52 protein-coding genes and 1 tRNA gene (1 of these 53 only partly in view) are annotated in these 56,022 nt (G+C 65.6%); 14 read left to right on the top strand and 39 right to left on the bottom strand.

The window, feature by feature from the left end; translation table 11 throughout:
* A protein-coding gene (locus tag JAO75_RS17850; protein WP_199050493.1) for a hypothetical protein crosses the window boundary here: on the bottom strand, positions 1-374 show its 5' portion. 124 nt of this gene lie to the left of the window's left edge; the window shows 374 of its 498 coding nt (coding positions 1-374); it begins with the start codon at positions 372-374; the stop codon falls past the left edge of the window.
* Between the two features lie 132 nt (positions 375-506).
* Positions 507-2,669, bottom strand: coding sequence for a primosomal protein N' (locus tag JAO75_RS17845; RefSeq protein ID WP_199050492.1), 2,163 nt, complete (start codon positions 2,667-2,669; stop codon positions 507-509).
* A gap of 56 nt (positions 2,670-2,725) precedes the next feature.
* On the opposite strand from JAO75_RS17845, the gene JAO75_RS17840 reads away from it, so the two are divergent.
* Entirely contained in the window at positions 2,726-3,706 is a 981-nt protein-coding gene (locus JAO75_RS17840) for a tyrosine recombinase XerC (RefSeq protein ID WP_425523202.1), read from the top strand.
* A 5-nt stretch (positions 3,707-3,711) separates the two neighbouring features.
* Here the strand turns inward: JAO75_RS17840 and JAO75_RS17835 are convergent, their stop codons facing one another.
* From JAO75_RS17835 to sdhC, 16 genes are all read right to left on the bottom strand, one after another.
* Complete coding sequence (locus tag JAO75_RS17835; RefSeq protein WP_199050490.1) at positions 3,712-4,335, bottom strand: thymidine kinase; 624 nt, start codon at positions 4,333-4,335, stop codon at positions 3,712-3,714.
* 9 nt (positions 4,336-4,344) lie between these two features.
* Entirely contained in the window at positions 4,345-5,742 is a 1,398-nt protein-coding gene (lpdA, locus tag JAO75_RS17830) for a dihydrolipoyl dehydrogenase (protein WP_199050489.1), read from the bottom strand.
* 10 nt (positions 5,743-5,752) lie between these two features.
* On the bottom strand, positions 5,753-6,028 hold the full coding sequence (locus tag JAO75_RS17825) for a hypothetical protein (RefSeq protein ID WP_199050488.1): 276 nt from the start codon (positions 6,026-6,028) through the stop codon (positions 5,753-5,755).
* 11 nt (positions 6,029-6,039) lie between these two features.
* Entirely contained in the window at positions 6,040-7,275 is a 1,236-nt protein-coding gene (gene odhB, locus JAO75_RS17820) for a 2-oxoglutarate dehydrogenase complex dihydrolipoyllysine-residue succinyltransferase (protein WP_199050487.1), read from the bottom strand.
* 70 nt (positions 7,276-7,345) lie between these two features.
* Positions 7,346-10,306, bottom strand: coding sequence for a 2-oxoglutarate dehydrogenase E1 component (locus tag JAO75_RS17815; RefSeq protein WP_199050486.1), 2,961 nt, complete (start codon positions 10,304-10,306; stop codon positions 7,346-7,348).
* 60 nt (positions 10,307-10,366) lie between these two features.
* Complete coding sequence (gene sucD / locus JAO75_RS17810) at positions 10,367-11,254, bottom strand: succinate--CoA ligase subunit alpha (protein ID WP_199050485.1); 888 nt, start codon at positions 11,252-11,254, stop codon at positions 10,367-10,369.
* Between the two features lie 12 nt (positions 11,255-11,266).
* Positions 11,267-12,502, bottom strand: coding sequence for an ADP-forming succinate--CoA ligase subunit beta (gene sucC, locus JAO75_RS17805; RefSeq protein WP_343234649.1), 1,236 nt, complete (start codon positions 12,500-12,502; stop codon positions 11,267-11,269).
* A gap of 49 nt (positions 12,503-12,551) precedes the next feature.
* Complete coding sequence (gene mdh / locus JAO75_RS17800; protein WP_199050483.1) at positions 12,552-13,514, bottom strand: malate dehydrogenase; 963 nt, start codon at positions 13,512-13,514, stop codon at positions 12,552-12,554.
* Positions 13,515-13,736: 222 nt separating this feature from the next.
* The gene (locus JAO75_RS17795) at positions 13,737-14,366 is read right to left on the bottom strand and encodes a TetR/AcrR family transcriptional regulator (protein WP_199050482.1); all 630 of its coding nucleotides are present in this window, start codon (positions 14,364-14,366) and stop codon (positions 13,737-13,739) included.
* A complete protein-coding gene (gene zapE / locus JAO75_RS17790) occupies positions 14,363-15,556 on the bottom strand; it encodes a cell division protein ZapE (protein WP_343234648.1) in 1,194 nt (397 codons plus the stop codon). Before zapE ends, JAO75_RS17795 begins: the two co-directional genes overlap by 4 nt.
* A 203-nt stretch (positions 15,557-15,759) precedes the next feature.
* Complete coding sequence (locus JAO75_RS17785; protein ID WP_199050481.1) at positions 15,760-16,344, bottom strand: AprI/Inh family metalloprotease inhibitor; 585 nt, start codon at positions 16,342-16,344, stop codon at positions 15,760-15,762.
* Positions 16,345-16,530: 186 nt separating this feature from the next.
* Positions 16,531-17,313, bottom strand: a complete 783-nt coding sequence (locus JAO75_RS17780) for a succinate dehydrogenase iron-sulfur subunit (protein ID WP_199050480.1) — start codon at positions 17,311-17,313, stop codon at positions 16,531-16,533.
* 89 nt (positions 17,314-17,402) lie between these two features.
* On the bottom strand, positions 17,403-17,957 hold the full coding sequence (locus tag JAO75_RS17775) for a hypothetical protein (protein WP_199050479.1): 555 nt from the start codon (positions 17,955-17,957) through the stop codon (positions 17,403-17,405).
* A 7-nt stretch (positions 17,958-17,964) separates the two neighbouring features.
* Entirely contained in the window at positions 17,965-19,788 is a 1,824-nt protein-coding gene (sdhA, locus tag JAO75_RS17770) for a succinate dehydrogenase flavoprotein subunit (RefSeq protein WP_199050478.1), read from the bottom strand.
* Positions 19,789-19,799: 11 nt separating this feature from the next.
* Positions 19,800-20,216: a succinate dehydrogenase, hydrophobic membrane anchor protein gene (gene sdhD, locus JAO75_RS17765; protein ID WP_199050477.1), complete on the bottom strand. Its 417-nt coding sequence runs from the start codon at positions 20,214-20,216 to the stop codon at positions 19,800-19,802.
* A 12-nt stretch (positions 20,217-20,228) separates the two neighbouring features.
* Entirely contained in the window at positions 20,229-20,624 is a 396-nt protein-coding gene (gene sdhC / locus JAO75_RS17760) for a succinate dehydrogenase, cytochrome b556 subunit (protein ID WP_199050476.1), read from the bottom strand.
* A 202-nt stretch (positions 20,625-20,826) separates the two neighbouring features.
* On the opposite strand from sdhC, the gene JAO75_RS17755 reads away from it, so the two are divergent.
* The gene (locus tag JAO75_RS17755) at positions 20,827-21,717 is read left to right on the top strand and encodes a LysR family transcriptional regulator (protein ID WP_199050475.1); all 891 of its coding nucleotides are present in this window, start codon (positions 20,827-20,829) and stop codon (positions 21,715-21,717) included.
* Positions 21,718-21,828: 111 nt separating this feature from the next.
* The gene (locus tag JAO75_RS17750) at positions 21,829-22,497 is read left to right on the top strand and encodes a hypothetical protein (protein WP_199050474.1); all 669 of its coding nucleotides are present in this window, start codon (positions 21,829-21,831) and stop codon (positions 22,495-22,497) included.
* On the opposite strand, the gene folD is transcribed toward JAO75_RS17750, so the two are convergent.
* The 3 genes from folD to JAO75_RS17735 are packed head-to-tail and all read right to left on the bottom strand — an operon-like array spanning position 22,498 to position 24,016.
* Positions 22,498-23,400 carry a bifunctional methylenetetrahydrofolate dehydrogenase/methenyltetrahydrofolate cyclohydrolase FolD gene (gene folD, locus JAO75_RS17745; RefSeq protein ID WP_199050473.1) on the bottom strand — a complete coding sequence of 301 codons (903 nt, stop codon included), beginning with the start codon at positions 23,398-23,400 and terminating at the stop codon, positions 22,498-22,500.
* Positions 23,397-23,714 (bottom strand): DUF167 family protein, encoded by a 318-nt coding sequence (locus JAO75_RS17740; RefSeq protein ID WP_199050472.1) that lies wholly within the window; start codon positions 23,712-23,714, stop codon positions 23,397-23,399. The genes folD and JAO75_RS17740 overlap by 4 nt, the downstream gene beginning before the upstream one ends.
* A gap of 11 nt (positions 23,715-23,725) precedes the next feature.
* On the bottom strand, positions 23,726-24,016 hold the full coding sequence (locus tag JAO75_RS17735; protein ID WP_036358112.1) for a YggT family protein: 291 nt from the start codon (positions 24,014-24,016) through the stop codon (positions 23,726-23,728).
* 184 nt (positions 24,017-24,200) lie between these two features.
* Here JAO75_RS17735 and JAO75_RS17730 point away from each other — a divergent pair.
* A tRNA-Ala gene (locus JAO75_RS17730) sits at positions 24,201-24,276 on the top strand.
* A 285-nt stretch (positions 24,277-24,561) separates the two neighbouring features.
* Positions 24,562-24,882 carry a hypothetical protein gene (locus tag JAO75_RS17725; RefSeq protein ID WP_199050471.1) on the top strand — a complete coding sequence of 107 codons (321 nt, stop codon included), beginning with the start codon at positions 24,562-24,564 and terminating at the stop codon, positions 24,880-24,882.
* 73 nt (positions 24,883-24,955) lie between these two features.
* On the opposite strand, the gene JAO75_RS17720 is transcribed toward JAO75_RS17725, so the two are convergent.
* Positions 24,956-25,261, bottom strand: coding sequence for a hypothetical protein (locus tag JAO75_RS17720; protein ID WP_199050470.1), 306 nt, complete (start codon positions 25,259-25,261; stop codon positions 24,956-24,958).
* Between the two features lie 371 nt (positions 25,262-25,632).
* On the opposite strand from JAO75_RS17720, the gene JAO75_RS17715 reads away from it, so the two are divergent.
* On the top strand, positions 25,633-26,346 hold the full coding sequence (locus JAO75_RS17715) for a hypothetical protein (protein ID WP_199050469.1): 714 nt from the start codon (positions 25,633-25,635) through the stop codon (positions 26,344-26,346).
* A 169-nt stretch (positions 26,347-26,515) separates the two neighbouring features.
* Here the strand turns inward: JAO75_RS17715 and JAO75_RS17710 are convergent, their stop codons facing one another.
* Together JAO75_RS17710 and JAO75_RS17705 are read right to left on the bottom strand one after the other, a co-directional pair.
* On the bottom strand, positions 26,516-26,713 hold the full coding sequence (locus JAO75_RS17710) for a hypothetical protein (RefSeq protein WP_199050468.1): 198 nt from the start codon (positions 26,711-26,713) through the stop codon (positions 26,516-26,518).
* A 32-nt stretch (positions 26,714-26,745) separates the two neighbouring features.
* The gene (locus tag JAO75_RS17705) at positions 26,746-27,318 is read right to left on the bottom strand and encodes a PRC-barrel domain-containing protein (RefSeq protein WP_199050467.1); all 573 of its coding nucleotides are present in this window, start codon (positions 27,316-27,318) and stop codon (positions 26,746-26,748) included.
* 225 nt (positions 27,319-27,543) lie between these two features.
* Here JAO75_RS17705 and JAO75_RS17700 point away from each other — a divergent pair, with 225 nt between their 5' ends.
* Positions 27,544-27,810: a hypothetical protein gene (locus JAO75_RS17700; protein ID WP_199050466.1), complete on the top strand. Its 267-nt coding sequence runs from the start codon at positions 27,544-27,546 to the stop codon at positions 27,808-27,810.
* A 268-nt stretch (positions 27,811-28,078) separates the two neighbouring features.
* Here the strand turns inward: JAO75_RS17700 and JAO75_RS17695 are convergent, their stop codons facing one another.
* The 13 genes from JAO75_RS17695 to aceA all read right to left on the bottom strand — a co-directional run bounded on the left by JAO75_RS17695 (position 28,079) and on the right by aceA (position 42,084).
* On the bottom strand, positions 28,079-28,468 hold the full coding sequence (locus JAO75_RS17695) for a YbaN family protein (RefSeq protein ID WP_425523201.1): 390 nt from the start codon (positions 28,466-28,468) through the stop codon (positions 28,079-28,081).
* 143 nt (positions 28,469-28,611) lie between these two features.
* Positions 28,612-29,904: an amidase gene (locus JAO75_RS17690; protein ID WP_199050465.1), complete on the bottom strand. Its 1,293-nt coding sequence runs from the start codon at positions 29,902-29,904 to the stop codon at positions 28,612-28,614.
* 107 nt (positions 29,905-30,011) lie between these two features.
* The gene (locus tag JAO75_RS17685) at positions 30,012-32,159 is read right to left on the bottom strand and encodes a sensor histidine kinase (RefSeq protein ID WP_199050464.1); all 2,148 of its coding nucleotides are present in this window, start codon (positions 32,157-32,159) and stop codon (positions 30,012-30,014) included.
* A 3-nt stretch (positions 32,160-32,162) separates the two neighbouring features.
* Positions 32,163-33,212, bottom strand: a complete 1,050-nt coding sequence (locus tag JAO75_RS17680) for a sensor histidine kinase (RefSeq protein ID WP_199050463.1) — start codon at positions 33,210-33,212, stop codon at positions 32,163-32,165.
* Positions 33,213-33,220: 8 nt separating this feature from the next.
* On the bottom strand, positions 33,221-33,670 hold the full coding sequence (locus tag JAO75_RS17675; protein WP_199050462.1) for a response regulator: 450 nt from the start codon (positions 33,668-33,670) through the stop codon (positions 33,221-33,223).
* Entirely contained in the window at positions 33,671-35,920 is a 2,250-nt protein-coding gene (locus JAO75_RS17670) for an ATP-binding protein (protein WP_199050461.1), read from the bottom strand.
* Complete coding sequence (locus tag JAO75_RS17665; protein WP_199050460.1) at positions 35,917-36,483, bottom strand: biliverdin-producing heme oxygenase; 567 nt, start codon at positions 36,481-36,483, stop codon at positions 35,917-35,919. Before JAO75_RS17665 ends, JAO75_RS17670 begins: the two co-directional genes overlap by 4 nt.
* Positions 36,480-37,235, bottom strand: coding sequence for an ABC transporter permease (locus JAO75_RS17660; RefSeq protein ID WP_199050459.1), 756 nt, complete (start codon positions 37,233-37,235; stop codon positions 36,480-36,482). Before JAO75_RS17660 ends, JAO75_RS17665 begins: the two co-directional genes overlap by 4 nt.
* The gene (locus tag JAO75_RS17655; RefSeq protein WP_199050458.1) at positions 37,232-38,170 is read right to left on the bottom strand and encodes an ABC transporter ATP-binding protein; all 939 of its coding nucleotides are present in this window, start codon (positions 38,168-38,170) and stop codon (positions 37,232-37,234) included. Before JAO75_RS17655 ends, JAO75_RS17660 begins: the two co-directional genes overlap by 4 nt.
* Positions 38,157-39,332 carry an ABC transporter permease gene (locus JAO75_RS17650; protein ID WP_199050518.1) on the bottom strand — a complete coding sequence of 392 codons (1,176 nt, stop codon included), beginning with the start codon at positions 39,330-39,332 and terminating at the stop codon, positions 38,157-38,159. The genes JAO75_RS17655 and JAO75_RS17650 overlap by 14 nt, the downstream gene beginning before the upstream one ends.
* Positions 39,333-39,419: 87 nt before the next feature.
* Entirely contained in the window at positions 39,420-40,334 is a 915-nt protein-coding gene (gene osmF / locus JAO75_RS17645; protein ID WP_199050457.1) for a glycine betaine ABC transporter substrate-binding protein OsmF, read from the bottom strand.
* Positions 40,335-40,511: 177 nt separating this feature from the next.
* A complete protein-coding gene (locus JAO75_RS17640; RefSeq protein WP_036347633.1) occupies positions 40,512-40,721 on the bottom strand; it encodes a DUF4170 domain-containing protein in 210 nt (69 codons plus the stop codon).
* A 43-nt stretch (positions 40,722-40,764) separates the two neighbouring features.
* Positions 40,765-42,084 carry an isocitrate lyase gene (gene aceA / locus JAO75_RS17635; RefSeq protein ID WP_199050456.1) on the bottom strand — a complete coding sequence of 440 codons (1,320 nt, stop codon included), beginning with the start codon at positions 42,082-42,084 and terminating at the stop codon, positions 40,765-40,767.
* 188 nt (positions 42,085-42,272) lie between these two features.
* Here aceA and JAO75_RS17630 point away from each other — a divergent pair, with 188 nt between their 5' ends.
* Complete coding sequence (locus tag JAO75_RS17630) at positions 42,273-43,706, top strand: helix-turn-helix domain-containing protein (RefSeq protein WP_199050455.1); 1,434 nt, start codon at positions 42,273-42,275, stop codon at positions 43,704-43,706.
* A 163-nt stretch (positions 43,707-43,869) separates the two neighbouring features.
* Positions 43,870-45,987, top strand: coding sequence for a calcium-binding protein (locus JAO75_RS17625; protein WP_199050454.1), 2,118 nt, complete (start codon positions 43,870-43,872; stop codon positions 45,985-45,987).
* Positions 45,988-46,081: 94 nt separating this feature from the next.
* On the opposite strand, the gene JAO75_RS17620 is transcribed toward JAO75_RS17625, so the two are convergent.
* On the bottom strand, positions 46,082-46,564 hold the full coding sequence (locus tag JAO75_RS17620) for a GNAT family N-acetyltransferase (RefSeq protein WP_199050453.1): 483 nt from the start codon (positions 46,562-46,564) through the stop codon (positions 46,082-46,084).
* 39 nt (positions 46,565-46,603) lie between these two features.
* Positions 46,604-47,326: a glutamine amidotransferase gene (locus tag JAO75_RS17615; RefSeq protein ID WP_199050452.1), complete on the bottom strand. Its 723-nt coding sequence runs from the start codon at positions 47,324-47,326 to the stop codon at positions 46,604-46,606.
* 476 nt (positions 47,327-47,802) lie between these two features.
* On the opposite strand from JAO75_RS17615, the gene JAO75_RS17610 reads away from it, so the two are divergent.
* From JAO75_RS17610 to JAO75_RS17590, 5 genes are all read left to right on the top strand, one after another.
* A complete protein-coding gene (locus JAO75_RS17610; RefSeq protein ID WP_199050517.1) occupies positions 47,803-48,177 on the top strand; it encodes a response regulator in 375 nt (124 codons plus the stop codon).
* Between the two features lie 175 nt (positions 48,178-48,352).
* Positions 48,353-51,997: a FecR domain-containing protein gene (locus JAO75_RS17605; protein WP_199050451.1), complete on the top strand. Its 3,645-nt coding sequence runs from the start codon at positions 48,353-48,355 to the stop codon at positions 51,995-51,997.
* Positions 51,998-52,061: 64 nt separating this feature from the next.
* Positions 52,062-53,975, top strand: a complete 1,914-nt coding sequence (locus tag JAO75_RS17600; RefSeq protein ID WP_199050450.1) for an adenylate/guanylate cyclase domain-containing protein — start codon at positions 52,062-52,064, stop codon at positions 53,973-53,975.
* Positions 53,976-54,190: 215 nt separating this feature from the next.
* Positions 54,191-55,078, top strand: a complete 888-nt coding sequence (locus JAO75_RS17595; RefSeq protein WP_199050449.1) for a cation diffusion facilitator family transporter — start codon at positions 54,191-54,193, stop codon at positions 55,076-55,078.
* 217 nt (positions 55,079-55,295) lie between these two features.
* The coding region (locus JAO75_RS17590; RefSeq protein ID WP_199050448.1) for an MCP four helix bundle domain-containing protein at positions 55,296-56,022 on the top strand (727 nt) is incomplete at its 3' end.

The raw sequence follows: 56,022 nt of genomic DNA, 5'->3' as shown, positions 1-56,022 counted from the left end.
TCACAGCGTCCGGTTGCCGGAACAGTCTGGGACGACGCTTCCGTTCCGATCAGGACCCGGTCGAGAACAATGGGATAGCGGCCGAGACCCGCCTGACGATCAGCCCTGCCGGAGAAGGATACCTGCGCCCAGGGCGCCCCTGCGGCCTCGCCGTTGACCATGATCGCAGCCCGCCCGTTGCGATAGCCGAGATACAGGGCACCATGAACACACGATCGGTCGACGCCCCCAGCCTCGAAGGCGCGGCAATAACCCCGAACATCGATCATCATGGCAATGGGCGCCTCCCGTTCCTGCTGCGCCCGGAGGTGTCCCGGGTCCAGAACGGGCAGGAAGGCCCCCGTCGCAAGCAGAAACCCCGAAGTGCGCCGCATGAAAGTCCTCATGGTCCGAGCATCCCCAAGCATTCCATGTAATCCCGAAACACTCTAACGCAGTGCGCGCGAAGGGCTATGTGCCGCCGCACACTCCTTCTCGGCCTGGAAACGCAAGCGGTCGGTGATGGGCTAGAGGAAGCTCTGCGGGTCCACGTCGATGGACACCCGGGTATTGCCGCGGATCTTGGGGCAGCGGGCCATCCAGCCGCGCAGGTAGCCCTGAAGGTCCACCTCGCGTTCGGTCTTGACCAGGAGCCTGAACCGGTAGCGGCCGCGGATCAGGGCGAGCGGGGCCTCGGCGGGCCCGAGCACGGTGACGCCGGGCGGCGGCTCCGCCACCAGGGCCATGGCCCGGGCATGGGCCTCCGCCACTTCCCGCTCGGCGGCCGAGACGATGAGGGAGGCCAGGCGCCCGAAGGGCGGCAGGCCCGCCATCTCGCGCACCCGGGTCTCCTCCTCGTAGAAGCGTTCCGCGTCGCCCGAGATCAGGGCCGCGATCACCGGATGGTCCGGCTGCCAGGTCTGGACCAGGGCGCGGCCCGGCTTCTCGCCGCGCCCGGCGCGGCCCGTCACCTGCTGGAGCATCTGGAAAGTGCGCTCTGCCGCCCGGGGATCGCCGGAGGTGAGGCCGATATCAGCGTCGAGCACGCCCACCAGGGTCATGAGCGGGAAGTTGTGGCCCTTGGCCACCAGCTGGGTGCCGATGACGATTTCGAACTCACCCGCCGCGATGGCGGCCAGCTCCGCCCGCAGGCGCTCCGTGCCTCCAGGGAAGTCGCTGGAGAGCACGATGCAGCGCTTGTCGGGAAAAAGCTCCGCGGCTTCCTCGGCGATCCGCTCCACGCCCGGACCGCAGGGCACCAGCGAATCGACGCTGCCGCATTCCACGCAGGCCTGGGGCGTGCGCTCCACGTGGCCGCAATGATGGCAGACCAGGGAGCGCCGGAACCGGTGCTCCACCAGCCAGGAGGAGCAGTTCGGGCATTCGTAGCGGTGGGCGCAGGAGCGGCAGAGGGTCAGCGGGGCATAGCCGCGCCGGTTGAGGAAGAGCAGGGCCTGCTCGCCCTTCTCCACTGTCTGCTCCACCGCCGTCACCAGGGTTTGCGAGAGCCAGCGGCCCTTCGGGATCGCTTCCTTGCGCAGGTCCACGGCCCGGATCTGCGGCATGGAGCGGCCGCCGAACCGCTCAGGGAGACGCACGTGGCGGTAGCGCCCACGCTCCACATTGACCCGGCTCTCGATGGACGGCGTGGCCGAGGCGAGGATCACGGTGGCGGTCTCGATCTTGCCGCGCACCACCGCCATGTCGCGGGCATGGTAATGCACCCCGTCGTCCTGCTTGTAGGCCGTCTCGTGCTCCTCATCGACAACGATCAGGCCGAGATCGGCGTAAGGCAGGAACAGGGCCGAACGGGCGCCCGCCACCACCTTCACCTCGCCGGATGCAATGGCCGCGTAGAGCCGCTCGCGCTTGCGGCCCGTGACGCCGGAATGCCAGGTGGCGGGCTTCACGCCGAACCGGGCGGCGAACCGGTCGAGAAACTGGGCGGTCAGGGCGATTTCCGGCATGAGGATCAGGGCCTGCCGGCCCTGGCGCAAGGCCTCGGCCACCGCCTCGAAATAGACCTCCGTCTTGCCGGATCCCGTGACGCCCTCCAGCAGGATCACGGGCGGATGCTCCTCGCCCATGGCGGCCACGAGTTCGCGCGCCGCCTCGCCCTGGCCGTCCGAGAGAGCGGTGTCGCCGAAGGCGGCGTCGGGCATTTCGGCCACGGGCTCGGCCAGCAGGGCCACCGTTTCCAGGACCCCTTCGTCGATCAGCCCGTTGACGACCCCGGCACTGACGCCGGCCGCATGGGCGAGCTCGCTTTTGAGCCGCACGGCCCCATCCTGGGCGATCTCGATCACCTTCTGCCGGGCCGGCGTCATGCGCTTGGGCAGGGCGCCCGCCAGCTTCACGCCGACGCGGGCGACCGTCAGGAGGTCGCCATCCGGAATCTTGAGCCCCATGGCCAGCGCCGAGCCCTTGGGCGCCAGGGTGTACCAGGCGATCCAGTCGAGGAACTTGCGCATCTTCGGCGAAAGATTTGGCGCGTCGATGACGCCCGACACCTTCTTGAGATTGCCGCCCTGCCCTTCGCGCATCGACCAGACGACGCCCGCCACCTCGCGGTTGGCGAGCGGCACCTGCACCACGTCGCCCTCCTCGAGGCTGAGGCCGTCCGGCACGGCATAGGAATAGGCCGTGTCCAGCGCCAGCGGGATGAGGACATCGGCGATGCGGCTTGTCATTCGGGAGAGGTTAACCTGTGGCTGTTTAGGGTACTGCCCTTGCATAAATGGGACTCATGTCAAGCAGCGCCACGCCAAATGCTCTCGATCTTGTCCTTCCCGGCGCGGACGACACCCGCCGGGAGGCGTTTGCCTGGCTGGCCTCGCTCGCCAAGGAGCGGCGGCTGTCGGCCAAAACCGTCGAGGCCTATGCCCGGGACCTGCGCCAGTTTCTCGCCTTCCTGACGAACCATCTCGGCGAGCCACCTTCCGTCAAAGGCATCCTGGGCCTGAAGCCCATGGACATCCGGGCGTTCCTGGCGGCGCGGCGCATGAATTCGGTGGGAAGCCGCTCGCTCATGCGCCAGCTCGCGGCCCTGCGCTCGTTTGCCCGGCACCTGGAGCGGGAGGGTTTTGGAACGGCCTCGGCCTTTGCGGCGATTCGCACCCCGAAGGTGGAGAAGAACCTGCCGCGCCCGCTCTCGGCCTCCTCGGCCGTGGCCGTGACGGATGCGGAGACCCGGGCGTCCGAGAACCGCAAGCCCTGGATCCTGGCGCGGGATGCGGCCGTGCTGTCCCTGCTCTATGGGGCAGGTTTACGTATTTCCGAAGCGCTCGGCCTGCAGCGGCGGGATGCGCCGGTGAACGGTCTCGACGCCATCACCGTCACCGGAAAAGGCGGCAAAATGCGCAGCGTGCCGGTGATCCCGCCGATCCAGCGGGCCGTGGAGGAATATCTGGCGCTCTGCCCCTATGCGATCCCGTACGAGGGACCGCTCTTCGTCGGGGCCCGGGGAGGGCCGCTCTCGCCCCGGATCATCCAGCTCGCCGTGGAGGAGCTGCGCGGCGCCCTGGGGCTGCCCGACAGCGCCACGCCTCATGCGCTGCGCCATTCCTTCGCCACGCATCTGCTGGCCAAGGGCGGCGACCTGCGCGGCATCCAGGAGTTGCTGGGCCACGCCTCGCTGTCGACCACGCAGCTCTACACGAAGGTCGATGCGGCCCGGCTGATGGACGCGTTCAACGCGGCCCACCCGAGGGCTCGGGTGAAGGGCTGAGCCTTCTATTCAGCCGCCACAGGCTGCGCCAGCAGCTGCCGCGCGGCCGGCCCGATGTCTCCGGCCGTCCAGTGCGGGCGGCAGACGGAGACGTAGCGGCCCTCGCCGCCGATCTCCACCACCTCGCCGGAACGGACGGCCTCGCCGTTGCGGTCGTATTTGAGGATCATCGTGGCCTTGCGGCCGCAATGGCAGAGCTGCTTGATCTCCTGGAAGTCCTCGGCCAGCGCCATCATGGCGATGATCGCATCGCTGAACAGGGTTCCGTAGACGTTGTTCTTGAGCCCATAGGCCATGACCGGGATCTTCAGCTCGTCGACGATCCAGGCGAGCTGGCGGACCTGGTCCGCCGTCATGAACTGGACCTCGTCGATCAGCACCACGGTCACGGGCTTTGCCGCATGTTCGCCCGACACGATGGCGGCGATGTCGTCGCCCTTCTTCAACGGGATCGCATCGGCCTCGAGGCCGATGCGCGACTTCACCTTGCCGACGCCGAAACGGTCGTCGATCAGGCTCGTGAACAGCAGCACGTTGCCGCCGTTCTCGATGTAGTTGTAGCGAACCTGCAGGAGATGGGTCGTCTTGCCTGCGTTCATCACCGAGTAGATGAAGTGGAGCTTTGCCATGAATCCATATTACATGTGGATCGCACGCTTCTCCACCGCCAATGCGGCTTCCTTCACAGCCTCCGCAAGGGTCGGGTGAGCGTGGCAGGTGCGGGCCATGTCCTCGGAGGAGGCCCCGAACTCCATGGCGATGGCCGCCTCGTGGATGAGGTTGCCGGCTTCCGGCCCGACGATGTGGACGCCGAGCACCTTGTCGGTGTTGGCGTCGGCCAGGATCTTCACGAAGCCGTCCGTGGTGCGGTTCACCTTGGCGCGGCCGTTGGCCGTGAAGGGGAACTTGCCGGCATTATAGGCGATGCCTGCGGCCTTCAGTTCCTCCTCGGTCTTGCCCACGGAGGCGACTTCCGGGAACGTGTAGACCACGCTCGGGATCACGTCGTAGTTCACGTGACCCGCCTTGCCGGCGAGAATTTCCGCAACGGCAACGCCCTCGTCCTCGGCCTTGTGGGCGAGCATGGGGCCGACGATCACGTCGCCGATGGCGTAGATGCCGGTGACGTTGGTGGAGAAATGCTCATCCGTCTGGATGCGGCCGCGGTTGTCGAGCTGGACGCCCACATGATCGAGCCCAAGGCCTTGCGTGTAGGGCACGCGGCCGACCGCCACGAGCACCACGTCGGCCTCGATGGTCTCAGGCGGGCCGCCGGCAGCGGGCTCGACGGTGAGCGTCGCGCCGTTCCCGGTCCGCTCGACCTTGGTGACCTTGGCCCCGAGCTTGAACTGGAAGCCCTGCTTGCCGAGGATGCGCTGGAAGTTCTTGGCGACCTCGCCGTCCATGCCGGGCAGGATGCGGTCGAGATATTCCACCACCGTCACCTCGGAGCCGAGGCGGCGCCACACGGAGCCGAGCTCCAGGCCGATCACGCCGGCGCCGATGACCACGAGGCGCTTCGGCACGGTCTCAAGCTCAAGCGCGCCGGTGGAGGACACCACCACCTTCTCGTCGATCTCGATGCCCGGCAGGCGGGTGACGTCGGAGCCCGTGGCGATGACGATGTTCTTGGTCTCGAGCACCTGGTTCGAGCCGTCCTCGGCGGTCACCTCGACCTGGCCCGGAGCGGCGATGCGCGCGCTGCCGGTGAAGGCATCGATCTTGTTCTTCTTGAGCAGGAACTCGACGCCCTTGGTGTTGCCGTCGACGCCTTCCTGCTTGAAGGCCAGCATCGTCTTGAGGTCGAGGGTCGGCGCGCTCACGCCGATGCCCATCTCGGCGAAATGCTGCGCGTCCTGGAACATGTGCGAGGCATGCAGCAGGGCCTTGGACGGAATGCAGCCCACATTGAGGCAGGTGCCGCCATGGGTCTTGCGCTTCTCCACCACGGCGGTCTTGAGGCCGAGCTGGGCGGCGCGGATGGCGCACACATAGCCGCCGGGGCCGGTGCCGATGACGATGAGATCGTAGGACATATGATTTTTCTCAGGTGTGGTTTGCAGCTTTACGCCGCCGTTCAATGATTAGCTCGTTCCAAACGTCGGTTAGACTGTTCAGGAGTAATCTTTGTTTTTCCTGAATCACCCTCGCCGGCTCAATGAAGCTTGCCGTCGTGCTGAATGCCTCAAGCCTCCGGAGACCATCTTCACCGAACTCGGTGGCAATCCTGAAGATCTCCTCGTCCACACCGCCCCCATATAGATGGAAGCGGTGCTGAACGATGTCATTGATGGGATGATCTCCAGGCTTGCCATTTGGCATCGTGGATAGCCTTACAGATCCAGCACGAGGCGCGCCGGATCCTCCAGGGCTTCCTTGACCCGCACGAGGAAGGTCACGGCTTCCTTGCCGTCGACGATGCGGTGGTCGTAGGAGAGCGCGAGATACATCATCGGGCGCACGACCACCTGGCCGTTGCGCACCACCGGACGGTCCTCGATGCGGTGCATGCCGAGAATGCCCGATTGCGGCGCGTTGAGGATCGGCGTCGACATGAGCGAGCCGTAGATGCCGCCGTTGGTGATGGTGAAGGTGCCGCCCTGCATCTCGTCGATGGAAAGCTTGCCGTCGCGGGCGCGGCGGCCGAAATCGGCGATCTTCTTCTCGATGCCGGCCACCGACAGGTCGTCCGCATCGCGCACCACGGGAACCACGAGGCCCTTCTCGGTGCCGACCGCAATGCCGATGTGGTAGTAGTTCTTGTAGACGAGGTCCTGGCCGTCGATCTCGGCATTCACCGCCGGCACGTCCTTGAGCGCCTGGATCACCGCCTTGGTGAAGAAGCCCATGAAGCCGAGCTTGGTGCCGTGCTTCTTCTCGAACACGTCCTTGTACTGGCTGCGCAGCTGCATCACCGCGCCCATGTCCACGTCGTTGAACGTGGTGAGCATGGCGGCGGTGTTCTGGGCCTCCTTCAGGCGGCGCGCGATGGTCTGGCGCAGCTTGGTCATCTTCACGCGCTCTTCGCGCTCCGCATCGCTCGGCGCGGAGGGGGCGCGCACCTGAACCGGAGCGGACGGAGCGGCAGCCTGGGCGCCGCCCGTGGCGATGGCGGCGAGCATGTCGCCCTTGGTCACGCGTCCGTCCTTGCCGGTGCCGCCGACATTGTCCGGGCTCACGCCGCTCTCGGCGGCGAGACGCGCGACGGCCGGGCCGTGGTCCTTGGCGGCGCCGGGAGCAGCGGCCGCGGGAGCAGGCGCAGCGGCCGGAGCCGGAGCGGCCTTGGGTGCCTCAGCCTTGGGGGCGGCTGCGGGAGCAGCCGCGGCTCCGTTGCCCTCGACGATGGAGCCGAGCACCGCGCCGGGGCTCACGGTCTCGCCGTCCTTGGCGACGATGTCGCCCAGCGTGCCGCTGGCCGGGGCGTTGACTTCGAGGGTGACCTTGTCGGTCTCGAGCTCGAGTACGGGCTCGTCGGCCTTCACGGGATCGCCGGGCTTCTTGAACCAGCGGCCGATGGTGGCCTCTGACACGGATTCGCCAAGAGTGGGTACGCGGATTTCGGTTGCCATGGTCGTCTTTTGGTCTTTGCGGAACCGGTTTCCCGGCCCCTCGGAATCGGATGAGAGATTTCGCAGGTTTTTAAGCCGCGAAAGCCTCGTCGAGGAAGGCCTGCAGCTGGGCCTGATGCTTGGACATGAGGCCGGTGGCGGTGGCAGCAGAAGCGGGGCGGCCCACATAGCGCGGACGATCCACCTTGGAGCCGGCCGTCTTGAGCACCCATTCGAGGTAGGGCTCGACGAACATCCAGGAGCCCATGTTCTTGGGCTCTTCCTGGCACCACACCACGTCGGCCTTCTTGAAGCGGGCGATCTCGGCCGCCAGCGACTTCGCCGGGAACGGATAGAGCTGCTCGACGCGCAGCAGGTAGACGTCGTCGATGCCCCGCTTCTCGCGCTCCTCGAGCAGGTCGTAATAGACCTTGCCCGTGCAGATCACCACGCGGCGGATCTTGTCGTCCTTTACCAGCTTGGTGACGTCGCGACCGGTCTGGGCGTCGTCCTGCAGCACCCGGTGGAAGTAGGTCCCCTCCGAGATGTCCGAGAGAGCGGACGTGCAGCGCTTGTGGCGCAGCAGGGACTTCGGCGTCATCAGCACCAGAGGCTTGCGGAAGTCGCGCTTGAGCTGCCGGCGCAGGATGTGGAAGTAGTTCGCCGGCGTGGAGCAGTAGCCCACCTGCATGTTGTCCTCGGCGCACATCTGGAGGAAGCGCTCCAGGCGGGCGGAGGAGTGCTCGGGACCCTGGCCCTCGTAGCCGTGCGGCAGCAGGCAGACGAGGCCCGACATGCGCAGCCACTTGCGCTCGCCCGACGACACGAACTGGTCGAAGACCACCTGCGCGCCGTTGGCGAAGTCGCCGAACTGGGCCTCCCACAGGGTCAGGGCGTTCGGCTCGGAGAGCGTGTAGCCGTACTCGAAGCCGAGCACCGCCTCTTCCGAGAGCATCGAGTTGATGACCTCGTAGCGGGCCTGATCCTCGCTGATGTGGTTGAGGTTGGTGTAGCGCTCCTCGTTCTCCTGATCGGTGAGAACCGAATGGCGCTGCGAGAAGGTGCCGCGCTCCACGTCCTGGCCGGAGAGGCGCACGCGGTGGCCCTCCAGCAGGAGCGAGCCGAAGGCCATCGCCTCGGCCATAGCCCAGTCGAAGCCCTCGCCGGTCTCCAGCATCTTCTTGCGGTTGTCGAGGAAGCGCTGGATCGTGCGGTGGAGATGGAAGCCCTCGGGGATCGTCGTAAGAGCCTTGCCGATCTGCTGCAGGGTCTCCGCCGACACACCGGTCTGCCCGCGGCGCGGATCGTCCTGATCCTCGCGCACGGCCTTGAGGCCCGACCAGCGTCCGTCGAGCCAGTCGGCCTTGTTGGGCTTGTAGTTCGACGCGATGTCGAACTCGGCGTCGAGCTTCGAGCGCCAGGTCGACTTCATCTCCTCGAGCTCCGCCTCGGTGACGACGCCCTCGGCGAGGAGCTTCTTGGAGTAGAGTTCCACGATGGCCGGATGCGACCGGATCTTGCGGTACATGAGCGGCTGGGTGAAGGCCGGCTCGTCGCCCTCGTTGTGGCCGAAGCGGCGGTAGCAGAACATGTCGATGACGACAGGCTTCTGGAACTTCTGCCGGTATTCGGCCGCGACTTTGGCTGCGAACACCACGGCTTCCGGATCGTCGCCGTTGACGTGGAAGATCGGCGCCTCGACCATCTTCGCCACGTCGGACGGATAGGGCGAGGAGCGCGAGAAACGCGGATCGGTGGTGAAGCCGATCTGGTTGTTGATGATGAAGGAGATCCAGCCGCCGGTGCGGTGACCGCGCAGGCCCGAGAGCCCGAAGCACTCCGCCACCACACCCTGGCCGGCGAAGGCCGCGTCGCCGTGGATCAGCAGCGGCATGACGGCGGTGCGGTTGTCGGGCGTGCAGCCGTGCTGGTCCTGCTTGGCGCGCACCTTGCCGAGCACCACCGGATTGACGATCTCCAGGTGCGACGGGTTGGCGGTGAGCGACAGGTGGACGTTGTTGCCGTCGAAGGTGCGGTCCGACGAGGCACCGAGATGGTACTTCACGTCGCCCGAGCCTTCCACATCGTCGGGCGCGAAGGAGCCGCCCTTGAACTCGTGGAACAGCGCCCGGTGCGGCTTGCCCATCACCTGCGTCAGCACGTTGAGGCGGCCGCGATGGGCCATGCCGAACACGATCTCCTTCACGCCGAGATTGCCGCCGCGCTTGATGATCTGCTCAAGCGCCGGAATCAGCGACTCGCCGCCATCGAGACCGAACCGCTTGGTGCCGGTGTAGCGGACATCCAGGAACTTCTCGAAGCCTTCCGCCTCGACGAGCTTGTTGAGGATGGCGCGCTTGCCTTCCTTGGTGAAGGTGATCTCCTTGTCGGGACCCTCAATGCGCTCCTGGATCCAGGCCTTCTCGACCGGATCGGAGATGTGCATGAACTCGACGCCGAGCGTCTGGCAGTAGGTGCGCTCCAGGATCGCGACGATCTCGCGGATCGTGCCGAATTCGAGGCCGAGCACGTTGTCGAGGAAGATCTTGCGGTCCCAGTCGGCTTCCGTGAAGCCGTAATGGGACGGGTGCAGTTCCTGATCGTTCGGAGGCGGATTGATGTTGAGCGGGTCGAGCTTGGCATGCAGGTGGCCGCGCACGCGGTAGGCGCGGATCAGCATGATGGCGCGCACGGAGTCGCGGGTCGCCTGCTGCACGTCGGCCTGGCTGATCTCGGCGCCCTTCGACTGCGCCTTCGCCTTGATCTTGTCGCCGACCGCTTTCTCGACCTGGGCCCAGTTGCCGTCGAGCGCAGAGACGAGTTCGCCATTGGCGTGGATCGGCCAGTTCGCCTTCTCCCAGGATGGGCCGCTGGCCGCCTTCTCGACAGCCTGCTTGTCGTCCTTCAGCGCGCCGAAGAACGCCTGCCACTCGGCATCGACCGAGGACGGATCCTGCTCGTAGCGGGCGTGAAGGTCCTCGATATAGGACGCATTCGCCCCGTAGAGGAAGGCGGTGTTGAGAAGCTTTTCGTTGGCGTCTTGGCGTGCCATGGCAATACTCAATCCAAAATGACGATGGGCCGCCCCGGTCTGGGGCGGCCTATTTCTCGGTTACTTGCCCTTGAGAACCTCGACGAGGGTCTTGCCGAGGCGGGCCGGCGACGGCGACACGCGGATGCCCGCGGCCTCCATGGCGGCGATCTTGTCCTCGGCACCGCCCTTGCCGCCGGAGATGATGGCGCCGGCATGGCCCATGCGGCGTCCGGGAGGCGCCGTGCGGCCGGCGATGAAGCCGACCATCGGCTTCTTCCGGCCCTTCTTGGCCTCGCGGGCGATGAACGCAGCCGCCTCTTCCTCGGCCGAGCCGCCGATCTCGCCGATCATGACGATCGACTCGGTCTTCGGGTCGGACAGGAACATGTCGAGCATCTCGATGAACTCGGTGCCCTTCACCGGGTCGCCGCCGATGCCCACCGCGGTGGTCTGGCCGAGGCCCTCGTTGGTGGTCTGGAACACGGCCTCGTAGGTGAGCGTGCCGGAGCGCGACACGATGCCGACGGAGCCGGGCTTGAAGATGTTGGCCGGCATGATGCCGATCTTCGACTCGCCTGCGGTGACGATTCCGGGGCAGTTCGGGCCGATGAGGCGCGACTTGGAGCCTTCGAGCGCGCGCTTCACGCGCACCATGTCGAGCACCGGGATGCCTTCCGTGATGCAGACGATGAGCGGGATCTCGGCCTGGATGGCCTCGCAGATGGCATCGGCCGCGCCCGGCGGCGGAACGTACACCACCGAGGCATCGGCGCCGGTGGCCTCGCGCGCTTCCATGACCGTGTCGAACACGGGCAGGCCGAGATGGGTGGAGCCGCCTTTGCCGGGCGAGGTGCCGCCGACCATCTTGGTGCCGTAGGCGATGGCCTGCTCGGAGTGGAAGGTCCCGTTCTTGCCGGTGAAGCCCTGGCAGATGACCTTGGTGTCTTTGGTGATGAGGATGGACATCGGGTCGAAACCTTACTTTCCGCCGCGCACGGCGTTCACGATCTTCTGAGCGGCGTCGTCGAGGTCGTCCGCCGGGATCACGTTGAGGCCGGACTCGCGGATGATCTGCTTGCCCTCTTCCACGTTCGTGCCCTCGAGGCGCACTACCAGCGGAACCTGCAGGCCGACCGTCTTCACCGCCGCGATCACGCCGCGGGCGATGACGTCGCACTTCATGATGCCGCCGAAGATGTTGACCAGGATGCCCTTCACGTTCGGGTCGGCCGTGATGATCTTGAACGCCGCCGTCACCTTCTCCTCGGAGGCGCCGCCGCCGACATCGAGGAAGTTCGCCGGCTCCTCGCCGTAGAGCTTGATGATGTCCAGCGTCGCCATGGCGAGGCCCGCGCCGTTGACCATGCAGCCGATGGTGCCGTCGAGGGCGATGTAGGCGAGGTCGAACTTGGAGGCCTCGATTTCCTTCTCGTCCTCCTCCGTCAGGTCGCGCAGCTCCATCACCTCGGGGTGACGGTAGAGGGAGTTCGAGTCGAAGGAGATCTTGGCGTCCAGGCACTTGAGATGCCCGTCCTTGGTGACGATGAGCGGGTTGATCTCCAGCATCTCCATGTCCTTCGCGATGAAGGCCCGGTAGAGCTTCGTGACAACGTCCTCGGCTTCCTTGGCGAGTGGGCCGGTCAGGCCGAGCGCCTTGGCGACGGTGCGGCCGTGATGCGGCATCACGCCGGTCGCGGGATCGACCGAGAAGGTCAGGATCTTCTCGGGGGTGTCGTGGGCGACCTGCTCGATGTCCATGCCGCCTTCCGTGGAGACCACGAAGGCCACGCGGCCGGTCTCGCGATCGACGAGCATGGAGAGGTAGAACTCCTTCTCGATGTCCGAGCCGTCCTCGATATACAGGCGGTTGACCTGCTTGCCGGCCTCACCCGTCTGGATCGTGACCAGCGTTCGGCCTAGCATCTGCTGGGCGAACTGCTTCACCTCGTCGACGGACTTGGCAAGGCGCACGCCGCCCTTCTCGCCGGCGTCGGCTTCCTTGAACTTGCCCTTGCCGCGACCGCCGGCATGGATCTGGGACTTCACGACCCAGAGCGGGCCGCCGAGTTCCTTAGCGGCAGCTTCCGCCTCGGCGGCGGAGAAGATGGCGACGCCGCGGGAGACGGGCAGGCCGAACTCCTTCAGGACAGCTTTGCCTTGGTATTCGTGGATGTTCATTCGTTTCTCTCCGCGGCAGCGGTTGAAGACGTGGATGGCCGGCTGATCCCCGGAACAAGTCCGGGGAGGCCATCACGTGCAGGATTTAAGCGAGGGCCGAATTGATCTGCTTGCAGGCGTCGACGAGACCCTGCACGGACGCCACCGACTTCTCGAACATGGCCTTCTCCTCGCCGGAGAACTCGACCTCGACGATGCGCTCGACGCCGTTCTCGCCGATCACGATCGGAACGCCCACGAACATGTCCTTCACGCCGTACTGACCGTTGAGGTAAGCCGCGCAGGGCAGGACGCGCTTCTTGTCCTTGAGGTAGCTCTCGGCCATGGCGATGGCAGACGCCGCCGGCGCGTAGAAGGCGGAGCCGGTCTTGAGCAGGTTGACGATCTCGCCGCCCCCTTTACGGGTGCGCTCGACCATGGCGTCGAGCTTCTCCTGCGACGTCCAGCCCATCTTCACCAGGTCGGGCAGCGGGATGCCGGCGACCGTGGAGTAGCGCACCAGCGGCACCATGTCGTCGCCGTGGCCGCCGAGCACGAAGGCGGTCACGTCCTCGACCGACACGTTGAACTCCTCGGCCAGGAAGTGGCGGAAGCGGGCCGAGTCCAGCACGCCGGCCATGCCGACGATCTTCTCAGGCTTCAGGCCGGAGAACTTCTGGAGTGCCCACACCATGGCGTCGAGCGGGTTGGTGATGCAGATGACGAAGGCGTTCGGGGCATATTGCTTGATGCCGCCGCCGACCGCTTCCATGACCTTCAGGTTGATGCCGATGAGGTCGTCGCGGCTCATGCCGGGCTTGCGCGGCACGCCGGCGGTCACGATGATCACGTCGGCGCCTTTGATGGCGGAATAGTCGTTCGCGCCCTTGTACTTGGCGTCGAACCCGTCGACCGGCGCGGATTCCGCGATGTCGAGACCTTTGCCCTGGGGGATGCCTTCCGCGATGTCGAAGAGCACGACGTCGCCGAGTTCCTTCAAGCCGACGAGATGGGCGAGCGTTCCGCCGATCTGGCCTGCACCGATGAGCGCGATCTTTTTCCGGGCCATGGTTTGTCCTTGGATTGTTGGCAAGTGCCTTTTGAGGTGGCGCTGTATGACACCAGAAATGGGCAGCCATCAAGCGATCAAAAGGTTAACAGGCCAGGCTTTGAGACGCCGGAAAAGTGTTCTCAAGCTTAACAATCGGGAAATACTTCGTAGTTACAGTAACTTGCTGGCCTGCAGCGCCCGGAATTTTCCTGTTACAATTTTCCGATTTTGTAACTGACGCTAGACGCTGCCGTTCGCCAGGGCCCTCAGCACCACCCGGATCATGACGGCGAGGCGCTGGTCGAGGATGTCCTGCGGCACATCGGCGTCGAGGCGCACGGTGAGCGGGTTGATGAAGCGATAGACCGCATCGCTGATGAAGGCATGGGCCTTCTCCCGATCCCGGGGCTCGAACTTGCCCGTCACGATGCCCTCGTCCAGCACCCGCTCGATGAGCTGGCGCATGCGGGCCCGGTGCTTGCGCACGAGGGGGCGGAAGGTCTCGGTGGCCGTGCAATAGACGTCGAAGAGGTGCCGGTCCTCCGTCAGAAGCTCCCGGTGGATCTGCGCCCAGGCCTGGATCAGGCGCTCGAGCTTGTCGTCGGCCGGATCGGGGGAATCCGCGATGTCGGCAATCGTCGCCTCCATCCGCCGCAGCCACTGGCCGGCCACCGCATCGATGAGAGCCGCCTTGTTGGTGAAGTAGCGGTAGACATTGGCATGGGTCATGCCGGCCGCGTCCGCGATGCCCACCACGGTGATGTGCCTGGGGCCGAACTCCTTCAGCTGATCGGCCGCAATGGCGAGCAGCCGGGAATCCGCGGGCGCGGAATCCGCCCCCTTCCCCAGGCTGCCAGCCGGCCGCTTCATGTCTCGGCGAGCCCCGTCGTGCTGCCGGAGGCTTCCGAGTCCGAGCGGCCGTGCGGCAGGGACAGGTACTCCTCGGAGCGCATCTCGATGAGCCGCGAGATTGTGCGGTCGAACTCGAAGGCCTCGCGGCCCGACTCGGCGTGATAAAGCTCCGGCACCTCGGCCTCGGCCGATGCCAGAAGCTTCACCCGGGCATCGTAAAAGGCGTCGATGAGCATGATGAAGCGCTTGGCCTCGTTGCGCTGATCGAGGGTCATCTTCGGGATGTTCTCCAGGATGACCGTGTGGAACTCTTCGGCGACCGCCAGATAGTCGGCGGCGCCCAGGGGCTTGGCGCACAGATCCGGAAACGAGAAGCGCGCCACGCCGCCGGCCGCCTGCGGCACCTCGACCGGATGGCCCTTCACCGTCAGGGTCACGGGCTTGCCCTGCTCGCGCCCCGTGAGGCTCTTGAAGGCGCGGGTCAGGGCCGCGTGGGATTGCTCGTCGGCCGGCGTGTAGAAGACCGGGCTGCCGGCGAGTTTTTCCAGCCGGAAATCCGTGCGGGATTCGAGCTTCACCACCGCCATCCGCTCCTGCAGGAGCGCGATGAAGGGCAGGAAGAGCGAACGGTTGAGGCCGCCCTCGTAGAGCCTCTCCGGCTCCACGTTGGAGGTCGCCACCACCACGACCCCATGGGAAAACAGCGCCGTGAACAGGCGCCCGAGGATCATGGCATCGGCGATGTCCGTGACGGTGAACTCGTCGAAGCAGAGCACCCAGGCCTCGCTCGCCAGGGCCTCGGCCACGGGCGCGATGGGATCGTCGCCCGTGACCTCACCACTTTTCAGCTTCTGCCGGTAGGCGTGGATGCGCTCGTGCACGTCCGACAGAAAGGCGTGGAAATGGACCCGCCGCTTGCGCCGCACCGGCAGCGCCTCGAAGAAGAGGTCCATCAGCATGGTCTTGCCGCGCCCGACCGAGCCCCAGACATAGAGCCCCTTCGGCGGCGCGGGGCTCTTCTTGCCGAAAAGCCAGCCGAGCGCGCTCGGCTTGCGGGCGAGGCGATAGGAGCCGAGCGCCTCGGCCAGCGCCTCCAGCCGCTTGAGCAGCGCAACTTGCGCCGGATCGCGCTCGATGGCGCCCGACGCGACCAGGGCGTTGTAGCGGGCCGTAATGGAATGGGGCGAGGAGAAGGAGGGATCGTTCACGGGATGATCGATACCCCTGCGAAGCGTTGAGCGCAAACGTCTTGAGGCCAATCGCTTTGAAAGAGAGCTTATTCCGTCATGGCCGGGCTTGTTCCGGGGATCCACGTCTTCAAGCCGCTTAAAACGTGGATGGCCGGAACAAGCCCGGCCATGACGGTGGAGGTTCGCTCATTGAAGGTCAGAGGCCCCTTGCTACCTGTTCGTCACCGCGAGAGCGACAGCGGGGCACCCGACTTCGCCAGCACGCCGCTCAGCGATGCGGACGAGCCGCGAAGCCGCGCCGCAACGGCGCCGCCGGTCTGGTAGAGATAGACCTCGCCGTCGCGGTAATCCCAGGCATTGACCTTGGACAGATCCTGGTTCGAGCAGCCCGAGGCCGAGGCGCGGTAGAGGTCGAGCGACGGCGAGCTCGAGAGCTGGATGCGGCAGCTGCCGCCCGAGGTCTGGGCGCTCCAGTTGCCGACCATCACGGTGCGGCTCGTCGGCGCCGGGGCAGCGGCGGGCGCAGGCGCCATCACGGTCGGGGGCGGCGGCGCGGGGGGCAGGCCGGCGATGTCGGGGTTGGCCGGCGGAGCCATGGGGTCGGCCGCAAGCGGCGCGCCCTCGATCGGCGGCAGGGGAGCCGCCTCGACGGGGCCGGACGGGACTGCCTCGACCGGCGCCGCATTGATCAAGGGAGCGGCGTTCGCGCTGCGGACCGGCGGGCCGCCCAGACGGGTCGAGGAGCATGCTCCGAGAGCCAGGGCGGAGCACATCACGGCCGTCGCGAGACAGAGGGAAGCTTTCATCGTGGTCCTCTCGTGCGGAGCCGTCTTACTTAAGGACGGCTTGATCCTCGGCTTAGGCTAATATGAGGAATATGAACCTAGGCCAACATTGTTCCGGCTTCGACATATGGGATCGCAAACCATAAAAAAAGGCGCCAGAGGCGCCTTTTGATAAAAGTGTTGCGAGGAGGCGTCACCAGGGACGCCTCACACGGCCCGCGCGATCATCATCTTCTTCACCTCGGCAATGGCCTTCGCCGGGTTCAGGCCCTTGGGGCAGGTGTTCGCGCAGTTCATGATCGTGTGGCAGCGATAGAGCCGGAACGGATCGTGCAGGTTGTCGAGGCGCTCGCCCGTGGCCTCGTCGCGGGAGTCGATGAGCCAGCGATAGGCCTGGAGCAGGGCTGCGGGGCCTAAGAAACGGTCGCCGTTCCACCAGTAGCTCGGGCACGAGGTGGTGCAGCAGGCGCACAGGATGCACTCGTAGAGGCCGTCGAGCTTCGAGCGCTCCTCCGGGGTCTGGCGCCATTCGGTCTCGGGCTCCGCCGTCTGCGTCTGCAGCCAGGGCTCGATGGCCGCGTGCTGGGCGAAGAAGCTCGTCAGGTCCGGCACCAGATCCTTCAGCACCGGCATGTGCGGCAGCGGATAGATCTTGATGGTGTCGGACTCGCAATCCTCGATGCCCAGCGTGCAGGCCAGCGTGTTCTTGCCCATGATGTTCATGGCGCAGGAACCGCAGATGCCCTCGCGGCAGGAGCGGCGGAAGACCAGCGTGGAATCGACGTTGTTCTTGATCCACAACAGCGCGTCGAGAACCATCGGGCCGCAATCGTCGCGGTCGACGTAGTAAGTGTCGATGCGCGGATTGGCGCCGTCGTCCGGGTTCCAGCGGTAGATGCGGAACGCCTGAAGGTTCGCCCCCTCGGCCGGCTTCGGCCAGGTCTTGCCTTCGGTGTACTGGGAGTTCTTGGGAAGCGTGAACTGAGCCATACTTCTTTTCCTTCAGCCCACCAGTGGATGAGTGGGCGCAATCTTGGCATGCAATGTTGCTAAGCGGGCGACATCAAAACAGACTTGTCTCATTTCGAGGCAATCCCGCACTTCTCGGTCTTGTATTCTTCGGAGTCACGGCTGAACTGGCAGTCTCGGAAGAAGGTCTTCATTGCCTGCTCACAGTCACCGAACTCAAGTACACCTGCATTTTCGGAGAATGATAAGGAGCAGGACCAAGCAAGCTTTTGACCCTCACCATTCTCGCCCGGATGGAAGAAGTTGATCCGGTTACTTTGCAAGCGATATGACCCACTCAACCCGTCCGAGCCATGGCATATCGGACCTTTCTTCGTAAGCACACAGTGCGTCTCGCCACCGTAAGCGTTGCCTTCTCTGTCGAAGCAGTATGTGACATCGAGATAGCTCTGGCCGCCGCAGGCCTTCGCAGTTGGTTCGCGCGAGCAAAGACGCGCGTTACCTGTAGCGCTGCCATCACGGTTATAGAGACTATCGTACTCGTACGCTGCGCCCCAACATCCGATCAGGTTCTCCTGCTGCCCCTCTGCCCACGAAGGCGTGCTTGCGACCGTTCCAAGCATAACGGCCGCCCAAATCAGAGACTTTGACGCAAAGTTTTTCATGAGCGGCTTAGTACACGCGAGCCTTCGGCTCGATGTACTGGATGTCGTTCGACATGGTGTAGGTGTGCACCGGGCGGTAATCGAGGGTCACCTTGTGGGAGGTGTCGTCGAGCCACGCGAGGGTGTGCTTCATCCAGTTCTTGTCGTCGCGCTCGGAGAAGTCCTCGCGGGCGTGCGCGCCGCGGGATTCCTGGCGGTTCGCCGCGCCCTCCATGGTCACGACCGCCTGTCCGATCAGGTTGTCGAACTCCAGCGTCTCGAGGAGGTCGGTGTTCCAGATCAGCGAGCGGTCCGTGACCTTCACGTCGGCGGCAGCAGACCAGACCTGGTGGATGAGCTGACGGCCCTCCTCCAGAACCTCGCCGGTGCGGAACACCGCGCAGTTGTTCTGCATGGTCTTCTGCATCTGCAGGCGCAGCTCGGCGGTCGAGGTCGAGCCGTTGGCATAGCGGAACTTGTCGAGGCGCGAGAGCGCCATCTCGTCGGCGCTCTTCGGCAGGTCCGCGTGGCGCGCGTTGGGCTCCAGGATGTCGGCGCAGCGCAGGCCCGCCGCGCGGCCGAACACCACGAGGTCGATGAGCGAGTTCGAGCCCAGCCGATTAGCGCCGTGCACAGACACGCAGGCCGCTTCGCCCAAAGCCATCAGGCCCGGCACCACCGTGTCCGGGTTGCCGTTTTTCAGCGTCAGCACCTCGCCGTGATAGTTCGTCGGGATGCCGCCCATGTTGTAGTGCACGGTCGGCAGGACCGGGATCGGCTCCTTGGTCACGTCGACGCCCGCGAAGATCTTGGCGCTCTCCGAGATGCCGGGCAGGCGCTCGTGCAGAATCTTCGGGTCGAGGTGGTCGAGGTGCAGGTAGATGTGGTCCTTGTTCTTGCCCACGCCGCGGCCGGCGCGGATCTCCATGGTCATCGCGCGCGAGACCACGTCACGGGAGGCGAGGTCCTTGGCGGAGGGCGCATAGCGCTCCATGAAGCGCTCGCCTTCCGAGTTCGTGAGATAGCCGCCCTCGCCGCGCGCACCCTCGGTGATGAGGCAGCCCGAGCCGTAGATGCCGGTGGGGTGGAACTGCACGAACTCCATGTCCTGCAGCGGCAGGCCGGCACGCAGCACCATGGCGTTGCCGTCACCCGTGCAGGTATGGGCCGAGGTGGCCGAGAAATACGCGCGTCCGTAGCCGCCGGTGGCCAGGATCGTCATGTGGGCGCGGAAGCGGTGGATCTCGCCGGTGGACTGGTTGAGGGCCACAACGCCGATGCAGCGGCCGTCGGAATCCATCATCAGGTCGAGGGCGAAATACTCGATGAAGAAGTTGGTCTGGTTGCGGACCGCCTGCCCGTAGAGCGTGTGCAGGATCGCATGGCCCGTGCGGTCGGCGGCGGCACAGGTGCGCTGCGCCGTGCCCTTGCCGAACTCGGTGGTCATGCCGCCGAAGGGACGCTGGTAGATCTTGCCCTCGGCCGTGCGCGAGAACGGCACGCCCCAGTGCTCCAGTTCGTAGACGGCCGCGGGCGCGTTGCGCACGAGATACTCGATGGCGTCCTGGTCGCCGAGCCAGTCCGAGCCCTTCACGGTGTCGTACATGTGCCAGCGCCAGTCGTCCGGCCCCATGTTGCCGAGGGACGCCGAGATGCCGCCCTGCGCCGCCACCGTGTGCGAGCGGGTGGGGAACACCTTGGTGATGCAGGCGGTGCGAAGGCCGGCCTGGGAGCAGCCGACGGTGGCGCGAAGGCCCGCGCCGCCTGCGCCCACGACCACCACGTCGAAGGTGTGGTCGATGATGTCATAGGCCTTGCCGTTGATGGCTGCGCCGTTCGTTGCTTGAGCCATGGAAAAATTCCTTAAAGCAGGATGCGGCCGAGGCTGACCTTGAGAATGGCGTAGAGGCAGGCCACTCCGATGATCACGGCGTAGAAGTTGTTGGCGATCAGGGCCGCGATCTTGAGGCCCTTGTCGTGCACGTAGTCCTCGATGATGATCTGCATGCCGAGCCGCATATGGTTCGCCACCGAGAGAACCGCGAGCAGCAGGATGATCGCGACCAGCGGGTGCGAGATGATGGCGATCGCCTCCCCATAGGAGGAGCCGGCAAGCGCCGCCACGATGATCACGAAGGCGATGATGAGCGGGATGTTCGACACCGCCGTCATGCGGTGGATCCACCAATGCTCGACGCCGTGCCCGGAGGCGCCGAGGCCCTTCACGCGAGCGAGCGGGGTGCGCATGGAAACGCGGGTGTCAGCCCTGTTGTCGGCCATTGTCCGGTCTCCTTAGAACGCGATGAAGGCCACGACCCAGATCGCCAGCGTGAGCGCGACCGAGCCGATGAGGGTGAAGCGGGCCATGTTGATGCGCTGGACCGCCTCCATGCCGTAGCCGAAGTCCCACACAAGGTGGCGCACGCCGCCCAGCATGTGGTGCATGAGGATCCAGGTGTAGACGAACAGGATCAGCAGCCCGAGGGGCGAGCCGAAGAACCAGTGCACGGTCTCGAAGGCATTGGGGCCGGAGGCGAGGGCCACCAGCCAGATGGCGAACAGCGCGATGCCGCCATAGAGCGCGGTGCCGGTGATGCGGTGGGCGACGGACATCGCCATCGTCCAGCTCCACCGGTAGATCTGAAGATGCGGGGACAGGGGCCTGGGGGCCACTTTCGCCTCAGCCATGGTGCTCACTCCTGATCGGCGACCGCCGGTCGCGTGTCGTTTGGAACGGTTCGTATAAGATGCGCGGCGGCACCGCAATGCGCCTTCCGCCCAATCGGGTGACAGAGGCACATACTTCGTCAGCCGCGAAGATTGCTCAAGCGCCCATAGAGTGCAATCTTTAATAATTCTTATCTGCCTTCGCGAACGACGAAGGGAACCTATGCAATTCGACCTGACCGATTTAAGCCTCTTCCGCCATGTGGTGGAGGCCGGGAGCATCACCCACGGGGCGGAGCGGGCCCATCTGGCGCTCGCCGCCGCTAGCACCCGCATCCGCAACATGGAAAAGTCGCTCGGCGCCGCCCTGCTCCTGCGCACCCGCGCGGGCGTGACCCCGACGCCTGCCGGCCGCACCCTGCTCCAGCACGCCCGGACCCTGCTGGCCCAGGCCGAGCGCCTGCGGGAGGATCTCGGCTCCTATACCGGCGGCCTCACGGGCCAGATCCGGATCCTCTCCAACACCAATGCCCTGACCGAGTTCCTGCCCGAGGCGCTCGGCGCATTTCTGGCCGGGCACCCCCAGGTCTCTATCGACCTGGAGGAGCGCCTCAGCGACGAGATCGTCGGGCTCATCGCCGAAGGCGTGGGCGATATCGGCATCGTGGCCGGCACCGTCGATACCGGCCAGCTCGAGACCTATCCGTTCCGCAGCGACCGCTTCGTGCTGGTGGTGCCCGAAAACCATCCCCTCGCCTCTCGCGAGGGCATCCCCTTCGCCGAGGTGCTGGAGCACGATTTCGTCGGCCTCGACCGGGCGAGCGCCCTCCAGCGCTTCCTGGCGGCCAAGGCCAGCCGCACCGGCAAGCCCATTCGCCTACGGGTGCAGCTGCGCAGCTTCGATGCGGTCTGCCGCATGGTGGAGGCGGGCGTGGGCCTTGGCATCGTGCCCGAGACCACGGCCCGGCGCGCCGCCCGCACCATGGCGATCGGGGCGGTCGACCTGGAAGACCCTTGGGCCGCCCGTGACCTCACCCTGTGCATCCGCGCCTTGAAGGATCTGCCCGCTTCGGCGCGCCAGCTGGTGGAGCATCTGCGGCAGGGCGCGACATGAGCGGCAACGAATTGCCAGGGGCTTTGCCTCAAATCCCCGTGAAGAGGGGATGATTGTCGCCCCGAGACTGTCAGACTCCCATAGGGGGCTTCACTTCCTCGGGAGGAAACAATGCGTGGAATGAACGGCATGGCGCTCACGGCGCTCATCGGCCTTATGACCCTGGGCTCCCCTGGCATTGCCGAGGCGCAGACGGCCTCGACTGACACCACCTTCTTCGTGACCAGCGTCGGATCCGGCAAGGGTGCCGATCTCGGCGGTCTGGAGGGTGCGGACCGGCACTGCCAGACGCTCGCCGAGGCCGCCGGCATTCGCGGCAAGATGTGGCGGGCCTACCTCTCGACGCAAGGCGCGAACGCCGTCAACGCCCGGGACCGGATCGGCCGCGGGCCCTGGCAGAACGCCAAGGGTGAGGTGATCGCGAAGGACGTGGCGGACCTGCACGGGCCTAACAACAACATCACCAAGCAGACGGCGCTGACCGAGAAGGGCGAGCTGGTGAAGGGCCGCGGCGACCAGCCGAACCAGCACGACATCCTCACCGGATCGCAGCCCGACGGCACGGCCTTCGCCGGCAACCAGGACATGACCTGCGGCAACTGGACGAAGAGCGGCACGGAAGGCGCCGCCATGACCGGACACCACGACCGGATGGGCCTCGACGAGTCGCCGCCGGCCAAGTCCTGGAACTCGTCACATGCAACCCGCGGCGGCTGCAGCCAGGACGCCCTGCGCAGCACCGGAGGCGCCGGCCTGTTCTATTGCTTCGCGGCGAACTGATCAGGCGGCGAAATCCACCGCCGGCATCGTGAGACTGCGCCTCAGGCACGCCGCCTCCAGGGTGTTGCGCAGCAGGCACGCAATGGTCATGGGGCCGACCCCGCCTGGAACCGGCGTGATGGCGGAAGCGACTTCGGCCGCTTCCGCATAGGCCACGTCGCCCACCACCCGGGTCTTGCCCTCGCCGGCGGCGGGGTTCGGCACCCGGTTGATGCCGACATCGATCACAATGGCCCCGGGCTTGATCCAGTCGCCGCGCACCATCTCGGGCCGTCCGACCGCCGCGACGAGAATATCCGCGCTGCGGCACACATCCGGCAGGTCGCGGGTCTTCGAATGCGCCACGGTGACCGTGCAGCTCTGGGCGATGAGCAGTTGCGCCATGGGCTTGCCGACGATGTTGGAGCGCCCGACCACCACGGCGTTGAGCCCGGCGAGATCGCGGCGCACCGACTGCGCCAGCAGCAGGCAGCCCAGGGGCGTGCAGGAGACGAGGCCCGGCACGCCGGTCATGAGGCGCCCGGCATTGATCGGGTGGAAGCCGTCCACGTCCTTCGCCGGATCGATGGCCTCGATCACCTTCTGGGTGTCGATCTGCCCCGGCAGCGGCAGCTGCACCAGGATGCCATCCACGGCCGGATCGGCATTGAGCCGGGCGACGAGATCGAGCAGCTCCGCCTCGGGAGTGGAAGCGGGCAGCACGTGCTCGAAGGAGCGCATGCCCACCTCGACGGTCTGGCGCGCCTTGTTCTTCACATAGAGCTGGCTTGCGGGATCCTCGCCCACGATCACCACCGCGAGCCCCGGCACCACACCCTGTTCGCTCAAGGTCTTCACGGCCCCGGCGATGCGGCCGCGCAGGCCCTCGGCATAGGCTTTTCCGTCGATGATCGTGGCGCTCATGGGCTCTCCCGTCCTGTCACGGCGGCAAGGGCCTCGGCCAGCGCCTCGCCCTCGCCCGAAATCACAAAGGTCTTCAGCCGGGCGGTGGCGCCGGCCTCCAGGCTCACCGCCGAGGCCGGGAGCTTCAACGCCTTGGCGAGGAGCCGCCGGACGCCCTCGTTCGCCGCCCCGTCCTCCGGCACCGCCCTGACCCGGACCTTCAGCACCGGCCGGCCGTCCGACAGGGTCTCGACCCCGTCGATGGCGTCCCGCCCGCCCCGGGGTGTCACGCGCACCCAGACCTCAAGGCCCTCCGGGCGGACCCGCCAGGGCATCACTCCCCGCCTTAGAAGGCGATCGGCATCAGGTAGTCGATGATCAGGTTCTGGATGAAAATGATCAGCAGGATCAGGATGATGGGCGAGATGTCGACCCCGCCGAGATTGGGCAGGATGTTCCGGATCGGCCTTAACACCGGCTGGGTCACCGCATCCAGGAAATTCCAGATCGAGCGGACGAAATCGTTGCGGGTGTTGACCACGTTGAAGGCCACGAGCCAGCTCAGGATCGCCGAGGCGATGATGAGGTAGGTGTAGAGCTGGAGGGCCAGCAGAATGACGTTGAGGAGCGCGCGCATAGGGAAACCTGTCAGGGATCGGCATTGTTCATGTAGCGATTGAAGCGGGGCTGAACAACCCATAACAGCTTCACAAGACAGCCACTTCCCGGTCCGGAAGCCTTGAAGCCCCCTCCTCCGGCCGATTGACAGACCAAAGCCCGCGGGCCTAAAACTTGCGCCACTTGGCTCGATTCAATCGACCGGGGCTGTAGCTCAGATGGGAGAGCGCTGCAATCGCACTGCAGAGGTCAGGGGTTCGATTCCCCTCAGCTCCACCAAGTCTCTGATTGTCCTTCGCTATTCCTGAAATCGCGATATTGCTGTCGTACAACGGTGCCGTGTGCGCTCGCCGCTAGTGCGGTCGTCAGCGGTTGGGACTGTTCAGGAAGCTGACACCCACCACCGTCGCACAAACCACCCTAAATGGCATCCAGCTGGCATGGCGGTAAAAAGCGTGCCGTTTTGCCCAGATTCAAGGCGTTTACCTTGTGTCTTAAGGCTTTGGCGATACTGTGTTGCTATGAGTTCTTCTGGGTCAAAGATCCAGATCAAAGGACATAACAATGGCTCTGACGGGGCGTTTTAATCTCAGGAAATCTTTTTCCGGACGGATCATTTTACAGGTTGAGGAAGAAGTGGAGAGCACATGGGGGCTCTTCTCACACAAGCGCAAGTTCCGCAGGCGCTGGAGGGATGCGAAGTCGATGGATCTGCCGGCGACGGAATTGCGTTCGCTGATGGATCTGCGCAACCGACCGCAGTTCATGCAGGCCTTCGAGCCGACACAAGTGGTGCGTCCATCGGGCCATAAGGCAGACCCGATCACGGCAGCAGTCGCCGGTTCCGCCGTACCGGGCGAAGGGAATCCGGCGACGGCGCACTGACGAACTATCTGCTCATCCTAGCATCCTTGCATCGGTCCCGCGGGAGCGCGGGGCCGACTTGGCGCATGCCCGCTTACGCCCCGCGGCTCTCGAGATACACACGGGCCGACTTGAGGGCGGCCTCGCATTGAGGGGCGTTGCCGAGGATGGTTTCGGGGGCGGTCTGGCCGGTCCAGACGTTCAGGGCCGTGCTCACGACCCAGAGGGGCTCGGCCATGGCCCGTTCGGCCAGCCCCGGCAGGGAGGCCTCGGCGCAGGTTCTCACATCCGCGATGACCGCCTGGGGCGCCCGAGCCTGAGCGAGGCGCTCGCTGATCTCCGCCTGGAGCGGATCGACGATGAGCAGACCGACGAGGGAAGCCAGGAATTCTTGAAGCATGATCATCTCTGTGCCGGCGGCCGGATCGGTAACGATCCGACATCACGCAGGCGCCACCGCTTCCTGCGTCAGAGGGGCCCGGATCAGGGGTCTGCTCGAAACGTAAGCATTGAACCCCACCATTCAAGATTGGGCTGATGCGAACGATGCTGCATTCCTCCGTCTGCTGCGCCTCCGTGAGAGCAGGAACAGGACCTCGATAGGTCCATCTTCAGGATAGATGTCTTTAAATACTCATTGCTGAGACCGAAATCCGGCAGCATTGCCGCGTTCATCTCGTTCCACCGCGGGAGCCTCAAAGTTGCCGCGATTGCCCCGGCATGAGCGAAGCCGGACACATCAAGTGATTTGCGGAGCGAACCGTCGGCATCATGAGTTCTTCGCCACAATCCCGAAACGACTTTGCCTTTCCCTGGTCCGCCGACGACCAATCGCGTCATGAACTCATCGAGAAGCTCGAACAGGTCTACAGGCTCTGCCATCTGCGCTGGCGGATCGCGCAGCAATACGGCGAGGCGGCCCGTCCGGTGCTTCGGCGGATCGGCAGGACGCTCGATCAGACGGCGCTCGCCACCGCGCTGATCGTGCTGCCGAGGGTTCTCGCCGAGTGGGACAGGCTGCGCCCTGCCCTGATCGCGAATGCCCGGACCCTGCTTCCCTTCGTTCCGCTGGTGAAGAGTGCGGAGCACGAGGCCCTCGAGCAGGATCCCGTCTGGCATCTCCTGGGAGAGTTCAAGACGCTCGCGCCCGACCAGCAGGACAAGGCCGCCAGGAATCTGGCGCTCCTGTGGGGGCACTTCGAGGACACGTTCGGGGGCTTGAGCGGCTTTCTCGCGGAGCCGCAGACCGAGCAGGCGCTCTATCTCGACAAGCTCGACACGGCTTCCCGTCGCATGAGGCTCGCCCGAGGATCGGATGTGGCCTTTCATTATGTCACGGTCGAAGTGATGCGGCTTTACGTGGTCTGCCTGCAGACGCGGCGCTCCGACCGGGCTGCCCTCTCGCTCGCAACCTGCGCGGCCACCCTGATCAATCGCGGGCGCATGATGACACCGGCGATCACGCACCAGCCCGCCGCGGCCTAGAGCATCGTGCCGTGAGTTGCGCATCGTCGATGCCCGATATGAGCCGGCATGACAAAGAAGAGGCCTGAGCGGAGAACCGTCAGGCCGCAAGTTGCCAGAGGAAACGAAGGGATTCAGGAGAAGAACGGCCTCGCCTCGAAACCGGTTCCCGGCAGCCTGCGCATGCCCATCAACGGGGCGCAGCCTCGATGTCGTTCTGCTCGACCACGCGTTCGATCATCTCCGTCTCGCTCTTGATGCAATAGAGCGGCACGCCGCCTGCCGTCAGCGGCAACAGACGCAGGATCCTGAAGACATCGTGCGGAAGCGCGCGGCAGGCGGGGCGCGGCCTGACGATTTCACCGACGTCGAATGTATGCGCAATCATGGCGATCCTCCATCACATGACGAGCGGCGGCCTCAGATCGGCCCTCGCGGAACATCGTGCCAGTAATCCCGCATCTCCTGCTCGCGCCTGCGGTCGGGCCAGACGGTGTCGTCGCCGTAGAAGGCCGGCGCTCCCTGCACCTGCGCCTCGGTCACGTCCGTGCGGTAGCCTTCGAGTTCCCGGTCGTAGGAGAGCTTGTCCCACGGGATCGTGTGGTGATGGACGCCCAGCCCGAAGAAGCCCCCGAAGGTCACGTCGACGTAGAGCACGCGGCCGCTCACCTTCTCGATCAGCAGGCGCTTGATCGTGCCGATCTGCGTTCCGCGCGGGTCGTAGACGACGGTTCCTTCCACGCGGTCGCTTTCGATCACCGGGCGGGACGAGGCCGCGCGGTTGACGGGGCCCCAGAGATAGAACCCGTTCTCCAGGATTCCGGCCGCCACGACGGCGCGGCTGATGCCGAGGTTCCATTCCTCATCGGGACCGATCTGCCGCGTGAGGACCCACGGCCCCAAATCGGCCGGCAAGGCATCGCCGGCGGAACTCTCGGCAAATCCGCGAAGACCGGGATCCGTCTTGGACTGGAACACGTAATAGGTTCGCATGAGCGCCTCCCCTGCAGCAGGATCGATCGCAGCGCCCCCTTCAACCCATGAGCGGCCCTGAGGCCTGCCCGTGCCGCAAGTGTAGACCTCAACGGCCCCATGGCAAACAGGGAACATCATGTCGCAAGGCGGCGGCTTGCATCGTTGGAAGAAAGATCGTTCGATGGTAAGCTCGAACTTGAGCGAAACGGTCCTCTCATTGCAGGGAAGGAACAGGTGGCGGACTTGGCGATATCCTTGCTGGTCGTTCTTGCGGGCGCCGTCGGAATGCTCCTCCTGCTTGTGACCTGGTTCGGCAGCAGAAGCATCACGCCGGAGATCGAGGACGATCTCGACCCGATCCTGGGGCCCAAGGATCCCACGGCCATCTACGAGTCGCACGGCCCCTTCATTCCCATGCCGGCGCATCTGAAGACGAGCGACCAGATGGTCGATTGGATGACCAAGGAACTGCCGAAGCTGACGGCGGAGATCGCCAACCCGCGGACCTGAACGGCCCGCGCGAACACCCGGCGAGGTTTTTTAAGGAAACATCAGGGCCGATGTCACGATGCTGGCTCCGTAAGCCATGGCGATCAGAAGCGGCGCGACCATTGCGGCCGAGGCAAGCAGGAAAACCGACAGGCTGAGACTGCGCACGACATCCCTCCTCGTTCAGACATCAGCAGCCTAACGCGAACCATGTCCGCAGCATGGCGCAACCTTGGCCAAACGTGACAAGAGAGAGCCCGAGACACGAGAAGTCTCCGATCCGATCGTCTCAGGCGTCGGGGAGCCGGCTCTCCGCCCCGTCGCGGGGCGCCGGACGTGTGGCGATGTAGAGCGCCACGCTTCCCATGACGACGGCGAGAACGACCGGCAGGGCGGCGATCTCCGTCAGCCACAGGACGAGACCGTAGGAGACGGCCAGCATGGCCAGGGCATAGATCTTGGCGCGCCGCGGAATGGCCTTCTGGTCGCGCCATGCGGTCAGCAGCGGCCCGAAGCGGGGATGGCTGTAGAGCCGCTCGGCCAGGGCCGGATTCGACCGGGCGAAGAACCAGACGGCCAGGAGAACGAAGGGCGTCGTCGGCAGGACGGGCAGAAAGATCCCGATCACCCCGAGAGCAAGGCTGCCATATCCCAGACAGAGATAGAGTTGGCGCATCATGCGGATCGGGTTCTCCAGATCTTGCCGACAGGTTCCAGGGCTTGCCGACTGGATCCAACGCCTGTTGGCACGATCGGTGCCGGCGGCCCTCGATCTACGCGATCTTTCTCGATCCGCACAGGCCTGACGTCCGTGCGCCCGGGTCAGCCTGCCAGGGCGCGTTCCACCCCGGCTGCGATCTCCAGCAGCCGGCGATCCTGCCCGTGGCGCGCCACCAGCATGAAGCCCACCGGGCGCTCGCAGCCGGCCACGGGCAGCGAGATGGCCGTGAGGTCGAACTGGTTGCAGAACATCGGATTGCGCAGGATGTGCCAGTCCGTCTTGTTGTAGAGCCTGTCGTCCGCCTCGAGCGGCGCGATGAGGGGCGCGGTGATCGCCGTCGTGGGCAGCGCCAGCACGTCGACGGAAGACAGCCGCTCGTCCATGGCTGCGGCCAGGGCCGCACGCTGGCGGATCATGCGGATATAGACCGGCGACGGCACGGTGCCGCTGCGGGCGATGGACCACCGCACGCGCGGATCGATATCCGCCGCTTTCGTCTCCAGCCAGTCCGCGTGAACCTCGGAGGCTTCGATGGAAGCGATCGAGGCCGCGGCGGTGGTCTCCGCCATGGCCGTGAGCAGATCCTCGATGCCGTGGTCGGCAATGGCCGCTCCGGCCCGCGACAGGCGGCCCAGGACCGCCTCGAAGGCCTGCTCCACCATGGGCTCCGTGTCCGAGAACAGGCGCCCGCGCGGAATGCCGATCCGCAGCCCTGCCAGGGAGCGGGAATTCACTGTCCAAGGCTCATCGCCGGCCATGACGGCGTCCGTGACGGCGCAGTCCTGAACCGACAATGCGAGCGGCCCGATGGAATCGAGGCTGGGCGAGAGCGGGAACGCTCCATCCAACGGAACGCGATGCGCGGTCGGCTTGAAACCGACCACGCCGTTGAGCGCCGCCGGAATGCGCACCGACCCGCCCGTGTCGCTGCCGATGGAGATCTCGCTCGTGCCTTCCGCCACGGTGACCCCGGCGCCCGAGGACGAGCCGCCCGGAATGCGCAAGGGGTCGGCCGCATTCCCCGGCGTGCCGTAATGCGGGTTGAGCCCGAGCCCCGAATAGGCGAACTCCACCATGTTGGTCTTACCCAGGATGACGGCACCGGCCTGGCGCAGGCGTCGCACGATAACGGCATCCCCGGTCGCCGGAGGATTGTCCCGCAGGGCGATGGAGCCCGCGAGCGTGGTCTCTCCCGCCACGTCGAACAGATCCTTGATCGACACGATCCTTCCATCGAGCGGGCCTAAGGAAACGCCCGCACGCTGTCTTGCATCGGCCGCGTCGGCAGCCGCGCGAGCCGCCTCCCGGTAGAGACGCACGAACACCCGCTCGTCGGCGGCCCGCGCGTCGAGACGCTCCAGGATGGTTTCGAGCTTGTCGCGAATGGTCGTCATGGAAGCACCGGGTGAAAGGCGGGGCTGTCCAGCTTAGAGCATCATGCGCAAAAGTGGACCCGGTTTTCGCTCAGGCGAACCTCCGGTGCACAGCGGACGATGCCGCCTCAGGACGCGTAGCGCTGTCGGGTGTCGTCGGCCTCGTCGCCGTCGGCGACCATGGTGTCGATCGGGAAGGTGATCACGCAGCGGACGCCCGATGGGGCGAAATCGAGCTTGATCTCGCCCCCGAGCTGCTGCGCCAGGCCGCGCTGGATGAGCTTGGTTCCGAAACCCTGGCGCTCCGGCGTCTTTACAATCGGACCGCCGCTTTCCACCCACTCGACCAGCAGGGTGGGCGGAGCAGTGCCGGACGTGACGGCCCACATCACATGAACCTTTCCATTCGGGACCGAGAGGCTGCCGTACTTGACGGCGTTCGTCGCCATCTCGTGGATGGCGAGGCCCAAGGCCAGCACGGCGCCCGGCTGGAGGTTGATCCTCGGCCCCCGCAGGCGAATGCGCTGACGCATGCCGTCCTGGTAGGGATCGAGCTCGTTCTTCAGCACGTCCTCCAGAAGTGCGCCCTGCCAATGGGTGGTGGTCAGGAGATCGTGGGTTTTGGCGAGCCCGTGCAGGCGATCCATGAAGGCGTTCCAGGCGGCCGGATCCGTGTTCTGGGCCGAACGGCGGGTGAGCGAGGCCACCGACTGAACGGTCGCCAGCGTGTTCTTCACGCGGTGATTCAGCTCGCGCAGCAGAAGCCCCTGCCGTTCGTCGGCGAGCTTGCGCTCCGTGATCTCCTGCGAGACGCCGACCATGGACAACTGGCCGTTTGCTCCAACCCGCGTGCGACCGCTGACACGGATCCAGTGCTCGCTCCCGTCGGGCCAGATCGCGCGATATTCCACATGAAGATCCGTGTTGGTCGCAACGGCCTGCGCCACGGCCTCGGCCTGCATGGCGCGGTCGTCGGGATGGATGGATTCGATCAGGTCCGCATAAGTGAACGGCTCGTCGCGGCCACGGCCGAAATTGGCCCGGCAGGTGGCGGAGGTGACGAAGGAGCCCGTCTCCGGGGTGAACTCCCAGGAGCCGAAATACCCGGCATTGAGCGCCAGGCGCAGGCGGGCCTCGCTTTCGGCCATCTGCGCGAGAACATCCTCCCGGTCGCGCTCGTGCCTGCGGATGTCGGAGGAGGCTTCTGCCAGCGCCGTCCTGATCGTGTCGAACTCCAGAACCTGCGTGGTGCCGGGTCCGGCGACCTCCTCCCGGCGTCCGAGCGCCTGGGCGGCGGCAACGAGCTGATCGACCGGCCTGGCGATGGCGCGAGCCAGAAGAGCCGCCAGGATAAGGCCGCCGAATGCAACTCCGGCGAGGATCATGAGCCAGAAGAGCGAGCGCTGGATCGACTGCGCCAGCTCAGAGGTCGGGATGCTGATGACGAAGGACCAGCCATAGGCCGGCGACTGGCTGAAATAGGTGCGGACCGCGATGCCGTCGAGCGTCACGCTCTGGACGATCCCTTCAGGTTTCGAGGCGAGGGCCTCCTGAATGTTGGGGCTCGCCGGCTCGCCGACGAACCGCTCCGGCGCGCGGGACCGGGCGACGATGCGCCGGCTGCGGTCGAGCACGGCGGCGTTCCAGCCATCGACGATCCTCTGATCGCGGATGATGCCCTGGAACACGTCGGGGCTCAGGGCGAGCGACAGGATATAGGCCACCCTCTCGTCGAGGATGACCGGGACGTCGATGGTGATCAGGCGCTGTCCGGTCAGAGAGCCCGCGTAGAGATTCGACACATGGGGCTCGCGGGTTTCCCGAACCTGCCGGAGAACGTCCAGCCGGTTGCTGTCCGGCAGGCGGACGCCGTAGGGCACGCGGGTGTTGAACAAGGTCCGGCCGTCCGGCTCGAACAGGGCGATCCAGGAAGGATCCGCGAGGCGGACGTCCTGCACCCGTCTATAGAAGGCTTCGTAGTCGCCGCTGGCAAGGGTCGGCGACTGGGACAGGACCCGCATCGCCAGCACCGACTTGTCGATCTCCCGATCCAGCAGCAGGCTCAAGGCGCGGGCGGTTTCCTGCATGCGCTGATCGATGGCCTGCTGCTCGGCCTTGTAGCCCGAGTAGAAGCCTCCTGCCGCCACCAGGATAATCGGCAGCGAGATGGCGAGCACCAGCCCCCACAGGACCTGCCGCAGCGATACCCTGGCTCTTCCGGGGAGATCCCCGGCCGTGTTTGCAGCGCTCGTTCCAGGCTTGGATTCCCGCACCATCGGCTAGCTCACGTCCTGCGCCGGCATGGTGACGCGCACGAGGGTCGCCGGCTCGTCCGGCGGCCACTCCACCCGGGCGTCGAGCTGGCGCGAGAGAGCCTTCAGGACCGTGCCGGACGCGCTGTTCTGCGCCGTCTCCTTCTCCTGCGGGCTGAAGGCGTCATCCGAGAGCTGGAACAGCAGAATCCCGTCCCTGATGCGCAGGGTGAGCTTCAGCTTGCCGTGGCGCTCCCTGTAGGCATGGGTGAGGGCGTTGACGACGATCTCGTTGAACAGGAGCGCGATGGGCGCCGCCTTGGCGGCCTCCACCTCCACGTTCTCGACCTCGAATTCTGGCACGATCCTCACGTCGGAAAGCCCCGACGTGAGCTCCTGGCAGAGCCCCTTGGCGAAGCTGGACGCATCGAAGCGCGCGGAGCCCTTGCCGTCGTAGAGATCCCGGTGCGCCGCAGCGAGCGCCTGCAGCCGCTCCCTCATGCGCCCCAGCACCTCCCGCACCGGCCCCCCCTCGGCCTGGCGGATCTCGATGCCGATCAGGGACAGGAGGAGCTGGAGGTTGTTCTTCACCCGGTGGTCGAGCTCGTGCAGAAGCGCCGTCTGCTGCTCGAGCAGCGTCTGGAGGGCGTCCTGCGCGTGGCGCTTTTCCGTCCGTTCGTGGGCCTCCGCAAGCGCCCGCAGAACGGTGCCCGGAAGCCGGTCGAGGCTGTGCTTGAGCACGTAGTCCGTGGCGCCGCGCTTGAGCGCTTCGACCGCCACCTCCTCGCCGAGCGCACCCGACACGAACACGAAGGGGGTGCCGGGAGCCCGCGCCTGCGCGATCTCGAGCGCGCTCAAGCCGTCGAAGGCGGGAAGCCTGTAATCGGCCAGGATGATGTCCCAGCGCCCCTCCTGCACCGCCCGGGTGAAATCCGCCGCGGTGTCGACGCGCTCCATCGCGGCGGCGAGGTCGGCGGAGGCCAGGGCTTCCGTCACCAGCTCAGCATCGAGCACGCTGTCCTCCAGGAGGAGGATGCGCAGCATCGGGCCGGACGGGGGACGGGCCTGCAGGCTCATCGGTCGCGTTACTCTCCGTTGCGCCGCGGCGGCGGTTCGTTGAGGATGGCCCAGAACACGCCAAGGTCCTGGATCGCGTCGAAGAACTCGCGGAAGCCCACCGGCTTCACCACGAAGGCGTTCACCCCGAGCTCGTAGCTGCGCACGAGGTCGCTTTCCTCCCGCGAGGAGGTGAGCATCACCACCGGCGTCTGCCTGAGATGCGGATCGGACTTCACCTTCTCCAGCACCTCCAGCCCGTCGACCTTCGGCAGCTTGAGGTCGAGCAGGACCACGGCGGGGTCGCTGGTGTTGCGGCTCTCGTGCGGGCCGCGGCGATAGAGAAAGTCGAGCGCCTCCGCGCCGTCGCGGACCACGACGACTTCGTTGGCGAGCTGGCTCTGATCGAGAGCCGCCAGGGTCAGTTCGAGATCCTTCGGGTTGTCCTCAACCAGCAGGATCGGTTTCAGTTCCGGCATTCACGCCGCTCCTTCAGTCATGGTGTGATCCGGCAGGGCAATGGAGAAGGTCGCGCCCTTGTTGAGCGCGCCTTCGGCCCAGGCCCGTCCGCCATGTCTTTCGACGATGCGGCGCACGTTGGCCAGCCCGATGCCGGTTCCCTCGAAATCCTCCATCCGGTGCAGCCGCTGGAAGACGCCGAAGAGCTTGTCGATGTACTTCATATCGAATCCGACGCCGTTGTCCCGCACGAAAAACACCGTCTCCCCATCGTTGCGCGTGGAGCCGATCTCGATGCGGGCCCTCTCCCGGGGGCGGGTGTATTTGACGGCATTGTCGAGAAGGTTCTCGAACACCAGGCGGATCAGCACCGGATCCGCCGTCACCTCGGGCAGGTCGCCGACCACCCACTCGATCCGGCGCTCGCCCGTATGAACGGAAAGCTGCTGCCGGATCTCGTCGATCAGGAGATCCATGTCGATCCGCCGGGGCTTGAGGGCCGTGCGGCCCATCTGCGAAAACCGCAGCAAGTTGTCCACTAGGGTTCCGGCCGTGTAGGCCGACTCGATGATGGTGTCGATGTAGCGCTTGCCCTTGTCGGACAGGTCGTTCCATTCCTGCTTCTTCAGCAGCTCGGAAAAGCCCACGATGTGCCGGAACGGGGCGCGCAGATCGTGCGAGACCGAGTAGGAGAAGGCCTCCAGCTCCTTGTTGGAGCGGCGCAGCTCGTCGGAGATCGCCGCCAGCTCCTCGGCCCGGCGCAGCACGATGCCCACGATGGCGTTGCGCAGCTCCCCCACCGCCTCGATCTCGCTCCGGTCCCAGGGCAGCGACCGCTCGCGCACGGTCTCCTTCCAGATCTCGAAGGAGCGGCGGGGGTGGAGCCGCGAGGTGCCGGCCTCCTCCTGCACGGGCTTCTGCGGGTTGCCTCCCCATTTGACGGTCTGCACCACCTCGGGGCGGAACCACAGCACGTAGCTCGAATGCGCCTTCGAGATCGAGATCGACAGGACGCCGCCGGCCCGGTCCGCATAGGCGCCCGCGGCCGGATAGACCTGGGACAGGCGGTCGGTGGCGAAGACATCCTCCTGGGTGTGCTGCGAGAGCCAGGTGAACAGGGCCCTGACCGCGTCCTCGCCGGGGGTCTGGCCCATGAGCCAGCAATGGTCCGGCGTGATCACGGCCGCGCCCTGCGCTCCGGCGAGCAGCAGGAGGTCGTCCGGGTGGTTCACGAGGCCGGCGATGAAATGATCCTCCGCCGCCATGTGGGCGAGAAGCCGCGTCTGCACGGCGCCGAGGCGCACCCGGTTTTCGGCGAGCGTCGTGTTCTCCCGCGCCTCGAGCTGGAGCGAGAAGATCTGGGTGAGGAAGTCGCAGGCGTTGCGCACCTGGAGCGAAACCCGCTTCGGCTCCTTGTTGTGGCAGGAGATCAGGCCCCACAGCCTTCCGTCGCGCAGGATCGAGATCGACATGGAGGCGAGCGTGCCCATGTTGCGCATGTATTCGAGATGCACCGGCGAGACGCTGCGCAGCACCGAGTCGCTCAGGTCGAGCGGCTCAGGGTTCCGCGACTGGATCGGGACGGGCGTGTAGTTGGCATCCGAGATGATGCGCAGGCGGTTGCGCCGATAGAGCTCCCGCGCCTGGGCCGGAATGTCGGAGGCCGGGAAGCGCAGGTCGAGATAGGACGGCAGGACCTCGTTGCGGTCCTCGGCGATGACGGTGCCGTTCCAGTGCTCGTCGAAGCGATAGACCAGCACCCGGTCGAACCCGGTCATGCGGCGCACGTCCTGCGCGGCGAGACCGCACAGGACGTCGACGCTGGAGGCGCCCTGCAGCTGCTCCACGAAACGGCGCAGGGTGGGATAGAGCGAATCGAGGCTCGACAAGGCCCCCAGGGGCGTTTCCTCGAGTTCAAGGACGGCGCATTCGCCCGAACGGGAGATCACGGCCTCGTAGGCGCGCAGACCCCCTGCAGTTTGAACCTCGATCGTGCGCAGGGTGCGCGTGGTTCCGGCCTGGGGCGGATCGGCGAGCGGCGCCTCGAACTCCCGGCTGAGATTCGGCAGGATGTCGGCGAAAGGCCGGCCCAGGGCGCCCGCGGGATCGAGCCCGAAGATCTCGGCGATGTTGGCGCTGGCATAGGCCAGCGTCCGGTCGGAAAGCCGCACCGCCAGCAGGATCCCGTGCGGCTGGATGCTGCCCGGGATGTGGATCGGTTCCCTGTCGCAGGCGGTGAGATCGATATCTTGCGGCGTCTGCAGGGTCATGGGGTCTCGCACAGCCAATCATGCATCACATCGAAGGTCTTCTGCGCGGACTCGACGATCACGTCGTCGGCCTCCGGCGAGGACGCTTCCAGAAGCACCGCGCCGAACAGCTTCCACATGGCCGCAATATCACGTCCGTAACTGCGGAAATAGGCGCAGCCCGTCTCCGCGTCGAGTCCGAGCCGGCGCTCCACATCGCGCGCGATGACGGCGCCGCCGAGCGTGGATCCCTCGACCACATACATGCTCCCCAGCACCGCCTCCGGCACCGGGAGCGGCATCAGAGGCCGGCATTGTGGCAAACGGATGATGTCTTCCGATTTTAGTCCTAGGGCCTCGAGATCCCTGGCCAGAAGCTGCGTCTTGCGACGCCGCTCGAAGAAGCTTCGGTCGGGCGCTTGGCCGGCAGCCGTCTCCTCCCAGGCCCTGTGGAACCCGTAGAAGCGGACCAGCAGATCCCGGTAGCCCTCACGCGAGGCGATCCGGCGGTCGAGATCCATCGCCGCCTCGATGCGGTCGTGCGCCGCCCGGGTCTCCGTCTTGAGTCGCGCCAGGATCGTCATGCCAACCCGCCCATGGGACGACCCAGCCGCCTGGCGGCCACCCGCTCGGCCAGTCCGAGCCCGTCGTTGATCAAGATTGCCAGCAAAGCAACCACCAGCCCGCCTTGGAGAATGAACGCGACGTTGTTGGATTGTAGGCCCGCGATGATGACCTCGCCCAATCCCTTGGCCGCCACGGTGGAGCCGATGGTGGCGGTCCCGAGGCTGATGATGACCGACAGGCGGATGCCGGCGAGCATCACCGGCAGGGCGAGCGGCAGCTCCACCTGCCACAGGCGCTGGCGGGCGTTCATGCCCATGCCCTTGGCGGCCTCGAGCGTTCTGGGGGACACCTCCGACAGACCAGCCAGCGTGTTCTCGAAGATCGGCAGGAGGCCGTAGAGAAACAGCGCGATGAAGGTAGGCTTGTCCCCGAAGCCCACGAGCGGCACGGCGATGGCCAGCACGGCGATGGGCGGGAAGGTCTGGCCGATATTCACGAGGCTGCGCGAGAGCGGCAGGAACTCGCGCCCCGCAGGCCGGGTGACGAAGATGCCGAGCGCGACCGCCAGGATGGTGCTGGCGAGGGTCGCCAGGGCCACGATGCGCAGATGCGACAGGGTGAGGGCCAGCAGGCTGCCCTGGTTGTAGATCGCCGGCGCGTCGTTTGCGGTCAGCGGCGCGAACGCGAAGGCGAAGAGCTGCGGCGCCGTCACGAAGACGAGGAGCAGGAGCAGCGCCGCGACGCGCAGGATGACGGCCCGCGTGCTCATGACAGGGACCGCCCGTGCGCTAGAATGCCCTCGACGCTGATGCGCCCGACGGGAGCCCCCGACGCGTCGGCCACGGGAAGCGTTGTCCTGCCGCGCCAGATCAGCTGCGCCAGCGCCTCGCGCAGGCTGGCCGTGGGGAGCAAGGGCTCCCCGTCGGCAGGCCCGGGCTCCATGGCATCCCGCACCGTCACGAAGGACAGGAGGCGGAACGGCCGCTCCGCCGTTCCCACGAGCTGCTCGACGAAGGGCTCCGCCGGATGGGTCAGCAGGTCGGCCGGCGTGGCATATTGCAGGAGGCGCGCCTGGTCCATGACGGCGATGCGGCTGCCCAGATGGAAGGCCTCGTTCATGTCGTGGGTGACGAGCACGATGGTGGTGCCGAGCCGGCGCTGGATCGCCAGCAGATCGTCCTGCGCCTTGCCGCGGATGACGGGATCGAGCGACCCGAAGGGCTCGTCCATCAGCAGGAGCGCGGGCTTTGCGGCAAGCGCACGCGCCACGCCCACGCGCTGCTGCTGGCCGCCGGACAATTGATGCGGAAACTTCCGCGCGAACTCGCTCGCGTCGAGCTGGAACAGGTCGAGCAGTTCCTCGACCCGTGCCGCGATGCGCCGCCTGTCCCAGCCGAGCAGGCGCGGCACCGTGGCGATGTTCTCCGCGACCGTGCGATGCGGGAACAGCCCGTAGCCCTGGATGACGTAGCCGATGCGATGGCGCAGCTCGTCCTCCGGGATCGTCGCCGTGTCCTGCCCGTCGATGAGGACGCGGCCCTCATCGGGCACCACGAGCCGGTTGATCATGCGCAGCAGGGTCGACTTGCCAGCCCCCGAGGTGCCGACCACGACCGCGATCTCCCCCTCGTCGACCGTGAAGGACACGTCGTCGACGACCGCGGTCTCGCCGTAGCGCTTGCTGAGATGCTCAATCTCGATCATGCGCGCCCCGTCGTGTCAGGTCGATGATCGCATCGAGGATGATGGCGGCGGCGAAGGACAGAGCCACCGTCGGAAGGGCTCCGAGCAGCACCAGGTCGGTCGCTGTCTGGCCGATGCCCTGGAACACGAAGGTGCCGAAGCCCCCTCCCCCGATCAGCGCAGCCACCGTGGCGAGCCCGATATTCTGCACCAGCACGATGCGGATGCCCGCGAGAATGACGGGAAAAGCGAGGGGCAGCTCGATCTGCACGAGGCGCTGGCGCCGCGACAGGCCCATGCCGCGCGCCGCCTCGGTCACGTCGGCCGGCACTTGGGCCAGACCCGCCATCGTGTTGGCCACCACCGGCAGCAGGGAATAGAGGAACAGCGCGATGAAGGCGGGCGCCGCGCCGATGCCGCGGATGCCGAGCGCAGCGGCGAGCGGCACGTTGGCCGCGAGATAGCCGAGAGGCGCAATCAGGATGCCGAAGAGCGCGATGCTCGGGATCGTCTGCACGACGCCGAGCCCCTGCAGGATGGACGACCGCAGGGCGGGAACGCGGTGGCTGATCATGCCGAGCGGCAATCCGGCGAGGCAGGCGGCGAGCATCGATCCGAAGGCGAGCCACAAGTGCTGGCGCGCCTCGCGCCAGAAGCTCTCGGCCCGGTTGGCATATTCCTTCATCAGGGAGAGATCGCCCCAGGCGCCCGACAACAGCAGCAGCGCCAGCGCCCCCGCGGCGAGGCTCAAGGCCGCGAGCCTCCCCCAGGGCCCGAGGCGCAGGCGCGTCAGCGCATCGGCGGCGAGCAGCGCGAGGGCCAGGGCGAGAAGCCAGAAGCCGATGGCGGGCGACACGCGGGCGAAGGTGTTGCCCGCGGGCGTCACGAAGCCCGCCGAGAACCCGACCGCGGGAAAGATGGTCACAAGCCCCAGGCAGGCGGCCGCCAGCCGCACGAGCGGCCTTTGCGCCAGCACCGCGCAGAGCGCGACGCCGAGCACCACGGCGATGACGGCGACCGCGCCCGCCGGCGGCAGCGCATCGACGAGCAGGCGCCCCTCGCCCGAGACAATGCGGTTGGCCCGGTACGTCACGAAGGGGCTGGCGAACAGCGCGACGCCGATGAGCACAGCGATCACGCTCCCGAGCCGGTCCAGGTGCAGGGCGGGGCGCAGGGTGAGCATGCCGGGCGCGGTGGTTCGAGAGGAGATCGTATTCACAAAGCGTCCGGCCCTGGTCGTGCAGTTCTTACTTCGAGTCCAGCCGTCGGATCACTTCAGGAAGCCCTTGGACTTCAGGTAATCCATGGCCACCGCCTTCGCCGGCTCGCCGCCGACCTGCACGCGGGCGTTCAGCTCCTGGAGGGTCTTCAGGTCCAGGGAGGCGAAAACGGGCTTCAGGACCTCCGCGATCTTTGGGTTCTCCTTCAGGGCCGACTCGCGCACGATGGGAGCGGGCGCGTAGACGGGCTGCACCTTCTTGTCGTCCTCCAGCACCACGAGGCCGGACGGTGCGATGCCACCGTCGGTGCCGTAGACCATGGCGGCGTTGGCCCCGTTGGTCTGCTCGGCCGCCGCCTTGATCGTGGCCGCCGTGTCGCCGCCGGAGAGCACGATGAGCTGCTCCGGCTTCATGCGGAAATCGTAGGTTTTCTGGAAGGCCGGCAGGGCCGCTTCCGAGTTCACGAACTCGGCGGAAGCCGCGAGCACCACCTTGCCGCCCTTGGCGATCCATTGGCCGAAATCCGACATAGTCTTCAGCTTGTTGGCGTCGGCCACTTCCTTGCGCACGGCGATCGCCCAGGTGTTGTTGGCCGGCGCCGGTTCGAGCCAGACGATCTTGTTGGCGTCGTAATCGAGCTTCTTGGCGGTCTCGTAGCCTTTGGCGGCGTCCTTCCATACGGGATCGTCGGCCTTGTTGAAGAAGAAGCCCGCATTGCCGGTATATTCGGGGTAGATGTCGATCTCGCCCGCGGTGAGGGCCTTGCGCACCACCGGGGTGGCGCCGAGCTGGATCCGGTCCTGGGTCTTGATGCCGTTGGCATCGAGGGCGAGCAGGATGATGTTGCCGAGGACGGAGCCTTCCGTGTCGATCTTGGACGAGACGACCACATCGGCCTTTGCGGTGCCTGCCGCCGCTAGCCCGAGGGCAATGGCGAACAGAGCCGGCTTGAGGACGGATTTCATGGGAACCCCCTTACTCGAATCTTGCCCAGCTGTTTTTAGGACAGTCTGGCGATTTAGGCAGAGGGGGTCTCAAGAAGACTTTGGCCGGAGGATAAAAACTTCGTGTTGTGACGAAAGATCCCGCCGAAGGAACCTCGTCCTCCGGCGGGGCGACCTTCAGCGCCTCAAATGGCCTCTTCAGGCGCTCAGGGTCGACGGAGGCTCCTGGGCGATGGTGAAGCGGACCTGAGCCTGCGGCCGGTGATCCTCGGAGAGCGTGCGCCAGGTGCGCTCGGCCTCATGGCGGCTCTCGAAAGGTCCGATGACCCGCTCGGTGCCCTGGACGATTTTTTCGCAGTCGCAGGAGGTGTACTCGCCGCCGACCACCCAGAAACGTGAATTGCTCATTGTCGATCTCCATTGCTGAAAAGGGTTCGAGGTTCGTCGAGGGTTATTCGGCCGCCTGAAGCTTGGTTGGGGCCTGGAACTGGGCGGTCTCGGTCGACTCGGCCATGGCGGTCGTGGAGGACTTGCCGCCAGTGATCACCACCGAGACCTTGTCGAAGTAGCCGGTGCCGACCTCGCGCTGGTGACGGGTGGCGGTGTAGCCGCTCGCCTCCGCGTCGAACTCGGCCGCCTGGAGCTCGGAATAGGCCCCCATGCCGCGGTCGCGGTAGCCGCTCGCCAGGTCGAACATGCCGTAGTTGAGCTGGTGGAAGCCGGCGAGCGTCACGAACTGGAACTTGTAGCCCATGGCGCCGAGCTCACGCTGGAACTTGGCGATGGTGGCGTCGTCCAGCTTCTTCTTCCAGTTGAAGGACGGCGAGCAGTTATAGGCCAAGAGCTTGCCCGGGTAGCGCTTGTGGATCGCTTCCGCGAACGTGCGGGCATCGTCGAGATCCGGGTGCGAGGTCTCCCACCACAGGAGATCGGCGAATTCCGCGTAGGCCAAACCACGGGCGATGCAGTGATCGAGGCCCGTGCCGTCCTTCAGGCGATAGAAGCCTTCCGGCGTGCGGCTGTCGGGCTCGATGAACGGGCGGTCGCGCTCGTCCACGTCGGAGGTGATGAGCTTGGCGGATTCCGCGTCCGTGCGGGCCATGATCAGGGTCGAGGTGCCCATCACGTCGGCGGCGAGCCGCGCGGCGATCAGGTTGCGCTCGTGGGCCGAGGTCGGGATCAGCACCTTGCCGCCGAGATGGCCGCACTTCTTCTCCGAGGCGAGCTGGTCCTCGAAATGGACGCCCGCGGCGCCGGCCTCGATATAGGCCTTCATGATCTCGAAGGTGTTGAGCGGGCCGCCGAAGCCGGCCTCCGCATCGGCCACGATGGGCAGGAACCAGTCCCGCTGCGCGCCGCCCTCCGCATGCTCGATCTGGTCGGCCCGCTGCAGGGTGCGGTTGATGCGCCGGCACAGCTCGGGGCCGGAATTGGCCGGATAGAGCGACTGGTCGGGATACATGGCGCCGGCCACGTTCGAATCCGCCGCCACTTGCCAGCCGGAGAGATAGATCGCCTCGAGCCCGGCGCGGGCCATCTGCATGGCCTGATTGCCGGTCATGGCGCCGAGCGAGTGAACGTAGGGGCGCTCGTGCAGGAGCTGCCACAGCTTCTGGGCGCCGCGCTCGGCAAGGGTATGCTCGATCTGCACCGAACCCCGCAGACGCTGAACGTCCTCGGCCGAATAGGGGCGGCGGATGCCATCGAAGCGGCCCTTCGGGGCGGAGGGGATCAGGCCGTTGGTCGAAGCCGGGGACGTCTGGGAGGTCATCTGCAATCCTTCAGTTTACATTCCTTGACAAAACCCGCCTGCAGGCCAGTATTGATGCAATGCAGCAGGGCTCGTTCCTCTAATAATCCTTGAAGAAGCTTTTGTTTCAACGATGGATTTGCGAAGAAAAGTCGCCCTGTAAAGTGATGACAACCCACCTCGTGTAAAGTTGTAAAAAGATTTACAATATGGATGAGAGCAGAAAGCTTTTCGTCGGCCCCCGCCTGAAACGTCTGCGGCGGGACCTCAACCTGAGCCAGTCCCGCATGGCCGAGGAGCTCGGGCTCTCGGCCAGCTACCTGAACCTGATGGAGCGCAACCAGCGCCCGATCACCGCACAGGTGCTCATCCGCCTCGCCCATGCCTACCAGCTCGACCCGCGGGAATTCGCCAACGACGATCACGGCCGCACCGTCTCGGAGCTGGAGGAAGTCTTCGCCGACCCGCTGTTCCGCTCGACCCCGGTGGCGCGGCTCGAGCTGCGCGAGACCGTGGAGAGCGCCCCCTCCCTGGTCGACGCCATCAACCGCCTCTACCGGGCGTATCAGGCCATGCGCGGAGCCCGGGAGGCGGTGACGCCCAACCTCAACGACCGCGACCGCGCCGAGGACGCCCCGCAGGTCAACCCGGTCGACCGGGTGCGGGAGCTGATCCACGAGGCGAAGAACCACTTTCCGGAACTCGACGAGGCCGCCGAGGCCCTGGCATCGGACCTCGCATCGAGCGGGCACGACCTGTTCTTCGCCATCAGCGAGCGCCTGCACGCCAGGCACGGCATCCGGGTGCGGGTGATGCCCATCGACGTGATGCCCGATGCTCTGCGCCGCTACGATCACCACCGGCGCCAGCTCCTGATCTCCGAGCTGGTAGATCCTTCCGGAAGGACCTTCCAGGCCGCCTACCAGCTGGCCTTCGCCGAGATGCGCGAGACCATCGATGCGCTGGCTGCCCGCCTGGAGCCGGCCGATGGCCCGGCCCGGCGCCTGCTGCGGGTTTCGTTCGGCAACTATTTCGCCGGTGCCCTGATGATGCCCTACGGCCGCTTCCACGGGGCAGCAGAGGCGCTGGGCTATGACGTGGAGGTGCTGGGCGCCCGCTTCGGCGCCAGCTTCGAGCAAGTGGCGCACCGGCTCACGACGCTCGCCCGCCCCGGCGCGCGGGGCATCCCGTTCTTCCTGGTGCGGGTGGATTCGGCAGGCAACGTGTCGAAGCGCTTCTCGTCAGGGCGCTTCCCGTTTTCGCAGTTCGGCGGCACCTGCCCGCTCTGGAACCTGCACTCCACCTTCCGCACCCCGGGCCAGGTGGCCACCCAGATCGTTGAGCTGCCGGATGGCTCGCGCTGGTTCTCCATGGCCCGCACGGTCAAGCGCGCCTTCAACCCCTGGGGAGCCCCCGACCCGCAATTCGTGGTCGGCCTCGGCTGCGAGCTGAAATACGCCCACCGCCTCGTCTATGCGCGCGGCCTCGACCTGCCCTCCGCCGAGGCCACGCCCATCGGAATCAACTGCCGCCTGTGCGAGCGCGCCGCCTGCCCCCAGCGCGCCGCGCCGCCCCTGATGCATGCGCTGATCGTGGACGAGATGAAGCGCGGCGTGTCGCCGTTCGAGTTCGACGCGACGTAAGAGAGCGCGTGCACCAGGGTGCGTTTCCGCACATTGATCGCACGCGACTTGAGCCTTGACTTTACTCGACGTGCTTTAAGATTGCCGTAACGGCACCACCCCGATAAAGCCCATGTGAATTCAAACAAAAGGCGCCGATTCGACGGCGCCTCGGGGGTAAATCATGGTCGCGCCTGTTCTGTGGGGCTCAGAATTCCTGGTCAATGATGTGACCTTGGGCCAACAGGAATTATCGGCCAGTGCCGTTCTCAAGGACGGCAGTATCGTTGTCACCTATATCGATTGGAGCCAGGTCGGATCGAGTTCCCTCGATATCCGCGCACGCATCTTCAATCCGGACGGCACTGAAAAGGTTGCCGAGTTCATCGTCAACACGACCATGGCCGGAAGCCAGTACAACCCGGATGTAGTTGCCCTCAGCGACGGGCGTTTCGTGATCGCTTGGACGGATGCGAGCACGTCGGGTGGTATCATCCGAGCCCGGACCTACGATGCTTCCGGAAAAGCCGCCGACAGCGATTTTGAGATCAGCGGGCCGGCAGCGTCCGATCTTGATTACGTCTCGCTCGCAGTCTTGGACAACGGCGGATTCACGGCAAGTTATGCTTATCGCAACGATCCCGCTTATGAAATCTGGACCCGCAGCTACACGCAAGGAGGCAACGGCGAATGGCAGGCTGGCATCGAAAGGCCTGTCGATAGCAAGTCCGGCTTCATGCAGCGGGATCCATCCATTGAAACCCTGACGGCGCAAAACGACATTCTCGTCTTTTCGGAGAACGACGACAGCGGAGATCAGGTTATCAGGGCTCGCATCGTTTCGCGCGCTGATGGAGGCGTGCGGAAGGAGATCACGATTGAGGACGCAGGATCCTACCTTGGAAATCCCGAGGTGGCGGTGTTGTCTGACGGGCGCTTCGTGATCACATGGAGAGCCGAGTTTCTAAGCCCGGACACTACAACCTATCTGGACCGTCTCGACGGGCAAATCTTTGATCAGAATGGCAATTCAATCGGCGCAGCCTTCACATTGGCTGCGAGTATTGACGGAGCGACCAGTTCCGTCGTCGCCCTTCAAGATGGCGGGTTTGCCGTAGCCTTCGGTCAGTCGTCTTCCAGTGCCGATGACCGGTCGGACATTCATCTGTCTACGTTCGACCGGAACGGAACCCATCAGGGCAGCATCCGGGTCAATACCGGCACGGCGGAGTGGCAAGGGGATCCGTCACTTGCACTCCTGACAGATGGCCGCCTGATCGTCACCTGGACCGATGCATATCCCCTCTCGGACGCCACCAACGAATCCAATGTGTGCGCACGGGTCATCGACCCCAGATCGGCCGTCAGCTGGGCCGGCACGTCCGGAGCGGACGAGTTTGTCGGAACCCTTTATGCCGATGTGCTGTACGGAGCGGGCGGCAACGACCGCCTTCGGGGCGAAGCCGGGAGCGATACGCTGGACGGCGGTACGGGCGCAGACACGCTGGACGGCGGTGAAGGCTTTGACTTCGTGTCCTTCGCCAGTTCGGCCACAGGGGTGACAGCCGGCCTCGCGGGAGCGACCGGCGATGGCGCAGGTGATACCTGGGTCTCTATCGAAGGCATCATCGGCTCGGTACATGCCGATACTTTTCTCGGCAACGGCGCGGCGCACTTCCAGGGCGACTTAGGCAGTGACGCCTATTACGTGCGCGCAGGCGACACAGTGACAGAACATGCGGGACAAGGGCGCGACGCCCTATACGCGACAGGCTCCTATGCCCTTGCTCTCACGTCTGAAGTGGAAGTCCTGTCTCTCGCTTCAGCATCCAGCACCATCGGATACAGCTTAAGCGGCTCCGACACCGCCAATGTCATTACAGGGAACCGCGGGGCGAATATCCTGAAAGGCCACGGCGGCAATGACAGTCTCTACGGCAAGGCGGGTAACGACCGGCTGTATAGCGGCACGGGCAAGGACGTGTTCGTGTTCGACACGGCCCTGCACAAGACGCGCAATGTTGACAGGATCTATGACTTCAAGTCGGCAGATGACGGCTTCCACCTCGATAACAAATACTTCACCAATCTGGGGAAGGGCACATCCAAAGGGGTAAAGTTCAAGAAGGATATGTTCGTGGAGGGCAAGAAAGCCCAGGATGCGGAGGACCGGATCGTCTACGACAAGAAGACGGGTAGCCTCTATTACGACCAGGACGGCACCGGCTCCAAGACGCAGGTGAAGATCGCGATCCTCACCAACAAGACGAAGCTCTACTGGCACGACTTCTTCGTGATCTAAGGCCTCGAACGTCTGCCCGGTCCAGCGCCGCGCCGCCGCTGATGAAACGCGGCGTTCCGCCCTTAGCTCGATGCCGGGTTAAAACCGAGATTCCTCAGGCTGGGCGGGTGTGACGATAGAAGGCATTGGGGATCGCATCGACATCCCTGATCCCCGTGAAGGTCATGCCGACCTTTTCGAGCACGCGGCGGGAGGCTGCATGCTCGGCCACCGCGAACCCGATCACGTGATCGAGGGGCTTCGTTCTGTAGATCCAGTCGAGCAGCGCAGAGGCGGCCTCGGTCGCATAGCCGTGGCCCCAGAAGGCGCGCATGAAGCTGTAGCCGAGCTCGACCTCGCCGGTTGCTGGAAACCATCCGAATCCTGCACGGCCGAGGAATGCTCCCTGCTGGTCGGTGACCTTGAACTTGGTCCAGCCATGGGCGGCATAATCGTCCCGGAAGCCCTCGAACTTCGCCCGAAGAAACGCCTCGTCCCAGGGCGGTTCGCCCTTCTGCAGGAAATACTGCACCTCGGGATCGCCGTGCAGCGATGCGAACAGCGGAAAGTCCTCGGCGCCCCAAGGGTGAAAACACAAGCGTTCGCTGACCAGGACGGGAGACCTCATCGGTGGCTACTAGCGTTTCTCGTCAAGCCAGTGATCCAGGAACCGGTCGAGCCAGCGCGAGACATGCGGGTCGTGCTGATAACGGCCCTCGAGCTGGCGGATGCGATCCTGGGCGCCCGGCATGCACAGGCGCTCTTCGGCCACCACCGTCCAGCGGCAGAGCATGGCATGCGTGACCTCCGGGTGGAACTGGAGCCCGAAGGCCTTCTCGCCCACCCGGATGGCCTGCGTGGGGAAGTCGTCCCCGGTGGCGAGGGTCTCGGCCCCGGAGGGACAGTCGAACCCCTCCCGGTGCCAGTGATAGACATGGCTCGGCCAGGGCACGCCCCAATCCCGGCTCAGGGCCTCGCCGGCCTGGGTCGGTAGGAGCGGATAATAGCCGATCTCGGCCCGGCCCTCGGGATGAGCCCAGACGCCGGCGCCCAGGTGCTTGGCCATCATCTGCGCGCCGAGGCAGAGGCCGAGATAGGGCTTGTTCTCCTTGAGCGGCACGGCGATCCAGTCGATCTCCTGCCTGATGAAGTCATCCGGATCGTTGGCGCTCATAGGCCCGCCGAAGATGACGGAGCCGGCATGCTCCGCGAGCGTCTCGGGCAGCGGATCGCCGAAGCGGGGGCGGCGGATGTCGAGAGGATAGCCGCGCTCCGCGAGCAGGCGTCCGACCCGGCCGGGGGTCGAATGCTCCTGGTGCAGGACGATGAGGATCGGTGCCTTGGATCGCCGCTTAGGCATGGTTGCAGTTCCAGGCGGCGGAAGGATGGGCGGAGAGACGCGAGACCATCGGCCGATTATTCAGGACAAGCGGTGCCATCCGCAAGGGGGCAGACGCCCCTTCCCTCCCGGGCGGCGGCGAAGCCGGTTCAGAATACACTCTGCCACGCCCCGGTCGGCGTAGCGTCAGAATGAACCAGAGTGGCACGAGGAGCCGAAAGGCCCCGGAAAGCCCGGTTCTGCGTGCCACGTCAGCTCTTCGCCTTAAGGGGTACGAGATCTAGGAAATGCACCTGTCGAGCCCTAAGATCCTGTTCTATAATGATATCATGGATCATGGCAGTTCCAGGCCCTTTTGCACGGAGACGCAAAAGTGATAGAAGCGTCTGAGTCTCAAGGCTTGAAGTCCGAAATATCCAGGGCATGTGTCCCGTGCTCTGGGAAACGATCTCCCAGCGCCTTGCCTGAAAGAAAGCAAAACCGTGACCGATAGCGTAATGAGCGACGGCGATCTCAATGGCCTGCGTATCCTTGTCGTCGAGGACGAGGCTGCGATTTCCCTGCTGCTGGAAGACATGCTTCTCGACTTCGGCTGCGAGGTGATCGGTCCGGCGGCCCGGCTGGCTGCGGCCCTCGAAGCCGTGTCGCGCGAGCAGGTCGATCTGGCGATCCTGGACGTGAACGTGGCTGGAGAGCCGATCTACCCCGTGGCGGAGGCCCTGGCGCAGCGCTCGATCCCCTTCGTGTTCTCCACGGGCTATGGCAGCGCGGGGATCCGCGACACCTTCCGCGACCGCCCGGTCCTGCAGAAGCCTTTCGCCCAGCACGACCTGAAGCAGAAGCTTCTCATGGCCCGCGGCAAGACGGCCTGACGGAGCCGCCTCCGCCGCGGACGGAATGGCGCCATCTGTGGCCTATATGCCGCAATGATTTACCCTGTGCTTCAAAACACACCGTGCAGGATGTGAATCGGCTTTGATCCCGGGCTCTTGCTGCTAAGCTCTGGCAACGTTAGAGCAGGTAGCTTCCGATCAAGCTGGTTCCTTAATGTCTATACGATCTTTCCGCCTTCTGACCGCCACGAGCGCCCTCGCGCTGAGCCTCGTCCATGCGCAGGCTCAGGCTCCCGTGCCGCGTCCGGTTCCGGCAGCGGGCGCCATCGTGGCCGCCAAGGGCGGCGAGGAACTGCGCTTCGTGCGCGAGGATCTCTGGCGCTCGGCCCCGGTCCAGCAGAGCGTGGTCGGCGGCGACACCCTGCGCACCAACGAGATCGGCAATCTCGCGATCCTGTTTTCCGACCAAACGCAGATCCGCGTCGGGCGCAACTCGACCCTGACGATCAACGACGTGGCCGCCAGCCCGGCGGGGGACACCCAGCTCAGCCTGCAGAGCGGCACCATCTGGGCCCGTGCAGCCCGTGGCGGCTCGGGCGTGGACGTCAAGACGCCCGCGGCTGTTGCAGCCATCCGCGGCACCGACTGGTCGCTCTCGGTCGAGGGAGGCCGCACCTCCCTCATCGTGCTCGAAGGCGTGGTCCAGCTCACCAATGCCCAAGGCTCCGTCACGGTCCGCCAGGGCGAGGGCGCCGTCGCGTCCATCGGCCAGGCGCCGACGAAGTTCGTGATCACCAACTCCAACGACCGCGAGCAGATGCTCTTCTACCTGAGCCTGCGCGAGACCTTCTCGTCCCTCTCGACCACCCCCCTGACGGGGCCGACCCTGAGAGCGGAGCGGGCCCGGATCAAGGCCATGCCGCCGGAGGCGCGCAGCGTCGACGACTGGCTGACGCTGGCCGAGATCGCCCCCTCCTATGACGGCAGGGCCGTTGCCGCGCAGGCGCTGGCGGAGGCCCGCAACCGTCCTATGAGCGCCTCCCAGCGCGCCCGCGCCGACATGGTGGAAGCAGCCCTCCTCGGATCGCAGCATCGCTGGTCCGAGGCCGCGGCCCTGTTCGCAAGGGCCGAGCGGAATCTCGACCCCAAGCGGCGCGTGCTGGCCTCCTACGGGCGCTACATCACCCAGTCATTGGCCGATCCGAACCGGGTCTATGCGGAGCCCAAGGCTCCTGGCAACGATCCGTTTGCCGCCCTGGCCCATGCCTATGTGGTCGCCTTCAAGCAGGACCTGAATGCCGCGGCCGAAGTCCTGAGAGCGGCGGAGAAGCGCTTCCCGAACGATGCACGGATCGCCATGACGGCCGCCACGGTTGCCTACGCCCTGAACCGACGCGAGGAGATGCGCGCCTCCATCGCCAGAGCCAAGGCCCTCGACCCGGACGATCCCGAGGTCATCGCCGCCGACAGCAACATCCGCGGCGACATCGACGGCGAGGTCAACGCGGCGATCGAGGCCCTGCGCCGGGCCGTGGAGATCGCGCCCGGCAACTCCGGCCTCTGGAACACGCTCGGCCTCTTCGAATCGGACCGGGACCGCCCGCTTGCCGCCGAAGAGGCCATGCGCCGGGCCATCGCGGAAGATCCGTGGAGCCCGGTTGCCTACGCCAACCTGGCCATCTTCCTGCTGGATCAATACCGCGTCGAGGAAGCCGGCGTGATGATCGACAAGGCGCTGGCCCTCGATCCCGGCTTCCACGTGGCCTACCTCGCACGGGGCCGCTACCTGATGCAGAAAGGCGATCCGGTCAAAGGCCTCGAGGCCATTCTCGCGGGCTCTGCCGCCAATCCCGGCCTGTCCCAGGGCCTGCTCCTGGCAGCCGCCGCCTATTACCAGAACGGCGACGACGATCTGGCGATCCAGGCCCTCGACAATGCGGACCGGCTCGATCCGAACGACCCCGCCGTCTCGAGCGTGCGCACGGGTATTGCCATCGATCAGTACCAGGCGGATCAGGCCGTTCTCGCCGCGCGCGAGACCCTGCGCCGCTACCGCCAGCGCGGCGGCGATTTCGCCGGCATTGCCATCAACAAGGATGGCGGCTCCTTTCCGGCCCAGGCCTATCGCTTCCTGAACCTGAACGAGTGGTCGCGCTTCTACGGCGACCGGGTGTTCGATCCCTTCGACGCCTCGAGCTATTTCGACCAATCGGCCGTCGAGCGGCCCGGCATCGTCACAGGCCGGCCGGATGTTTCGAACATCGAGAGCGGCGTCGGCGTGGACCTCTCGGCGCTCAACCTCACGATCCAGGGCCTCTTCTTCGACCCGCTCGCCGTCTCCGGCCGCATCGGGCGGCCCGACTTCTACCGCCGCCCCTTCCTCGACGCGGAAGTGGGCGGCTCGCTCCTGCACCACAACGGCCGCATCGGCTGGGGCGCCGACGCCACGGTCCAGGGCTTCTCGAACGAGCCGGTTCCGACGTCGTTCAACTTCACGGCAAGCCGCACCAAGACGAACGGACGCGACCTCATCGACAGGGAGAACGCCGATAGCGGCTCCTTCTTCATCGGCATGGCGCCCACGGCGGCCGACCGTTTTCTCGTGTTCGGGGCCGGAGCGAACAACGATCCCGCCATTGCGCAGGTCCTCACACAGAACAGCCTGACCGATTCGACCCAGAACAACACGGCGGTGCTGGGCGGCGCCGGATGGAGCCACAGCTTCGGTGACAGGAACGTGCTGACGGGTGCCGTCTTCGGGATCAACTCGATCGATCGGCTTCAGCAGGCCGGAGTGGAAACTAGCCCGCTCAACCCGTTCGCCGCCGTGGTCGGAAATACCTGGACCCGCACGCGCGTGGAAGGCGGTTCGGCCGCCCTGTCTCACATGATCGGCTTTGGCGATGTGACCCTTCACTACGGGCTCGAGGCGCAACGGGGACGGACCGTCTCTCGTACGACCGGTCGTGGGTGCATCTTCAATCTCGACACGCGGCTCTGCGAGGAATTCTTCGACACGAACGAGCGCACCGCTTCAAGCTTTACCGCAACCCGTCTCTATGCGGATGCCATCTGGCGGCCGCTCGACTGGTTCGAGGCCCAGGCCGGGATCGAACGCAGCACCATCGAGATCGCGGATGAAGATAACGACGCGATCTCGCCGCGGGTCGGGCTTGGCATTGCTCCCTTCGAAGGTCATTGGCTCCGGGCCGCCTACCGTCAGGACACGAGGCAGCCGATCCCCTTCACCCTGGCCCCTGTCACCACGGTGGGCATCGTTCCCAACGACATTCCCACCGGGTTCGGAGGGGAGACCAAAACCCTGGCCCTGCGCTGGGACGCGGAATGGTCGCCGTACGTCTTCACGTCCGTGGAGTATCAGCGCCAGGACGCGGAGAACCTGAACCTTCCGGTGGCCTACTCCGTCACCGACATCGGCATCGACAAGGCCCGCATCGAGCGGCTCGCCGCGACGGCCAACCTCTGGCTGACCCATGGCATCGGCGTGTTCGGCACCATCGGGACGATCTCGTCGGAGGTGCGCTCGGAAGAGGCGCGCGGCGCTGAGGTGCCGTTCGTCGCCGGCCGGTTCGCCCGCGCGGGCGTCACCTTCGTGCATCCGAGCCGCCTCAAGTTCACCCTCGCCGGCACCTTCGTGGGAGACATCACGGGCAACCTGCAGGGGCGCGACATCGACGATTACTGGACGGCCGATGCAGCGCTGACCTGGGAAACCCCGGATCGCCGCTTCCTGTTCGGCCTGAGCGTGCTCAACATGCTCGACGAGGATTACGAACTGGCTCCCGACATCCGCGGGCCGGGGCGCACCTTCGAGGCGAGCGTGAAAGCCAGGTTCTGAGGTGAAGACGCCGGAGACAGCACGGGATCATGGCGCCGGAGAACCCCTCTGGCGCCATTTCACCATGGCGGGCATCGTTGCGGCGCTGCTGATCCCGTTTCTGTTCTTCCAGCCCATGCGCCTCATCGAGGCGCGGCTCTACGATCTGCTCTCGGTGATCGCGCCGCCGGCTCCGGCACAGCCGGGAGCCGTCCTGGTGGCCATCGATGAGCCGTCCATCGGCGAGATCGGCCAGCGCTGGCCATGGTCGCGGGAGACCCATGCCAGGCTCGTCGAGAGCCTGCGCGCGGCCGGCGCGAAGGTCATCGCCTTCGACATCGTCTTCGCCGATCCTTCCAACGAGGCGGCGGATACGGCGCTTGCCGGGGCTCTCGGCCCGGACGTGGTGCTGGCGGCTGACGACGTCACCACGATGTTGAACCAGGGTGTTCAGGTCACCCGGGTCAACCCGCTCGATCCTTTCCTCGATGCGGGCGCGGCGGCCGGCGTGGCCTCGGTTCACCTCGATGGGGACGCCTATCTGCGCCGCATGCCGGAGACGCGGGACAGCTTCGCCGGCGAGGCCCTGCGCCTGGCTGGGGAGCCCAGGCCCGCCGCCCCCGAAGGAGCGCTGATCCAGTATCTCGGACCGGCCTACACCTATCCTCGCGTGTCCTATTACCAAGCGCTGGACCCGGCCAATTTCCTGCCGCCGGGCTACTTCAAGGACCAAATCGTTCTGGTGGGACTGAGCCTGAAGCAAGCGACCTCCGCCGATATCGGCACGCCGGATGCCTTCCCCACCCCCTATACCCTGACCGAGGGCACCCTCACGCCGGGCGTCGAGGTGCAGGCCAACATCCTCGACAATCTTCGGCACGGTCTCTACGTGCTGCCGGTGTCCCGCCCCCTGATGGTGTGCTTGGTCATCGCCGGAGCCTTCCTGGCCGCCGCGTTCTCCACGAGAGGCATGACGTGGCGCACGGGCCTGTCCGCCGTTCTTGTGCTGGCGTCCTTCATCGTCGGAGCCTGGGCTCTCCTGCGCTTCGGACGGGTCTGGGCGCCGCCCGCCCTGCCGGCCGCCGCGGCGCTGGCGGTGTTCGGCACCCGGTTCGGTCTCGACTATGCCCGCGAGCGGCACTTGCGGCGCACGGTGTCGGAGGCCTTCTCGCGCTACCTGTCGCCGGATCTCGTGGCGCAGCTCGCGCGCGATCCCAGCTCGCTGAAGCTGGGAGGCGAGCGGCGCAACCTCTCCATCCTGTTCTGCGACGTGCGCGGCTTCACCACCCTGTCGGAGAAGCTGAAGGACGAGCCGGAGCGGCTGACCACGCTCATCAACCGCCTGCTCGATCCGCTCTCGGAGGCGGTGCTCGCGGAAGGCGGCACCATCGACAAATATATCGGCGACTGCGTGATGGCGTTCTGGAACGCGCCCCTAGCCAGCCCCGATCACCCCCTGCGGGCCGCTCGCGCCGCCCTGCGCATGCTGGAGGCGGTGAAGACCCTCAATGCGGAGCTGCGGCAGGAGCAGGGCGAGGATGCGCCCGTCTTCGCCATCGGCGTCGGCATCAACACCGGCGATTGCGTGGTCGGCAATGTGGGCTCGCGCTGGCGCTACGATTATTCCGTTCTCGGCGACACGGTGAACCTCGCCTCGCGCCTGGAAAGCCTGTCGAAGGAATACGGCGTCTCCATCGTGCTCGGCCCCGCCACGGCAAAGGCCCTGCAGGAGCATTTCGTGCTCATCGAACTCGACCGCATCGCCGTCAAGGGCCGCAGCGAGAAATCCGCGATCTTCACCATCGTGGCGCCGGCCGAGCAGCGCGGGGACCCGGCGCTTGCTGAGTTGACGGAACTGCATCCCGCGCTTCTCGACACCATCGGTGCGGGCAAGCGCGTGGAAGCCCTGGCCCTCGTTCAGCACTGCCAGACGCTCGCTCCGTCCTTGTCGAACTACTACAAGAAACTGATGGGGAAGGCGGCGGCGATCCCTGAGTGATGTCTCTCGGAAACCTGTATCGCGCTATGGCCCGTCTCTGAAAAAGTTGCTTCCGCTCGATCCTTGAGCAGGATTGACATTCTCTGGACTGCTTTGCCGCGCATCATGATTTTGCAAACCAATTGCAAGTAAAAACAAAGTCTTGCACTGAGCCAGACTGGCTCTATAAGGTCGCGTCGTTTCCCGCAGATTGAGCTTTTTCCAAGTGTCGCGCCATGGACAAGATTCAAAAACTTGCCATCGGCAGCATATTCGTCGGAACCGTTGTTTTCGTCCTGAAATATGCCGCCTATTACATCACGGGCAGCATTGCGCTTTATTCCGACGCCCTTGAGAGCATCATCAACGTGGTGACGGCGGTGGCGGCCTTCATGGCCGTCCGCCTGAGCGCCGCGCCACCCGATGCCAACCACCCCTACGGCCACCACAAGGTGGAGTACTTCTCGGCGGTGCTCGAAGGCGTGCTGATCATCGTCGCGGCCCTTGCGATCCTGCGAGAGGCCTATTTCGGGCTCCTGTCGCCAAGGGTGATCGATGCTCCGATGCACGGCCTCGCGATCAACGCGGTCGCCGGCATCGTCAACGCGGTCTGGTCTTGGGCTCTGATCCGTCACGGACGGCGCCTGCGCTCCCCCGCGCTGGTGGCCGACGGGCGCCATCTTCTCACCGATGTGGTGACATCGGCGGTGGTCATCGTCGGCCTTCTGCTGGTGCCGCTCACCGGATGGACTTGGCTCGACTCCGCCCTCGCGGCCATGGTGGCCGTCAACATTCTCTGGTCCGGCTGGGGATTGATCAAGGAAAGCATCGGCGGCCTCATGGACGAGGCCCTGCCCGAGGCGACGCTCGTGCGGGTGCGCGAGATCATCTCCGCCAATGCGGATGGCGCGCTGGAGGCCCATGACCTGCGCACGCGCCATGCGGGCCGGATGACCTTCATCGATTTCCACCTCGTCGTGCCCGGCGCCATGAGCGTCACCGAGGCGCACGACATCTGCGACAGGTTGGAGCGGGCGCTGAAGGCCGATGTGGAGGATGCGCTGATCACGATTCATGTGGAGCCCGACAACAAGGCCAAGCATGCCGGCATCGTGGTGCTTTAGGTAAAACTCTTGCCCGGAAAAAGTTTCTTAATGAAATTTAACGTGTTGCTTTCAGGTGCTTTGAGACTTCCAAAGTCTTAAGGAAAACTTACTTTCTCAATACGTACTTGCCGTAATAGATCATGTCGATCTTACGGGATAAAAACAGGTAGCCTGGATCAGCGCGTCGTGGGGGCGCGCGCCTCCCGCGGCGATGCGGGCGGGCCACCGAAATGCAATGCGTGCCTTGAACAACCTCAAAATCATTACAAAGCTGGCCATTCCAGTGATCGTGATGGTCGCCGTCACCATTGGCCTCATCATTTTTGCCAAGACGGGTCTGGACACTCTCGCCGAGGAAACCCAGCAGATCGTCGATGTGCACGCGGCCCGGCGCAGCATGGCGCTGGATATCAAGGCCCACGTCAACGAGGCGGCGGTCCAGGAAAAGAACCTGATCATCGAGACGCGCTTCCAGGAGATGGCGGTTTACGAGCAGGCCTTCCGGGAAGCCAAAGAGGAAGCCCTGAAGGATCTGGATGCCCTGATCGCGCTGTCCGATACGCCGGAGCGCCGCGCGACCAACGAGCAATTGAAGAAGATCGTCGAGGACTACTTCGCCGTCATGGGCCGGACCATCGCCCATGCCCAGCTCAACGAGAGCGACGAAGCGTTCAAGCTCTCGAGCGGCGAAGGCCGCGCCCTGCGCCAGAAGGCCTCACAGGCTCTCGACGAGCGGTCCGAGGCCAATGCCGCGACCCTGGAGCAGGAAAAGCGCGATGCGGCTGAGCTGGCCTCATTCACCTCTACCAAATTGATCGCCGCGTCCGGTGTGGGCCTGACCCTGGCCATCGGATTGCTCGCCGCAATCGTTGTCTATGGCGTGACGCGCCCTCTGAACGGGATGACGGGAGCGATGGGTCGTCTGGCTGCGGGCGATCTGGACGTGAGCGTCACCGGCACCG

This window comes from Microvirga splendida, from assembly GCF_016427565.1.
In the GTDB taxonomy this organism is placed as follows: Bacteria; Pseudomonadota; Alphaproteobacteria; order Rhizobiales; family Beijerinckiaceae; genus Microvirga; species Microvirga splendida.
Note: the sequence above shows the minus strand (reverse complement) of the source record. Positions and strands in the feature narration are given on the sequence as shown.

Coding starts and splice junctions, on each gene's coding strand:
- JAO75_RS17845 (WP_199050492.1), bottom strand. CDS start 2,669: ATGACAAGCCGCATCGCCGATGTCCTCATCCCGCTGGCGCTGGACACG.
- JAO75_RS17840 (WP_425523202.1), top strand. CDS start 2,726: ATGTCAAGCAGCGCCACGCCAAATGCTCTCGATCTTGTCCTTCCCGGC.
- JAO75_RS17835 (WP_199050490.1), bottom strand. CDS start 4,335: ATGGCAAAGCTCCACTTCATCTACTCGGTGATGAACGCAGGCAAGACG.
- lpdA (WP_199050489.1), bottom strand. CDS start 5,742: ATGTCCTACGATCTCATCGTCATCGGCACCGGCCCCGGCGGCTATGTG.
- JAO75_RS17825 (WP_199050488.1), bottom strand. CDS start 6,028: ATGCCAAATGGCAAGCCTGGAGATCATCCCATCAATGACATCGTTCAG.
- odhB (WP_199050487.1), bottom strand. CDS start 7,275: ATGGCAACCGAAATCCGCGTACCCACTCTTGGCGAATCCGTGTCAGAG.
- JAO75_RS17815 (WP_199050486.1), bottom strand. CDS start 10,306: ATGGCACGCCAAGACGCCAACGAAAAGCTTCTCAACACCGCCTTCCTC.
- sucD (WP_199050485.1), bottom strand. CDS start 11,254: ATGTCCATCCTCATCACCAAAGACACCAAGGTCATCTGCCAGGGCTTC.
- mdh (WP_199050483.1), bottom strand. CDS start 13,514: ATGGCCCGGAAAAAGATCGCGCTCATCGGTGCAGGCCAGATCGGCGGA.
- JAO75_RS17795 (WP_199050482.1), bottom strand. CDS start 14,366: ATGAAGCGGCCGGCTGGCAGCCTGGGGAAGGGGGCGGATTCCGCGCCC.
- JAO75_RS17785 (WP_199050481.1), bottom strand. CDS start 16,344: ATGAAAGCTTCCCTCTGTCTCGCGACGGCCGTGATGTGCTCCGCCCTG.
- JAO75_RS17780 (WP_199050480.1), bottom strand. CDS start 17,313: ATGGCTCAGTTCACGCTTCCCAAGAACTCCCAGTACACCGAAGGCAAG.
- JAO75_RS17775 (WP_199050479.1), bottom strand. CDS start 17,957: ATGAAAAACTTTGCGTCAAAGTCTCTGATTTGGGCGGCCGTTATGCTT.
- sdhA (WP_199050478.1), bottom strand. CDS start 19,788: ATGGCTCAAGCAACGAACGGCGCAGCCATCAACGGCAAGGCCTATGAC.
- sdhD (WP_199050477.1), bottom strand. CDS start 20,216: ATGGCCGACAACAGGGCTGACACCCGCGTTTCCATGCGCACCCCGCTC.
- sdhC (WP_199050476.1), bottom strand. CDS start 20,624: ATGGCTGAGGCGAAAGTGGCCCCCAGGCCCCTGTCCCCGCATCTTCAG.
- JAO75_RS17755 (WP_199050475.1), top strand. CDS start 20,827: ATGCAATTCGACCTGACCGATTTAAGCCTCTTCCGCCATGTGGTGGAG.
- JAO75_RS17750 (WP_199050474.1), top strand. CDS start 21,829: ATGCGTGGAATGAACGGCATGGCGCTCACGGCGCTCATCGGCCTTATG.
- folD (WP_199050473.1), bottom strand. CDS start 23,400: ATGAGCGCCACGATCATCGACGGAAAAGCCTATGCCGAGGGCCTGCGC.
- JAO75_RS17740 (WP_199050472.1), bottom strand. CDS start 23,714: ATGCCCTGGCGGGTCCGCCCGGAGGGCCTTGAGGTCTGGGTGCGCGTG.
- JAO75_RS17735 (WP_036358112.1), bottom strand. CDS start 24,016: ATGCGCGCGCTCCTCAACGTCATTCTGCTGGCCCTCCAGCTCTACACC.
- JAO75_RS17725 (WP_199050471.1), top strand. CDS start 24,562: ATGGCTCTGACGGGGCGTTTTAATCTCAGGAAATCTTTTTCCGGACGG.
- JAO75_RS17720 (WP_199050470.1), bottom strand. CDS start 25,261: ATGCTTCAAGAATTCCTGGCTTCCCTCGTCGGTCTGCTCATCGTCGAT.
- JAO75_RS17715 (WP_199050469.1), top strand. CDS start 25,633: ATGAGTTCTTCGCCACAATCCCGAAACGACTTTGCCTTTCCCTGGTCC.
- JAO75_RS17710 (WP_199050468.1), bottom strand. CDS start 26,713: ATGATTGCGCATACATTCGACGTCGGTGAAATCGTCAGGCCGCGCCCC.
- JAO75_RS17705 (WP_199050467.1), bottom strand. CDS start 27,318: ATGCGAACCTATTACGTGTTCCAGTCCAAGACGGATCCCGGTCTTCGC.
- JAO75_RS17695 (WP_425523201.1), bottom strand. CDS start 28,468: ATGATGCGCCAACTCTATCTCTGTCTGGGATATGGCAGCCTTGCTCTC.
- JAO75_RS17690 (WP_199050465.1), bottom strand. CDS start 29,904: ATGACGACCATTCGCGACAAGCTCGAAACCATCCTGGAGCGTCTCGAC.
- JAO75_RS17685 (WP_199050464.1), bottom strand. CDS start 32,159: ATGGTGCGGGAATCCAAGCCTGGAACGAGCGCTGCAAACACGGCCGGG.
- JAO75_RS17680 (WP_199050463.1), bottom strand. CDS start 33,212: ATGAGCCTGCAGGCCCGTCCCCCGTCCGGCCCGATGCTGCGCATCCTC.
- JAO75_RS17675 (WP_199050462.1), bottom strand. CDS start 33,670: ATGCCGGAACTGAAACCGATCCTGCTGGTTGAGGACAACCCGAAGGAT.
- JAO75_RS17670 (WP_199050461.1), bottom strand. CDS start 35,920: ATGACCCTGCAGACGCCGCAAGATATCGATCTCACCGCCTGCGACAGG.
- JAO75_RS17665 (WP_199050460.1), bottom strand. CDS start 36,483: ATGACGATCCTGGCGCGACTCAAGACGGAGACCCGGGCGGCGCACGAC.
- JAO75_RS17660 (WP_199050459.1), bottom strand. CDS start 37,235: ATGAGCACGCGGGCCGTCATCCTGCGCGTCGCGGCGCTGCTCCTGCTC.
- JAO75_RS17655 (WP_199050458.1), bottom strand. CDS start 38,170: ATGATCGAGATTGAGCATCTCAGCAAGCGCTACGGCGAGACCGCGGTC.
- JAO75_RS17650 (WP_199050518.1), bottom strand. CDS start 39,332: ATGCTCACCCTGCGCCCCGCCCTGCACCTGGACCGGCTCGGGAGCGTG.
- osmF (WP_199050457.1), bottom strand. CDS start 40,334: ATGAAATCCGTCCTCAAGCCGGCTCTGTTCGCCATTGCCCTCGGGCTA.
- JAO75_RS17640 (WP_036347633.1), bottom strand. CDS start 40,721: ATGAGCAATTCACGTTTCTGGGTGGTCGGCGGCGAGTACACCTCCTGC.
- aceA (WP_199050456.1), bottom strand. CDS start 42,084: ATGACCTCCCAGACGTCCCCGGCTTCGACCAACGGCCTGATCCCCTCC.
- JAO75_RS17630 (WP_199050455.1), top strand. CDS start 42,273: ATGGATGAGAGCAGAAAGCTTTTCGTCGGCCCCCGCCTGAAACGTCTG.
- JAO75_RS17625 (WP_199050454.1), top strand. CDS start 43,870: ATGGTCGCGCCTGTTCTGTGGGGCTCAGAATTCCTGGTCAATGATGTG.
- JAO75_RS17615 (WP_199050452.1), bottom strand. CDS start 47,326: ATGCCTAAGCGGCGATCCAAGGCACCGATCCTCATCGTCCTGCACCAG.
- JAO75_RS17610 (WP_199050517.1), top strand. CDS start 47,803: ATGAGCGACGGCGATCTCAATGGCCTGCGTATCCTTGTCGTCGAGGAC.
- JAO75_RS17605 (WP_199050451.1), top strand. CDS start 48,353: ATGTCTATACGATCTTTCCGCCTTCTGACCGCCACGAGCGCCCTCGCG.
- JAO75_RS17600 (WP_199050450.1), top strand. CDS start 52,062: ATGGCGGGCATCGTTGCGGCGCTGCTGATCCCGTTTCTGTTCTTCCAG.
- JAO75_RS17595 (WP_199050449.1), top strand. CDS start 54,191: ATGGACAAGATTCAAAAACTTGCCATCGGCAGCATATTCGTCGGAACC.